The organism is Shouchella tritolerans (assembly GCF_025770735.1).
Lineage (GTDB): Bacteria > Bacillota > Bacilli > Bacillales > Bacillaceae_D > Shouchella > Shouchella tritolerans.
Window position 1 is genome coordinate 1,176,986 of record NZ_JAODPB010000001.1, and the last position, 57,671, is coordinate 1,234,656.

Below are 57,671 nucleotides of genomic sequence, written 5' to 3' on the forward strand. Positions count from 1 at the left end.
CAGAGCCGTTGACATTTAAGTAATCAGCAGAAACCCAACCTGTACGGTTGCCTGCTTTAACTTGGTACCAACCACCTTGCTTTTTGAGCAATTCAACTTTCTGTCCTTTGGCAAGGGTAGTGATGATGCTATGGTTGGTACCTGCACCAGAACGCAAGTTAAGCCGTGCTGTCGTTGTAGCAGAGCCGATAGAAGGAGCATTGTCCACATTGCCAGAGCCGTTGACATTTAAGTAATCAGCAGAAACCCAACCTGTACGGTTGCCTGCTTTAACTTGGTACCAACCACCTTGCTTTTTGAGCAATTCAACTTTCTGTCCTTTGGCAAGGGTAGTGATAATGCTATGGTTTGTGCCTGCACCAGAACGCAAGTTAAGCCGTGCCGTCGTAGTGGCAGAGCCGATAGAAGGAGCGTTACCAGCGTTATCAGAGCCGTTGACATTTAAGTAATCAGCAGAAACCCAACCTGTACGGTTGCCTGCTTTAACTTGGTACCAACCACCTTGCTTTTTGAGCAACTCGACTTTTTGCCCTTTGGCAAGGGTAGTGATGATGCTATGGTTGGTGCCTGCACCAGAACGCAAGTTAAGCCGCGCCGTCGTAGTGGCAGAGCCGAGGGAAGGGGAGTCTTTGTCTTCTTCATTGCTGGTAATTTTGACATAATCAGCCGACACCCACCCAGTTTGGTGGCCAGCCCGGACGCGATACCAGTTTCCTTCTTTTTTGAGGATTTCAAGCTTTTGTCCTAATGCAAGAGTTGTGAGCACGTTGCTAGACGTATTTGGTTGGCTGCGCAAATTAAGTCTTGCCGTCGTTTCACCATAAGAAATCGGCTCTTGGTCAGAATCTTCGACGTTGTCTTCACTTGGCTTGTCAAGTTTCAAATAATCTCCTGAAACAAAACCAGTCGTATTGCCAACGGCAATTTGATACCAATTGCCTTGTTTAGCCAACAGCTCAATTTTTGTATCTTTATCCAAAGTCGTCACAATGGAGTGACTTGTACCTGGCCCAGTCCGCACATTTAAGCGAGCAGTCGTTGTCCCAAATGTCCCAGTTGGGAGTTGCTCCAATTTATCGTTTCCAGCGTCTCCTGTCGGCTGGTTTTTATATACAGGAACGTCAAATGTCATTTCATAGTCGTCTACAAGGCTGTAAAGGTTGGACATATGATGGGTTTGCTTGACAGCCCAGCCTACATCTGTTGCATATTGGTATGTACCAGGATTAGCTGGGTTCCAACGCATTTTGTAAAGCGTATTTTGGCCGCGGGCAAAGTAGTTGCTAGAGACAAACCGGGCACCGCCAATAATGGCGTCTTCTGGTGTAAACCAACCTTGGTTGTATGCATATTGGGCGCCTGCGTTGACCGCGTTCCCATCATAAGCGCCAATGCCATACATGTTGTAAACCGTTTTGCCATTGACTTGCACGCCAGTAGCCAGTTGGGATTTGCCATTGCCTGTTTCTAATAGCGCGTGTGAAATTAAGTAGATTTCATTCACTCCGTAAAGCTTGCTAGCATTAATAAATGCTTGGCCTTGACCTTGTAAGATCCCCTTATCTGAAAGAAGTTGGTTGTTAATTGCTTCGGCGCTTAGCCCAGCACTGGAAGACAAATTTAGAAATTGCAGATAGGAAGAGGTTCCTTGTTTGAAGTTATTGGCATTCATATAATAAGCCACGTCAGAGCGGCTTGCATTTTCCCATCTGCCATTTTTATCGGTCTGAGGTCGGGCAGAGAGGCCCATTTGCCGATCTACAGCTGCATCAAACGACAAATCGTAATGGGTTTCTTTTACAGTAATTGAGCTTGCGTAAGCAGATTGCAGTGGAAGCGCCGATGCAACTAAAGCGACAATAGACGCAGAACTGCCAGCAAGCATAAGTTTCTTTTGAATAGGAAACACCTCCAAAAAATTGCCTTCTATACTAGTATCGATTCACCTGTTTCATAAATTAATAGGTTCAACGTATTTTCTCAAATTTTGTCGGATAATACAACGCAATGCAAAAAAAACGTCCATCTTCGGGAAAAAAGACGGACGTTTTTTACAGTTATTCGGTTGGGCTTATAGTGCCAGATGTACTGTTTGTATCAGTTAACGTTTCACTTTCGGGACTCGTTGGGTCTATAAAGTTAGCTGAACCCGTATCCGTCAGTTCAAGATGTTGTTTAAGAGTTTGCTGGATTTCGAGCAGGCTGTCTTCATGAATATCCTCGTACCAGATGCTGTTGCCATAAATATCAGGGCGGCGAGTGCCAGTTGTTTCTAATTGCATTGTTTCAATGCCGCTAAGGGACGAAGCATAACCGTGGAGCGAAATAATATTTGGAAACGTCAAGTCCATTTGCAAATTGTCGCCAACTGCTTGAAAAACATCATCAAAGCGTGTGATGCTAGAAAAAGAAGCAGCTTTATCAATGATGGCTTCAACAACTTGTTGCTGGCGGATACCGCGGCCTTTATCGCCGCCGCCAGCTGAGGATTTCCGTTCGCGAGCATAAGCGAGTGCTTGCTCGCCGTTTAAATGGGCAGGACCTTTACGAAATTGAAAGTCGACACCGCGGCTTTTTTCTTCAAAGTCAATGTCGTATGTGATTTCAAGGTCAATGCCGCCTAATGCGTCGACAACATCTACAAGCCCGTCAAAACGGATGAGCGCGTAATGGTCAATCGGAATATCTAGCAGTTCCTCAACGGTAGCAATCGCCATATCAATACCACCAAAAGCGTGGGCATGGGTAATTTTATCTTTAAAGCCGCCGCCTCGATAGCCGACAATTTCTACGTAAGTATCACGTGGAATGCTTGTTAGGATAATCGATCTCTCGCTTTTATTAAAAGTTGCTACCATGACGGAGTCTGTTCGTTCGGCGCCATCCCCTTCACGGTAATCACTACCTAAAAGCAGCATCGAAAAATTGTCTTTTCCAACGTCAACTGGCTCGATCCGCCTCTCAGACTTATTGCCTCGGTCCAAGCCTTGGTAAGAACCAGCTGCTGTATCGCTTAAATGGTTAAAAATATACCAAACGCCACTGCCTAACGCGAGCAAGGCGACAATGGCTGCAATTAAAGTTGTCTTTAAAATAAATTTTGTCCGTCTTTTTTTTCGGCGACGTTTTCTCGAATCTTCACCCATACGTCAATCCCTCATTTCAGTATAAATAGGTCCCAATAAAGTGGGAGCCATAGCATAAATCGACAAAGTGCGCTATTTCAAAATCAAATTATATCACAATTTCAGATAAAAGATAGAGGATGAACCGTGAAAAATCGTGTTACATCTTCTTACAATGTCCTTTGAAAGTGATGGGCTTGTGTTCATAGTATAGAATGGCTGGCGGGATGAAAACAACCAATAAATAGAAAATAGGCAATAGGAGTTGGGAAAAATAGTTCAAATGGCGGATGAAGACCAGACAATTGTTTTAATATTCTAGTATAAATAGTATCAATTAAAATGAATGGCTAAAAGAACAAAAAAGAAAAGCTTGTTAGCTGCGACATAAACGAGTTTTGTACAGTTTTACCGTTGTTTTCGATAATTTTCCTGATTGTTTCATAGAAAAAGGATTTTTTTGAAACTTGTTATTGATTTCTGAAAATAACTCTTTTATACTAGTACTATAATTTTTACGAAATTAGTATCAGATTTCGCTTTTTTCTGCTAATTCCGTACCGCAGTTGGGCAAATCCAATTGGGAAAATAAGTGAGTGATGTTATGGGAAAGCTAGATAAATTAGATTTCTTGATTCTAGAATATTTCCAGCAAGATGGCAAGTGTCCGTACAGCCAAATCGCCCGCAAGCTTGGTGTCAGCGAGGGGACAATCCGAAAACGGGCCACAAAAATGCGAAAAGACGGAGTATTTGATTTTATGATTCGCATTAATCCTTTAAAGGTAGGTTATTCCGTAAAGGCGTTTATCGGCATTCAATCACAGTTGGGAAAACAACATGAAATTGGACAATGGTTAACAACGTTTCCTCAAGTCATTTATATTGCATCTTATTCGGGCTATCATGATTTAATCCTGCAAGCGTATTTTGAAAATAATGAAGCGCTTGTCCATTTTGTCAATACAGAGCTTATACCAGAAAACGGAATTGAAGGTATTGATGTCAGCATCCAATTAAAACAGTACAAAGATTCAATTTCTTATCTATTGTCTTAACTCAATTGAAATGAAATGCAGTGAGGTGAGCGATATGGCAGAAGACAAAAAGCTACTTAGAATTGAACATCTAACGACTTCTTTTCGGATAAATGATCAGCATTACGCAGCTGTTGACAATGTTTCACTCGATGTCAACAAAAATGAAATTTTAGCCATTGTCGGCGAGTCAGGTTCAGGGAAAAGCGCTTTGGCGTTTTCGATTGTTGGTCTGCATGACAAACTAAATACAAAAATTGAAGGAGAAATAAAGTACAAGGACAATAATATAACAAACTTGCCTGAAAGAAAGCTAAATAAATTGAGAGGAAAAGAAATGGGGATGATTTTCCAAGACCCTTTAACTGCCTTAAACCCTCTCATGACGATCGGCAATCAAATTGACGAATCGTTAGAACTACATACAAAGTTAAATAAACCAAGTAGAAGAAAAAAAGTTCTAGACCTCTTACAACAAGTCGGCATTCCTAATCCTGAAGTAACGTATAATCAATATCCACATGAGCTTTCGGGGGGAATGAGGCAAAGAGTCGTTATTGCTATAGCGATCTCATGCGATCCTGAATTTTTGATAGCAGATGAACCAACAACTGCGCTTGATGTTACCATACAATCGCAAATATTAGACTTATTAAAGAAGTTAAAAAGCGAAACCAATAGTGGCATTATTTTAATTACACACGATTTAGGCGTTGTCGCAGAGATGGCAGATCGGGTGGCTGTTATGTATGCAGGTCAAATTGTGGAACTGGCGCCTGTGATTGAACTATTTAAAAACCCGCTCCATCCTTACACGCGTTCTTTATTGCAATCAAACCCTTCGGTAAACGAAGTAAAAACAAAACTGCATGTCATACAGGGGATTGTCCCTTCGCTCGATAAACTCCCTCGGCAAGGGTGCAGATTTAAGGATCGGATTCCTTGGCTTGCTGAGAGCGCGCATGATGAAGACCCAGTTCTTCAAGAAGTGAAGCCTGGACATTTCGTTCGGTGCTCATGCTATAAACATTTCGAGTTTCCAAATAGCAGCGGGGAGGCAGCAAGAAATGGCGTTATTGGAAGTTAAGGATTTAAAAGTTCATTTTCCCGTGAAAGCAGGGATACTGAAGCGGACTGTAGGTCACGTAAAAGCAGTAGATGGAATTTCGTTTGAACTTGAATCGGGAAAAACGTATGGACTTGTCGGGGAATCAGGGTCAGGAAAAACAACATCGGGGCGAGCTATCATCGGCTTAAATGATATCACTTCAGGCAAGGTCATTTTTAATGGTCAAGATATTACATTAGGAAGAAAAGCAAAATTAGATTTCCGTAAAGACATTCAAATGATCTTTCAAGATCCATATTCTTCTCTGAACCCTAAAAAGCGAGTATTAGACATTATCGCAGAACCGTTGCGGAATTTTCAAAAAATGACGAAAGCGGAGGAACAAAAAAACGTCGAAGAATTGCTGGAAAAAGTGGGCTTAAGTCGTGAAAGTATCGTTAAATATCCTCACGAGTTTTCTGGCGGCCAACGGCAGCGAATCGGGATAGCTAGAGCGATTGCCTTAAAGCCTAAATTGGTTATAGCAGACGAGCCTGTGTCGGCGCTGGATGTTTCAGTTCAAGCACAAGTGTTGAATTTTATGGCTGATATCCAAAAAGAATTAAATTTAACATATTTGTTTATTAGCCATGACTTAGGAATTGTCCGCCATTTTTGTGACAGAATCGGAATTATGTATCGAGGGCGTTTTGTAGAGGAGGGCACGAGGGAGGATATTTTTGAAAACCCTCAACATATTTATACGAAACGTTTAATATCGGCAATACCGGATATCAATCCCGAAAATCGGAGTAAAACGGCGGAAATGCGACAAAAAGTAAAAGAACAATACGAAAAAGGGACAACACACTTTTTTACAAAGGAAGGCAAAGTCTTTGATTTGCAAGCAATTTCGAAAACCCATTTAGTCGCGCTTCCTGGGAAGGGTGAATAATTATGTGGAAATTTATTGTTCGAAGAATACTTGTCTCCATCCCGCAAATTTTTGTGCTAAGTATACTCGTCTTTATAATGGCTCAATTTATGCCAGGTGATGCGTTAACGGGGTTAATTAACGATCCGGATATTACACCAGAGGCGATGCAGGCCCAAAGGGAAAAACTTGGCCTTGATAATCCTTGGTACATCCAATATAAAGATTGGATTGTAAATGCTGTACAAGGGGATCTAGGAAAATCTTTCTCTCATAAAATACCAGTTACTGAATTAATCGATCAAAGAATGTGGAATACGATTTGGCTGGCATTTTTTTCTCTCGTATTCATCTATGCGATTGCGGTTCCGTTAGGTATTTTAAGCGGTCGATATAATGACACATTACTTGATAAAACCATTACTGGTTACACGTATGTAGGTTTTGCAGCACCAACATTTATTTTTGGTCTAGTAATGGTATTCTTCTTCGGCTTCAAGCTACAATGGTTTCCGACTGGCGGAAGCGTGGCACCTGGATTAGAGCCAGGTACGTGGGAATATGTTGTTAGCAAGTTCCAACATTTATTGTTGCCAGCATTGTCTATTGCTTTAATTGGCACTGTTTCCACTGTTCAATACCTCCGTAGTGAGATTATTGATACGAAACAAAAAGACTTTATAAAACTAGCCCGATCTAAAGGGGTCTATGAGTCGAGAATATACAATAAACATGTTTTCAGAAATTCATTACTTCCAGTAGCCGCGTTAATTGGTTTTGAAGTTTCTAGCTTAGTGACAGGTTCTATTTTTATTGAAGCCATTTTTAACTACCCAGGGATAGGCCAACTCTTCTTCCAGTCTATCTTAATACGTGATTACAGTGTTGTAACCGCATTAGTCCTATTGTTCGGTGTCATCATGATCCTTGGTGCCCTGTTATCAGACATCATTATGAGCATAATTGATCCAAGAATCCGTATTAAGTGATGGATGAGAGGAGTTGAGCAAATGGAAAATACACCATTAGTAAGTACCCAGCAAAAGAAAACACCGTCTGGAATGCGTATTTTATGGAAGGAAATCGTTCGCGATAAAATCGCGCTCATTTCATTCTTTCTAGTTATGATTGTCGCTTTGGCTGTGTTCGGCATTTCCCTTGTGCTAGACCAATCTGAAATTGTAAAAGTTGATTTATTTGCTATTTACGAACCACCATCATCTCAATTCTGGCTAGGTACCGATTATGGAGGGCGTGATGTATTTGGTCAATTGATCATCGGTACGCGGAACTCGTTAGCGATCGGTATTTTAGTCACACTGATAAGCGGTGTCATTGGCATACTTAGTGGCTTAGTTGCTGGCTATTTTGGCGGGCAAACAGACAATGTGTTAATGCGCATCGTTGACTTTTTCATGGTGCTGCCTAACTTGATGATTATTATTGTCTTTGTTGCATTAGTGCCTTCATATAACGTGTGGAGTTTTTCTTTAATCATGTCTGCCTTTTTGTGGGTTTCAATTGCAAGGTTAATTCGTGCGAAAGCACTGCAAGAGTCTTCTCTTGATTATGTTCAAGCAGCTAAAACGCTAGGTACACCACACTGGAAAATTATGTTTGGACACGTGCTTCCTAATTTAAGTTCGTTGATAATTGTCACTATGACATTAAACCTAGCTGCAAATATTGGCTTGGAATCTGGGCTTTCGTTTTTAGGATTTGGATTTCCCGAAAGTACGCCAAGTTTAGGCACGTTAGTCGCGTATGCGAGAAATCCGCAAGTACTCGAGTTAAGGCCATGGATCTGGGTACCGGCAGCAATACTTATTTTTGTGTTGATGCTGTGCATAAATAATGTCGGTCAAGCATTAAAACGCGCGACTGATGCCAAACAACGAAGAGGCTAAAAAAAGGGAGGAAGAAAAAAGTGAAAAAATATTTACGCTCTGGCAAGGTTCAGTCAGTGGCAATTGCTTCTCTGCTACTATTAGCTGCATGTGGCGGGGATGAAACGAGTTCAGAAGAAGGCAACAATGCTTCAAGTAACGATGGCAATGGAGGATCTGAACAAGCAGGCGATATCTTTTCAATTGAAGATTTCGACCATGAAGTACGGGCAGATGGCGAAGAAATCATTGACGGGGGCACGCTGAACGTTGCTTTAGTAACAGACACGCCGTTTGAAGGAACATTAAACAAAAACTTTTACCAAGGCGTGTTTGATGATGATATATTAGATTGGACTGAAGAATCGCTTTTAGATATAGATGAAGATTACCAATACACGCAAACAGGTGCTGCAACATTTGAAGTCGATGATGACGGCAGAACATTTACATTTACGATTCGTGATGAAGTCAATTGGTCAGATGGCGAACCAGTAAAAGCGGAAGACTGGGCATATACGTTTGAAGTGCTCGGCCACCCAGATTATCCAGGGGTACGATTCACAGAAGCTTCAAATGTGGAAGGGTTTGATGAATACCGCGCAGGGGAAGCCGATTCGATTTCTGGACTTGAAATCATTGACGATAAAACGTTAAAAATTACATTCAAGGAAGCAAGCCCGTCCTTATTAGCAAGCGGGATCTGGACATACGCCATGCCTAAACATATCTTTGAGGACATTGAAGTGGCGGATATGGAATCTTCTCCAGCAGTCCGTGAAAACCCCGTTTTCTTTGGCCCATATGTGATTGATAGCATTACTCCTGGGGAAAACGTTGTGATGAAGAAAAACGAAAACTATTGGCGTGGTGAACCAAATGTCGATGAAGTGGTATTCAAGACTGTTAACCCAAACGTGTTGAACCAAGCATTGGAAAATGGCGAGGTTGACATTGCGAAGTACCAAACAGACCAATACGCCGACAACTATGAATCATTAACAAACGTTGAGTTTATCGGAAAAATTGACTTGGCTTATACGTATATTGGCTTCCAAATGGGTACATGGGATGAAGAAGAAAATAAAAATGTTATGGATCCTGACAAACAAGTGTCTGACGTCAACTTGCGTAAAGCAATGGCCCACGCCGTTGACAACGATGCTGTTGGCGAACGTTTTTACAATGGATTTAGATGGGCCGGTACAACCTTGATACCGCCATCACACCCAACTTTCCATAACGACGAGCTAGAAGGTTTTGCATACGATGTAGAGCTTGCAAACCAAATTTTAGATGAGGCTGGTTATGAAGATATTGATGGAGATGGACTTCGTGAAGATCCAAACGGGGAAAAACTGCAATTAAACTTTGCGTCTATGAGCGGTGGCGACACAGCTGAACCACTTGCTCAGTACTATATTACCCAATGGAAAAACATCGGTATTGACGTCCAGCTTTTAGACGGACGGTTACAAGAATTTAATACGTTCTATGACCGCTTAAAAGCATCCGATCAAGACATTGATGTTTATCAAGGTGCTTGGGGCGTAGGCTCAGATGCCGACCCATATGGCCTTTGGGGTAGCACAGCGGCGTTTAACTATACTCGCTGGACCAATGAAGAGAGCGACCGCTTGTTAAAAGAAGGGACATCAGAAGCAGCGCTTGACATGGAATACCGCCAAGAAGTCTATAATGAATGGCAAGAACTAATGCTTGAAGAAGTCCCTGCGTTTCCAACGCTCTACCGTTCAGAAATGCATGCGGTGAACAAGCGTGTCGTTAACTATTCTGAGCTTCCTGGATCTGAATTTTACAATGACCGCTCACAAATTGGTTTAACAGCCGAAGAACCAGAAACGGCAAACTAGAGAAAAAAACGTATAAGAAAGCGCCTTTGCATGTAATAGCCTGTTACCGGACCCGGTCTAAATCGGATAGGTAGCAGGCTTTTTAAATGTAAATGGAAAGTGACTTTAAGAAAGTCAGTCAACTGGCAATTATGCGAGGGGAAACAGGCATTGACCATGTCAACAGGCGATCTAGGACGTTGATCAATCGTGGCAGATGTGCAGTGGAAATATGGCTGTCAACATCTTAAATAGGCATGACCTAGGCTTCCACACCATCCAATTGAATGCTGAAGAGCCTGCTGTTGATTAATAATAGGCCATTGCAAGGACAGAACCTGTCGGCTGTCTCGAACCATTCGAGACAACCGACAGTTTTTTTTCCGCTTTTAAAATGTAGAAAAGAGGATTTTCCCAACTTTTTAAACGTAGAAAAGGGGGTGATGGGGTTTTAAAACGAGCTATAGCTCCTATTCCTTTAGACATTTCCCAACTGCTCTCAAGTAACTGCTCTGTTCGCGGTTATGATATAATAATACAACTAATGTTAGACTAGTAGAAAACGCTTGCAAGAGTATTTGCCTACAGTCAGAATGAATGTTTATGTGTGATGGAGGATAGCAATGAACACAATCCTTGTTTCTGGATTTGAAGCGTTTTTAACACATCAAAAAAATCCAACGGAAGCACTTGTACAAAAGTTGGACGGAACCGAGATGGACGGCACCTTAATGAAAGGGATTGTGCTACCTGTCTCGTTTGCTCGTGCAGCGGAAATGTTGATCGAACAAGCAACGGCGATCCGCCCTAATGCGATTGTCATGCTTGGGCTGGGAGCAGGGCGAAAACAGGTGACGCCAGAGCGGATTGCTATTAATGTGATGGACGGGCCGCCAGATAATGAAGGAGTTGTGATGACTGATCAACCGATCAAGCAAGATGGTCCTGCCGCTTACTTTTCGACGCTTCCTATTCGTAAGATTGTCAATGAATTAAATCGAGGTGGATGCCCAGCAACCATTTCCAATACTGCCGGGACGTATGTATGCAATGATTTGATGTACCGTGTTTTAGACCATTTGCAGACAGCGGCTGTACCAGCAGGTTTTATCCATGTTCCTTATACCGATGATATGGTAGGTGAAGAGGCCGTATCGTTGCCACGGGCCACTGTAGAAAAGGGGATACGCCAAGCGTTGCGTGTGGTGGCAAGCACGCTTTAGCCAACAACGTCCTTTTCTAAATAAACGAGTTCGCCTTCGGAAAGTTTTGCCTGTCCGTTTGTCCGTTCCGTCATCCATTGCTGGAATGTCTCGGTTTCTGCTTCCTTGACGTATGTACGGATGACGACGTTATCAAGGTAGTCGATTCCTTGCAACAAATAGGGCGATTGGCGAATTTCGTTCTCAATTTTCCCAAGCCAAGTGTAGTCAACGGCTGTATGGACGATACGCATGAGTGTCCGTTCGACGATGCCAACTGCATTTAAGCCTTCACTAACGGCGCCGCCATAGGCGCGGATGAGACCGCCAGCGCCAAGCTTAATGCCGCCAAAATACCTAGTCACAACGACCACTGTATCTTTAAGGTTCCGCTTCTTTAGTACTTCAAGCATAGGTACGCCCGCAGTACCGCTTGGTTCTCCGTCATCATTTGCTTTTTGGATTAAATTCTGTTCGCCGATCAAGTAAGCAGAGCAGTTGTGAGTTGCCTGCCAATGCTGTTTTTTGATGCTTTCAATGAAAGCGATCGCTTTATCTTCGGTTTCAGCCCGGCTTAAATGGGCAATAAAGCGAGATTTTTGGATAATGATTTCATGTTCTCCAGCTTGCTTGACTGTATAATAGTGCGGCAGCATAACGGTCCTCCATTAACAAGATGTTTATTTTCACAGTTTTACATATTCGCGAAACGACGGTGTAACACATGTCTGTTACTATAATCGGTATTCTCAGGTCCTATTAAAAAAGGAGGAGAGGTTTCGCTATGAATGGTCTTACGGTAGGACGAAAATCGTGTAAGATAAGGATAGCGGAAAGCGAATTAAAAATAAAGGCATTACACATGCGACAGTTTTTTGACTAGTTCCGTAAGTGATTGAAAAAGCGAGGAGTATTCATGACAGACGTAACGATGCTTGATCATATAATTACGCAAACGCTTGACTCAGTTGGGACGAGTCGCGAAAAAATCTTTGAAATCGGTGAACGCTCCCGCAATGAGTATGAATACTTGAAAAAGGAATTAGATCAAGTCAAAGTTAAATTAACACACGTTATTAATGATGTCGACGAAACCGTGTTAAAAACAAAACACGCACGAAACCGGTTAGCCAAAGTAAGCAAGGAATTTAATCGGTACACAAGTGAGGAAGTCCGTACAGCGTACGAACAAGCCAGCGATTTCCAAGTGCAGCTGGCTGTGCTTCAACAAGAAGAGATCCAATTGCGGATTAGGCGGGATGATATTGATCGCCGCTTAAAAAATCTTCAGGATACGATCAATCGGGCTGAACAGCTTTCTGTACAGATGTCCGTGGTGTTTGACTTTTTATCTAGCGATCTTAAGCAAGTCGGCGAATACATTAAAGACGCCAATGAAAAGCAAGCGTTCGGCTTAAAAATAATCGAGGCACAGGAAGAAGAGCGTCGCCGTCTTTCCCGGGAAATCCATGACGGGCCAGCTCAGATGATGGCAAACGTTATGCTTCATTCAGAATTGATTGAACGGATCTACCAGGAACGGGGCATTGAGGAAGCGCTCAAAGAAATTCGCGGGCTCCGCCGTATGGTTCGTTCTTCATTGGCAGAGGTAAGAAGAATCATTTATGATTTGCGTCCGATGGCATTGGATGATTTAGGGCTAGTGCCTACATTGAGAAAGTATTTAGAGAATATTGAAGAGCGTCATGGCTTAAAAGTCACTTTTAAACACTTTGGCGTTGAAAAGAGGCTTGCCCAACAATTTGAAATTGCGTTATTTCGCCTTGTGCAGGAAGCGGTGCAAAATGCGACCAAGCACGCAGAACCGACTGAAATTGTCGTGAAGATTGAATTGAAACCAAAAAATGTAACGCTTGTCATTCGAGATGACGGCAAAGGATTTGACCTTTCTGAAAGAAAGGAATCTTCGTTTGGGTTAATAGGCATGAAAGAAAGGGTTAACATGCTAAATGGCAAAATGACGATTCATTCCAAACCGCAAGAAGGCACAAATATTTTGATTCAACTCCCTGTTTCTACGAATTAAACGTCAATCCTTCCTAATTAAATTTACGAGAGTTCTGCGCATAAAAAAGCAAGATGGTTAGAGTGAACATATGGCTGTGCCGGTCACAGCTTAAAAAAATCGCAAATAATAGCATGTTTGGTAGAGAGGTGAAAACAATGATTACTCAAGAAACACAAGAAATTCGCATTGTCATTATAGACGACCATCCATTGTTTAAAGAAGGGGTAAAGCGGATCTTATCGATGGAGGAAAATTTTAATGTTGTTGCAGATGGGGAAGACGGATCGGAAGTAATCGATTTGGTCCGCCAACATCAGCCAGATGTCATTTTAATGGATATTAATATGCCAAAAACGAACGGCGTCGAAGCAACAAAAGACTTGATCAAGGCATTTCCAAAAGTAAAAGTGATCATTCTTTCGATTCATGATGATGAGTCTTATGTTTCCCATGTGTTGCGAACAGGAGCCTCAGGTTACTTATTAAAAGAAATGGATGCGGAATCATTGGTTGAAGCTGTAAAAGTGGTTGCATCCGGCGGTGCATATATTCATCCGAAAGTGACATCAAATTTGATTAAGGAATACCGTCGCCTCGCCCGCCAAGATGAGCAATACCAAGACTCGATCGGTTTCCGTGAAGTCGAGTATAGGAAGCCGCTTCATATTTTAACTAGGAGAGAGTGTGAAGTGCTTCAGCTTATGACGGATGGACAAAACAATCGAGCAATCGGCGAGTCGCTTTACATAAGCGAGAAGACAGTCAAGAACCATGTTAGCAACATTTTGCAAAAAATGAACGTGAACGACCGAACTCAAGCAGTGGTAGAGTCCATAAAAAAAGGATATGTCATCGTTCGCTAAATAGGGACACTATTTCTCGGGAAATGGTCGTTTCGCTGCAGCGAATGATGAATCGTTGCCTCAGGATGAACGATGGCTCGTTTGCCTTCTCCCTGCTTCCACCAAATGAACAGCAAGTTTGTAAAGCGGGGAGATTGCAAAAATGGACTTGCAGGAAAAGTGAGGAATGAAAATGGGAAAAACGGCTGTTTTAACAGACTCAACAGCTTATTTGGATAAACAAACTTTGGAAGAACTGGGCATTTACACGATTCCTCTTTCGGTCATTTTTAGCGGCAAGAACTACCGGGAAGAAGTCGATCTGTCGACGGACGTGTTTTACGAAAAACTTTCTACCGAGGAAGCACTGCCGACAACGTCGCAGCCTGCGATTGGCTTGTTTACGGAGCTACTGCAAAAGCTTAAAAATGAAGGATATACGGATGTCGTTTCCGTCCACTTATCTGCCAAAATTAGCGGCACGTTACAAACTGCACTCTCAGCTGGGGAAATGGTCGAGGGCATTACACTCCACGGCGTTGACTCAGAAATTAGTTGTGCCCCGCAAGGATTTCTTGCCCGAACGGCTGCTAAACTGGCTTTAGAAGGTACGCCTCCCGAAAACATCGTTGCCGAGCTTGAAAAAATAAAAGCGCAAATCCGTGCGTATTTTGTTGTTCATGACTTGCACCATTTGCGCAGAGGTGGACGCTTAAACGGCGCTCAAGCGCTTATCGGCAGCATGCTGCAAATCAAACCGATCCTTCATTTTGAAGAGGGGCTCATTGTCCCGTATGCAAAAGTAAGAACGGAAAAAAAAGCGCTTAACCATATTCTTGACATGTTGTTTGATGATTTGGCTGCTGGCAACGTGAACGAAGTAACGGTTATTCATGCAAATAATCGCGCAGGGGCTATGCAATTAAAAGAAAAAATTGCCGAGCAGCATCCTACTACTGCGATTCAAATCAGTTATTTTGGACCTGTGATTGGTACCCATTTAGGAAGTGGAAGCTTAGGTGTCAGCTGGTATTAATAGCTGGCACCCTTCCTTCATAAAGGAGTGGATTGTTTGAAAAGGAAGCAACTCGAAGCCGTTCGGCAGTGCCTCCACGGCAGAAGGCTGCTCTTGTCAGAACTTCCTTTTGATCGTGAATGGATCGAGTATTGCCTAAAAAACCACTACATTTCCTCTGAACCAGCACTCTTTCAATCGCCATCTGGCTGGCACTGTCGCCGCTGTGGCTCCACTGCTCCCCATTTGTTCTCCTCTCATTTTTGCCACATTTGCCAACGTGACTGTACGTATTGCCGTCACTGTTTAAAAATCGGGAAAGTGGCTAGTTGTCATTCTTTGTTTACTTGGGTCAAAGACGAGTTTCTTTATCCGGCAAAGGAAAATGCTTGTGTGTGGAGCGGCCAATTGTCGGCGCTTCAGCAACAGGCAGCCGCGGTTCTCAAACATGCTGTGGAAACCGAAACTTGCACCGCACTAGTATGGGCCGTTTGCGGAGCTGGAAAAACGGAACTGTTGTATCCTGCATTAGATGAATGCTTTCGTTCGGGAAAAAGAGTGGCCCTTGCTGCTCCCCGCACAGATGTCATTAAAGAACTAGAACCGCGTTTAAAAGAAGCGTTCCCAAGCATTGAAACGAGCGTGCTCTATGGTGGCAGGCGCAAGCAAACGATTCAAGCGCAGCTCGTCTTAGCGACAACACACCAACTCATGCGTTACTATCAAACATTTGATGTGTTAGTTGTCGATGAAGTGGATGCCTTTCCCTATTCCTACGATTCCAGCCTCCAATACGCCGTTCAGCAAGCAAAAAAGCCAAATGCGACTACGATTTTGTTAAGTGCGACACCCTCTTCCTCTTTGTTACGTAAGAAAGACTTGCTGATCGCCAAAATTCCTAAGCGGTTTCATAACCACCCCTTGCCTGTTCCGCGGACTGAGTGGATCGGCAACTGGCGTTCTGCTCTTAAGCGAAAGCGAATTCCCTCGATTGTTACGAAGTGGCTTACGAAGTATGACCAGTGCCCAAAAATGATTTTTCTCCCCTCTATCGAAACACTGCAAACTTTTTCCGAATTGCTAGCAGAAAGAAAAATAGGCCATGCTGCTGTTTATGCAGAAGCGACTAACAGGCATGCCGATATTGCCGCCTTTCGCCAGAAAAAACACAACTTGCTTTTAACCACAACGATTTTAGAACGTGGCGTTACGGTTGAAAATGTTCAAGTTGCCGTACTTGGGTCAGAAGACCGAATTTTTACAGCTGCCTGTTTAACGCAAATTAGTGGGCGCGTAGGACGAAAGGCTCATTTTCCTTCAGGCGATATTGTTTTTTGGCATTATGGGCGAACGAAAGCGATGCAACAAGCGATTCAGCACATTAAGCAAATGAATAAGGAGGCGTTTACGTGAACCATTGTCTACTATGCGGGAACACCTATTGGGAAAGGTTGTCGCTGGCGAGGTTGGTTGTTGCCGAACGAGAACACCTATGCGGAAATTGTGCAAGGAAGCTCGAACCAGTCAAATCCGGCTGTAGAAAATGCGGCAAATGGTGTGGAGGCAGCGAACAAAATTGTTGCTTGGATTGCAAGTTATGGAAAGTGATGCATAAAGATGACCCGCTTGTTCGTAATTGCTCCCTTTACTATTATAATCCCTTTCTAAAAGAGCTACTGTCGGCTTATAAGTATCGCGGGGACGCTGCTTTGGCGCAAATGTTCGCCAGTCGGTTAAAACAAGCGATACGCCGCGAGTTTCGTTCCCATTCATTAACGTATGTGCCGCTCAGTGCAGACCGTTTGCAAGAGAGGGGCTTTAATCAGTCGGAACTGCTGTTGACAGCAAGTGGGCTCCCCGCATCGCCTGTATTGGCGCGGATCGACCAAGCACCAGCAAAACAGAGTAAAAAGACCCGTGAAAATCGAATCAAATCTTATAAAAAGAATCCTTTTTGCGTAATAAGCCGTAAAACTAGCGATATTGCTGGTAAAGATTTTTTAGTTGTAGACGATATATATACTACAGGCACGACTGTACGGCAAGCGGCAGCAATTTTGCTCGTACACGGAGCCAAGTCCGTTTCTTCTTTAACGGTTGCACGGGCGAAATAGGTAGGCAAAGTAGGTGCAAGCTTTGCTAAAATAGACTTAAACTGGTTTTAAGATCATCGTAGCAGTAGCGTACAAATGAAATTGATTCAGGTAGGGGAAGAAAATGGCTGAATTAGCAAATTGTCAAAAATGCGGCGCAGTTTTTGTGAAGAACATTCATTCGATTTGCCGCTCTTGCCATGAAGAGGAAGAGCGCTGTTTTCAAAAAGTGAACCAGTTTTTGCGAAAACGGGAAAATCGGTCTGCGACAAAGCAAGAAGTCGTAGATGGGACTGGTGTAAGCTATGATATGGTGCAGACGCTCATCCGAAAAGGGCGCTTGCAGCTTCGCCATTTCCCGAATTTATATAATATATGCGAGCGGTGCAAACAGCGAACGAAGGAACCGTGGATTTGCCACTCCTGCAGAGAAGAAATGAAGCGGGATTTGGCAAATAGCGAACAACAATTAAAGCCAGCGAAACGCATCGATGGGGAGCAAAGATCCTCTTATCGCTTGCAAGAAACGCTTCATAAAAAAAATGAGTAGCAAAGGTGGCGGTAACATGAAAATCAATTCTTCTCAATCGATGATTCCTCACGCAGTTTATAAAGCAACAATGGCAAAGACGACAGCGGAAGAGCATCAACTAGCTAAAAAAGACCAAGTTGAAATCTCGTCTGATGCTCGAAAGCTAAATGAGGAAATTACAGCTGCTAAAGAACAACGAATTCAAGAGCTAAAAACACAAATCGAAAATGGCACCTATGAACTTGATCCTGAAAAAACAGCAGAAGCCATTTTACGGTCATGGACAAAAGGCGGAAAATAATGGAACAATCGGCAAAGAAAACGCTTAAAAGCTTGGTACATGTCCAAAAAGAACTGCTTGCAAGCGCACAAAAAAAGCGGCAAGCGCTGATTCAAAATCAAATGGAGCAGCTGGCGCAGCTAACGGGAACAGAGAGTTCGCTTATCTCTAAAAGCCGTTTGTTGGAAAAAGCGCTCGCTGAAGCGTTAAACGGAAAAACGTTATCTGAAATCGCCATACAAGATCAAGAATGGCAAGTCCTGCAAACGCAATTAACAGAAGTTGTCCAACAGTTAAAAGCCGAAAATGAACAAAACCAAAAACTATTGATGGATTCGATCGCTTTCGTCCAAGGAACGTTGCAGTTCATGCAGCCGAAGGGCGATGCTACAACTTACACAAAAGATGCTGTGGCAACAGGGAAAACGAAAGCGGTGTTCGATTCAAAAGCGTAAAGGAGAAGTTATGTCTACATTTTTTGGAATGGAAACGATGCGTAGGGCAGTCAACACCAATCGAACTGCTATACAGACAGTAGGGAACAATGTGGCCAACGTCAACACGCCTGGCTATTCAAGACAGCGTGTCAATTTGCAAGCGACAGGAGGGTACCCAGCTACTGGCGTTTGGACGCAACCAGCTATGAACGGGAGAATTGGTTCAGGCGTACAAGTGACGGGCATCGAACGGATACGGGACCAATTGCTAGACCGCCAATTCCGTTCTGAAGCACATGTCGAAGGAGCCGCTTTCATTCAATATAAAATATTGGAACGTATGGAAGACCTCTATAATGAAGCGCCTTCCGATACGACTACGAGCAGGTTATCAGATCAATTCGCGTCTTTTTGGAATGGTTGGAAAGAACTAGCTTCCGGGAAAGAAAGCCAAGCGGTTTTGCTCGAACAAGGGAAAGCTGTCACGGATGCGTTCACTCATTTGCAGCACTCTTTTCAAACAGAAATGGACATGTTGGAGACGGAAGCAGAGTTAACGACTGCCAAAGTAAACCAAATCCTCGAACAATTGCATGCAACGAACAAAGACATCATTGCTGCTGAGTCTTCGGGACAAGTTCCAAATGAATTGTATGATGGCCAAGACAGATTGCTTGACCAACTTTCAAGCCTTGTGCCCATTCAGGTAAGCCGTTCCCCTAAACCTCATGAACATGCAGCAACTGGCGCTGAAGGGCCTTATAAAGTAGAGCTAAAACTTGGCGGGAGCGAGACGATCACTTTAGTCGATGCAACGGAGGAAGGACCGCAATTGTTGACGCTCCAAGATGGAATGCAATGGACTGTCGGGGACAGCAATCAGCCATTTACTTATAGCGGTGCCGGTGGCGGTGAGTTGGTCGGGTTGCAAAAAGCCCATGAGCGAGTCGACCAAGAACTTGAAGACATAAAAGCGTTAGCACAAACATTTGCTAAAGAAGTGAACCAGATCTATGCGTTTGCTTATTCAGAACAAGGTGGATTTGGACAAGAATTTTTTACCATTCATCTTGATGACTCAGGCGCTTTTTCTCATATAACTGTTAACAGTGAATTAAGCAACAATCCAAAAGCATTAGCGACAGCAAGGTTTAATGAGGAAGGAATTAAACCAGAATACCAAGACGAGTTTGCGGAAAAATGGGCTGCTTGGGAAAACGATAAAGACAATGAAGAGGCATTTCGTGATTTGCTAACGTTTTTAAATGAGGCGGACCACTATATTGATGGAAAAATGATCGTTGAGGGAAATGTCGATGTGGCAAAAGAAATTAGTCGCCTAGAGGACTCTGCGGCCATTATCGGTAAATACCAGGATATGATGGGCAAGCTCGGAGTGGAAACAAAAGCACAGCGTGATCAAACAGAGGCCTCGAACGCACGCCTAGCCAATACAGAATCAAACCGGATGTCAATTAGTGGCGTTTCCCTTGATGAAGAGATGTCACTGTTGATCCAGTTTCAGCATGCTTACAATGCTGCTGCTAGGGCAATGACAGCAATGGACGAAATGCTTGACCAGATCATTAATCGATTAGGCGTCGTTGGGCGTTAAGAGGAGGAGTTTTTATGCGGGTAACACAAGGCATGATGACGGCGAACTCGCTTCGTTATTCCCAGAGCAGTTATCAACGTCTTTCTACTTTATATGACCAAATAAGTGCACAAAAGAAAATCACCCGTTTTTCCCAAGACCCAGTTGTGGCAACGAAAAGCATGCAACACCGTCAATCGCTTGCACAAATGGAACAATACAAGCGAAATGTCGATGAAGCTCATAGTTGGCTAAATCAAGGGGATGCCTCCTTAAAGGAAGCGTCCAGCATTTTAAATCGTGTGCGCGAACTTGCCGTCACTGGCTCTACCGATGGGTATGGCGAGGAAGAACGCAAAAACATCGCCCATGAACTAGAAGAACTGCGTAACCATCTGATGACAGTAGCGAATGCAAATGTCAATGGTAAGTATATTTTTAATGGCAGTGATACAGACAATTCACCAGTACAGGAATTATCGCCGTCGAAACTAAACGGCGAAAAACTTGATAACGTAAAAATTACATACGATGGCCAAATCTACGATTATGATGCTGATGCAGGCCATTTTGTTGCCCGCGGCGGAGAGGATACGCTTATTGTGAATGACGCTGTCATTGAAACGGGCACTGGTGACGTTGTTGCTGAAGAAGAGATGTTGATTATGAGAACATCTACAAATCATCAAGCCGTTTCTTTTGAATTGCAAAAAGGCGTTGAAATCCAAGTCAATACAGATGCGCAAAAGCTTTTTTCAGACGAGCTTTATAGCGATTTGTTTATGTTTGAACGAGCGTTGCTTGATCCAGAAACAACAGCTGAAGATCTAGGGGAATTTATAAGTAAAATCGATGCCCATTTGCGCAATGGTGCAGATGTTCACGGCCAGCTCGGTGCAAGAATGAACCGTGTTGATCTCATGGAAGACCGCCTTGAGCAACAGGAATATTTCGTAAAAGAAACAAAATCAATGAACGAAGATATTGATATAGCCGAAGCGATTACGAAACTTCTTGTAGCTGAAGGCGTCCACAATGCGGCCCTTGCGGTTACTGCACGAATTATTCAACCTTCGCTCCTTGATTTTTTACGGTAAGGTGGGATCCGTTTGCAGCTTGAGACCAGTTATTTAGGCACAGTCGAATATAAGCAGGAAGACATTATCGTTTTTCAAGGGGGTCTTCCGGGATTTCCAGAAGAAACGGAATTTATTTTGCTGCCGTTTAATGAGCAGCCGCCCTTTTTTATCCTTCAGTCGGTTCGCACGAAAGAGATTGGCTTTGTTTGCATTAACCCATTTCTGTTTTGGCCGGACTATGAAGTGGAACTAGCTGATTCAGTCGTGCGCCAGCTTCATGCTGAGTCTGAAAAAGATGTCGCTATTTTTGTGCTCCTTACAATCCAGCAGCCTTTCTCCGAAACAACCGCAAATTTAAGAGCGCCCATTGCTATTCATGCAAAAAAACGTTTTGCTAAACAACTTATGCTCGATGGGGAACGGTATTCTCTTAAGGCACCCATTCACACGGCTGCTAAAGGAGGACGATAGCGTGCTTGTTTTATCAAGAAAGGCAAATGAAGCGATCCGCATTATGGATGATATTGAGATCAAGGTGTTAGCTGTTGAAGGAGACCAAGTAAAGCTTGGCATCTCGGCTCCAAAATCGGTCGATGTCCACCGCAGCGAGGTGTATGAAGCGATTCAGGAGGAAAATAAACACGCTGCGAAACCGGTATCAGCAGAAGTTTTGCAAGCGTTTATTAAACATGCTAATAAAGCAAGCACTTAACAAGAGGGCTTGCTTTTGCTAAAAAGCGCCATCGATGGCGACAACCGAGAAGGGCGCTCCAGTCAAATAAGAAGCTGGACTAAGTATAGTTTCTAGATGGATTTTAGTGATAGGTCTACTGCAAGTGAGGTGCAGCTATGAAAGCTCAATTGTCAGTCGCGCTTTTAACGTTACCGGCGGCAGGGCACCAGCCTAAGGCTTTACAGCAGCAAAACACGAAACAGCCGCTGATTGACGGAACAAAAGCAGCCGCTTTTATAAACGAAACGTCAAAACAACTGAACAAAGTTGCAAAACGGTCCTTAAATTTCCACATCCATGAAGAACTCGATCGTGTTTACGTTCAGGTCATTGACGAAGAAACAAATGAAGTTGTCCGTGAAGTGCCCCCTGAAAAAATACTTGACTTAGTTGCAGCAATGTTAAAATCGGTTGGTTTGATCATTGACCGGCATATCTAGAAAGGAGATGGGACGATGAGACTCACAGGCTTGGCCTCTGGCCTTGACATTGACCAAATGGTGAAAGATTTAATGAAAGCAGAGCGTATGCCCGTCGACAAATTGGAAAAACAACGAACGGAGATAGGTTGGAAAACGGACGCCTACAGGGAAGTCAATTTGAAAATGAGAACATTCAACGATTTGATTTTTGATACAGTTTTGCGAGCTTCGAATATGAAAAAGCGCACAGTCTCATCTTCAAATATAGACATTGCGACAGCAACAGCTTCTTCTTCTGCTGGCAATGCTTCTTTTACGTTAAATGAAGTCAGGCAGCTGGCGACTTCGGCGACTGCACAAAGCAAAAATCTTAGCGGTATCACAGAAAAGTCGCAATTGAAAGAGCTGGATATAAACGATGGGGAATGGATCCAAGGCAAATTGCAGCGCGAAACCGTCCAAGTTTCCGATGGCAAAGTGCAGCTTAGCGAGGCACCACAATTTGCCGGGGAGAGCATGCTTATCATCAACGGCAAAGCGTATGCGGTTGCAGACAATCCAGAAGATCTCGCAAAAGGGGAGGTCTTTATAAGCGATACAGGCGAAATGACTTTTTCCGGTGCCGATAAACTCACTGGCAAGGTGACAGTCGAGTATATTCAAGCAGACAGCGAAGCGACAGAGCGGTATACGACTTCAACGGTTGCGACAATAGCTGCAAATGGCGAAAAAGTGGAGAGCTCGTTTTTCTTTAAAGAATCGGATACGATCGGTACGGTGGTGACGAAACTGCAAAATGCCGATGCGAAAGTAAACGCCTTTTTTGATGAATATAGTGGAGCCCTTGTCGTCACAAGAAAGGAAACGGGCCATTTTGGCGAAGCAGGCCAAAATGAGCTGATGTTTTCTGGTGCCCTGTTTGAGCAGGGGTTGGGGCTGAATGATAATGTTCAAGCTGGAAAAAATGCACAGTTTACGGTTAATGGAATTGAAACAGAGCGGACATCGAATACGTTTACGTTAAGCGGAATGACGATTACGCTTAAAGATACATCTACGCAAGCGGTGACACTTAGCGCTGCTACAGACGTCGATTCAATCGTCGAGACGATCAAATCGTTTGTTGATGAGTATAATGCTTTAGTGGACCATATGAACGGCAAACTGAATGAGAAATATTATCGTGATTATGCCCCGCTGACTGATGCAGAGCGGGATGAGTTATCGGAAAGCGAAGCGAAACGCTGGGAAGAAAAAGCGCAAAGCGGCCTGCTTAGGAGCGATCCTTTGTTGCAATCAGCATTGACGAATATGAGGCAAACTCTCTATGAGCCAGTCGATACAGGCGGCGCTTTTACCCACCTTTCCCAAATCGGCATTACAACGACCGACAACTACAGGGACGGCGGCAAGCTAGAAATAGATGAAGATAAGCTTCGCGCTGCGATCGAAGAAGATGCAGACAGCGTATATGCTATTTTTGCCGGTACCGATAATAGTCCAGGGATGGCGCAAACGCTGCGCACCAATTTGTCAGACAGCATGTCTGCTCTTGCAAGGCGTGCAGGTGGTTCTGAGGGATATTATGAAGAGCACCAATTTACGTTAGGAAAGCAAACGAAGGATCTTACAAACCGTATTGCTAATTTTGAACGCCGCCTTGAACAAAAGGAAGCTCGTTACTGGCGCCAGTTTACGGCAATGGAAAAAGCGATGCAGATGGCTAATGCACAAAGCGAGTCGCTTTACAATTTGTTATACGGAAATTAAGGAGGCACTATGAGTTTTACTAAACAAGGCGTATATAAGCAACAGTCTGTACAAACCGCTTCACCAGGAGAGCTGACGCTTATGTTGTACAATGGTTGCTTAAAGCAAATTCGCCTCGGTAAACAAGCGGCTGAAAACGGAGAAATTGAACAAGCCAATACAGCAATAGGAAAGGCGGAGGCGATCATCCGCGAGTTGATGGTCACGCTAAAAACGGACTCTGAGGTAGGGGCCAATATGATGCGGATGTATGAATACATCTTGCACCAACTGATTAAGGGAAATATAGAGAAGAGCCCAGAGGCATTGGAAGAAGCAGAGACGTACGTGGCTGAATTCCGTAATACGTGGAAGCAAGTGATCCAATTGGAAAGGCAGAACCGCTTTCAAGGGGGACAAGCGAAATGACCTATGCTTCTGTGAAAGGGCGGACAGAGGAGTTGCTTCAATTACTTGCTCGTCCCTTTCCTCAAGAAGATGACAAGCGTGATGATTTTCTTGCGGATGTCAACCGTTTGCTTGGACTAAGGCAATCAATGATCGAGACAAGCGCAGGCAGCTTTACAACGGAAGAATCTTCTGTTCTAATTGAGCAAGATCGCCTTTTAACAGCACGCTTAAACGCCGTTTCCGCCGCAATTAAACAGGACTTGAAAGAAATTGCTGATCAAAAGCGCCTTCACAAGGGCTACGAGCGGGGGGGCATTCTGTCAACAAAAGGGGCGTTTATTGACGAGAAAAGCTGCTGAATAACATAAGTACTCAAAAAGCCACAGGCAAAAACCACCCAAATTGTGACACAATTTGGGTGGTTCTTATGGAATGGAAGGGATATCCATATGCCCGCTATCATTGACTGAAGTCCTTGTGAGCGACATGTCCGTGCGAATAACGGTACCGTTGTCTTCAACGACAACTTCAAAAACGGTGTTTGTTTTTTCCAGCAAGAAGCTGTTTTTATCAATAAACAGCATATAATCTAACTGCGATAATTGGTACTGATCCGGTATCTCCAGCTTGTTTTCTGTCGGTAGCGCCCGTTCAATCATATCCATGTTCGAGGCCATTTCTCTCAATGTGTCGCCACCAGCAGCGACGCTAATCACGTACAAGTCGTCATATTCACTCACATTGACAAAATCGGAGAACGGTTGCATTAGTTCAAGTTGATATATCGGAGTCAGCTCTAGCGATACAAACCGTTCACTTGGATCGCCTTTATCAATGGGAAGCCAGCCTTCATCGTTTACATTTGTGTAGAGGCGATCTTTTTCTTTTAATACCTCAACTGTCGCGAGATCTTCTAGTTCCGTCTCCTCTTTTTCCCCTTGTCCCGGTTTAGCAGAAAGAGCTGTATAAAATGTTTCTGGAGAAGCATTATAGGCGATATTGCCTTCAATCACATGAATCTGCGGTTCTTTGTCCGGTTCATCTTCAGTCGTTGAAATGGTATCTGTCGCTTTAAAATTGGCTGTATAGCTATTTATTTGCTCTTCAGCATTTTTCGCTTCTTCAATGATCGATTCGGCATCTAGTTTGGAATCGTTGTGATTGTCTTGTTGTGGTGCGGAACTTTCTTGCACAGGAGCCGAATTTGGGGAGCAGGCTCCGAGAAGGGCGGTAACGACTAAGCTGCAGTAAAGATAGCTTGTGTGTTTCAATGTTTACCACTCCTAGAAGGAATAAAATGGCACCTTAATATTACAATTTGATTACAAGTGCTGGTGCCTATTGTAACAAAAATGAAATCGTTAGGGAATAGGGAATTCGTACTAACAACAAAAACTTTAGTGACAAGGGGGTTCCAATAAAAAAAACAAAAAAAGTTTTCGACATTATTCATGGCAACGGTTATCTTAAAAAAGCGCGTTATTATGCCGATTTTCAAGAAAGCGCTCACAATGAAAAAGAACAGAATCGACATCGATTGACAAGAGTTGGCGTTCTTTGTTAAATAAAGAGTTTGACTTCTAAGAGTTGCGCTGTTATAGTGAAACTGTGGAAAAGCACCACAATGAATTTTCAGTAACGAAGGGAATGTGAAGCATGCAAGGAAAAGTAAAATGGTTCAATGCAGAAAAAGGTTTCGGTTTTATCGAGCGTGAAGACGGAGACGACGTATTCGTTCATTTCTCTGCAATCAACTCTGAAGGATTCAAAACGCTTGACGAAGGCCAAGACGTTGAATTCGAAATCGTTGAAGGCGCACGTGGACCGCAAGCTGCAAATGTTGTTAAGCTTTAATTCACATTCCTGAACGGATATGAATGAATAGCTAATAATCAACCCGCTTTTTAAAAAAAGCGGGTTTTTTGTCGATCTTTTGTAAAGTTTATTAAGGTTTGAGAAGGAATATTGAAGGGAATTGTAGAAGTAAGCAAGGAAAAGGAGGAGTTCTACATGCATTTTAATATTCGTGGGGAAAACATTGAAGTCACACCTGCCATCCGAGAGTATGTCGAAAAAAAGGTGGGGAAATTGGAGCGTTATTTTGATACAACTCCAACCGCCGATGTAAACGTAAAGTTGCAAGTTCTCGGAAGTGGCGAGTCAAGCATCGAAGTCACGATTCCAATGCCAAAGCTTTTGCTTCGTGGTGAAGAAATCAACGCGGATATGTATGCAGCCATCGACATAGTCGTGGAAAAGCTAGAACGCCAAATCCGGAAATATAAAACGAAAGTGAATCGCAAGTTTCGCCAAGAAGGCAGTTTGAAATATATGTTTAAAAATGAACTGGAACCTTTGCGAGATGAAGTCGCTGAAGACGATGAACTTGAAGTTGTTCGCACCAAACGCTTTAATTTGAAACCGATGGATGCGGAAGAGGCAATTTTGCAAATGGATTTACTCGGGCATAATTTCTTTGTTTTTTCAGATGCAGAAAGCGGCAGCACAAATGTTGTTTACCGCCGCAAAGATGGGAAATACGGCTTAATTGAACCTGAAGCGTAAGAGCAGGCAGAAAAAGAGCATCCGCGGATGCTCTTTTTGCCTGCTATAGACTGTCGACAACATGGAGTTTCACAGGGCTGCTGCCTTGTAAGCGACCGTTAGAACTGCTAATATAGAAATGATAAACGTATCATAAAGATAGGCGCAAGTCGAGGGATTTGCAGTCGCGGAGAGCAATGCCGCCAAGAGAGGAAGATGATGATGCTTGGATTACTTCGAAAAATAGTCGGCGATCCAGCCCAAAAACAATTAAAGAAAAATGAAAAAATCGTCGATCAAGTCGAGGCGCTAGCAGATGAAATGAAGCAGCTTTCTGACGAACAATTAAAGAACAAAACAGCTGAATTTAAGGCAAAGCTAGAAGAAGGCGCTTCTCTTAACGATATAGTAGTTCCTGCGCTTGCAGTTGCTCGTGAAGCAGCGGGCAGGGTGTTAAATGAGTATCCATACCGCGTTCAGTTGCTCGGTGCACTGGCGCTACACCAAGGCAATATTGCCGAAATGAAGACAGGGGAAGGGAAAACGCTCGTCGGCACAATAGCCGTTTATGTCCAAGCCCTAGAAGGAAAAGGTGTTCATATTGTAACGGTCAATAACTACTTAGCCCGCCGCGACTTGGAAAACTATGGGCGGATTTTTCAATTCTTAGGGTTGACAGTGGGATTGAACGAAAACGGCCTTACGAGAGAAGAAAAACAAAAAGCGTATGCCGCTGATGTGACGTACAGCACAAATAATGAGCTTGGTTTTGATTATTTACGTGATAACATGGTGCTTTATAAGGAACAAATGGTGCAACGGCCGCTCCATTTTGCGTTAATCGATGAAGTTGACTCGATTTTAATTGATGAAGCACGGACGCCGTTAATCATTTCTGGTTCCGTTGAACGGAAAACAAAACTTTATGGACAAGCCAATACATTTGTGCGCGTTTTAAAACGCGATGCTGATTACACATACGATGAAAAAACAAAATCCGTCCAGTTGACGGATGAAGGTGTCAATAAAGCAGAGCGCGCGTTTAACATCGATAACCTTTACGATCAAAAGCATGTGCAACTGAACCATCATATTAACCAATCGTTAAAAGCCCATGTGGCCATGCACCGTGATGCTGACTATGTGGTTGAAGACGGTGAGGTCGTGATCGTTGACCAGTTTACGGGCCGTTTAATGAAAGGAAGGCGTTATAGCGATGGACTCCACCAAGCGCTAGAGGCAAAAGAAGGTCTAGAAGTGCAGCGGGAGAGCATCACGCTAGCTTCGATTACATTCCAAAACTATTTCCGTATGTACCAAAAGCTTGCAGGAATGACAGGTACGGCTAAGACGGAGGAAGAGGAATTCCGCAATATTTATGGCATGGACGTTATGGTAATCCCGACAAATAAACCGGTTGCTCGGGAAGACCGCCCTGATTTAATTTATAAGACGATGCAAGGGAAATTCAACGCAGTCGTCAATGAAATTGCCGAGCTTCATAAAACTGGGCGCCCTGTGCTAGTAGGTACGGTTAACGTCGAAACATCTGAAGTTGTTTCCAAAATGTTGACAAGAAAACGGATCCCACACCACGTCTTAAACGCGAAAAACCATGAGCGGGAAGCAGAAATTATTGAAAAAGCTGGCCATAAAGGGGCCGTTACGATCGCGACGAACATGGCTGGCCGTGGAACGGACATTAAGCTTGGCCCAGGGGTCAAAGAGCTTGGCGGCCTCCACGTTCTTGGTACAGAGCGTCATGAAAGCCGGAGGATTGACAACCAATTGCGTGGCCGTGCTGGACGTCAAGGGGATGTAGGTTCTTCTCAATTTTATTTGTCGATGGAAGATGAGCTGATGAGGCGGTTTGGCTCAGACAATATGAAAACGATGATGGAAAAACTGGGTATGGAAGACGACCAGCCTATTGAATCATCATTGGTTTCAAGAGCAGTGGAAACAGCACAAAAACGGGTTGAAGGCAATAACTTTGACGCTCGTAAACAAGTACTCCAGTTTGATGACGTGATGCGCGAGCAACGGGAGATTATCTATAAACAACGGATGGAAGTGCTTGAAGCTGATAACTTAAAAACAATTGTCGAAAATATGATGAAGGCGACTGTAGAACGTGTTGTTCAAACCCATTGCCCTGAATCGCTCGTTCAGGAAGAGTGGGATTTAGCCGCTGTTGCCACCTATATCAATGGGCAGTTGTTGTCTGAAAACGGGATTAGTGAGAAAGAGCTGTTAGGAAAAGAGCAAGAGGAACTGATCGAGTTGATTACCGATAAAGTCCTCGCTGCATACCATGCGAAAGAAGCAGAAGTCTCTTCAGAGCAAATGCGTGAGTTTGAAAAAGTCATCATGCTGCGCACTGTCGACCGCAAGTGGATGAATCACATTGACCAAATGGATCAATTACGACAAGGCATACATTTGCGTGCCTACGGCCAAAACGACCCGTTGCGTGAGTATCGCTTTGAAGGCTTTAATATGTTTGAAGCGATGATCGCCGAAATTGAAGAAGAAGTATCTATGTATGTGATGAAGGCACAAGTTCAGCAAAACCTTAAGCGTGAGGAAGTAGCCGAAGGAAAAGCAGTGAGGCCGTCAGCCAATGGGCAAGAGGACAAAAAAGCGAAACGGAAGCCAGTTCGCAAAGCCGAAAACATTGGCAGAAACGACCCATGCATTTGTGGCAGCGGCAAAAAATACAAAAATTGTTGTGGGGCTAACCGATAAGGGGCCCTCTTAGGTAGAGGTGTAAACGATGGACATGACAGAAATGAAGCAAGAACTAGTGGCGCTTGAGAAGCGACTATCCGATTTTAGGGGGTCTCTTTGACGTCGCAGAAAAGGAAGAGCGGATCGCGGAGTTAGAAGAAAAAATGGCTGATCCTGATTTTTGGAATGATCAGGAGCAAGCGCAAGCGATCATTAATGAAACAAATGGTTTAAAAGAGCAAGTCCATACATTCAAAGACATGGCTGAAAGCTATGACGACTTGGAAGTCAGTTATGAGCTTGTTCGTGAAGAAGACGACACTGAACTGGCAAGTGAACTGGAATCGGGAATTGCTGCGCTTAAACAAAAAATGAACCAATTTGAGTTGCAATTGCTCTTAAGTGCTCCTTACGATAAAAACAATGCCATTTTAGAACTCCATCCTGGCGCAGGCGGCACTGAATCCCAGGATTGGGCTTCTATGTTGCTAAGGATGTACACGCGCTGGGCAGAAAAGCGTGGTTTTGCTGTCGAAACGCTCGACTATCTCCCTGGCGAGGAGGCAGGCGTCAAAAGCGTCACGCTGCTCATAAAAGGGCATAACGCATATGGCTATTTAAAAGCAGAGAAAGGCGTGCACCGCCTCGTGCGAATTTCGCCATTTGACTCATCGGGGAGGCGGCATACGTCCTTTGTGTCATGCGAAGTGATGCCTGAATTAGATGATGCAGTAGACATCGAATTAAATAGCGAGGACTTAAAAATCGACACGTATCGTGCTAGTGGGGCGGGCGGCCAGCATGTCAACACGACTGACTCGGCTGTGCGGATCACCCATTTGCCGACAAATACGGTTGTGACTTGCCAGAGCGAACGTTCCCAAATTAAAAACCGTGAACAGGCAATGAAAATGATGAAAGCGAAACTGTACCAACTGCGGATTGAGGAGCAAGAGCGTGAACTTGCTGAAATCCGTGGCGAACAAAAAGAAATTGGCTGGGGGAGCCAAATCCGCTCCTATGTGTTCCATCCTTATTCAATGGTGAAAGACCACCGCACGAACTTTGAAATTGGCAATACGAACAGTGTCATGGATGGGGAGATTGACGGGTTTATTGACGCTTATCTGAGACAATCGCTGGCAATGTAACAACGAATCCTGAGGATGTTAAATAAAGAGCGATCGCTTTTAAAAAGGAGAACATGTATGGGAAAGGCTCGCCGAGACAGGCAATACAGCACGCGGGCTGAAAAATGGCTAAATTATACCAGGATTTTCATTGGCTCAGCCATAGTCGGGATTTCATTTAATTTGTTTTTACTGCCAAACCAAATTGCCCCTGGTGGTGTGAGCGGCATCAGCACAATCGCCAATTATGTTTTTGGGTTTGAGCCGGCCTTTACGCTTTGGGCCCTAAACATTCCGATCTTTCTTTTAGGTGTGCTGCTGTTAGGGGGCTTTCGCTATGGGGCAAAAACACTAATCGGCACGCTGTTTGTCCCCCTTGTTGTCTTTTTAACAAGAGATTGGGTTGTGGAAGTAAGCGACCCTCTGCTCGGTGCTTTGTTTGGAGGATTAGGCGTCGGTCTTGGTCTTGGCGTCGTTTTTTTGGCAAACGCGAGCACGGGTGGAACCGATCTGTTGGCGCAAATCGTGCAAAAATTTACAGGGCTTTCAGCCGGCATTTGTGTCGGCATGATTGACGGCCTTGTTGTCATTACTTCGGCATTTGTCTTTAATATCGAAATGGCATTGTATGCGTTAATTTCGCTGTTCGTCACGACAAAAACGATTGACCTGGTGCAAATGGGGATAGGCTATTCAAAAGTTGCTTATATTATTTCTTCGCAAGAGGAAACGGTACAGAAGGCGCTGTTTGACTCAGTCGATCGCGGTGTGACAAGACTTGTCGGTTATGGCGGTTATACGAACAAAGCAAGGGCGGTTCTAATGTGCGTTGTCAACCAAAATGAGGTCGCTCGATTAAAGCAAACCGTAAAAAGAGCGGATCCCCGTGCTTTTATTGTGCTGACAAACGCCTCAGAAGTGTTAGGAGAAGGGTTTAAAAAAAGCTAAAGTTGCTTGAGTGCGCTGTGAGGGCGCTCTTTTTTTTGCCATTTTTCGCCGCCGTAAAGGAGTGTGTGTTTATCGTTAAGCATGATAGACTTGTAACAAAATAGGTACATTTGATCATTCACTTATAGGTCAATTAGACCGAAATAAATAGAGAGTGCGACAATGGTCGGAAATTAGATGTTATAACGCAAATCAAGCAATTATCACGAAACTGAAATAAAAATGTAATGTCACCCTGTTGCTGCTGATGATATAATGACCGCGAAGCATGTCGAAATCGGAATTTGTTTGTTATTTCGGTACCAAGGTTTAAAGGTGTGGTTGAATGAGTTTGATCAAACTGAATGATGTTTGGAAAGTATATCCCAATAATGTTAAAGCGTTAAACGGCATGACTGTCCAAATTGAAAAAGGTGAATTTGTTTACGTTGTCGGACCAAGCGGAGCGGGCAAGTCGACTTTTATTCGCTTAATCTATCGTGAGGAAAAGGCAACAAAAGGCGATATTTTTTTAAATAATATTAATTTATCCACTTTAAAACATAAAGAAATCCCTAAACTTAGACGGAATATCGGCGTTGTGTTTCAAGACTTTAAGCTTTTGCCTTCCCTTACTGTCTATGAAAACATTGCATTTGCCCTTGAAGTCATTGAAGAACATCCTTCAGACATTAAGCAGCGTGTAAATGAGGTTTTGAATCTAGTAAAATTAAAAAGCAAAGCAAAGTTCTTGCCGAGCGAACTGTCTGGCGGCGAACAGCAACGGGTGGCGATTGCCAGAGCAATTGCGAATCGGCCAGATGTTTTAATCGCTGATGAACCGACAGGGAATTTGGACCCTGAGACGGCGTGGACAATTATGGATTTGTTGGAAAGCATCCATTCCCTAGGAACGACGGTGATCATGGCGACACATAACAAAGAGATTGTCAATACGCTGAAACGCCGTGTCATCGCGATCGAAAATGGCCGGATCGTCCGTGATGAAGCAAGGGGGAATTACGGCTATGAAGTTTAAAACAATACTGCGCCATTTTCGCGAAGGAATCAAGAACATTGGCCGCAGCGGGTGGATGTCGTTTGCGTCCATTAGTGCAGTGACGGTTATGCTTTTCATTGTTGGTTTCTTTTTAATTGTATTTGTTAATGGCAACCATATCGCATCGACGATTGAAAACAATGTGGAAATTCGCGCCTTTATTGAACGGGGAACGGGCGAAGAGGAAGTCCAACAACTGTTAGACGAAGTAAATGCGCTTCCTGACGTAGAAGAGGTCATTTTCATTGATAAAGAGGAAGGGTTAGAAAGTTTGATTGCTTCCACTGGAGAAGTGTACGAGAGTATAAGAGAAGAGAACCCACTGCCAGATGCATTGCGGGTTACTGCCACCTCTCCTCAAGAAACAGAAGCCGTTGCCCAAAAAGTCAATCACCATGATTATGTAAGCAACGTATCTTATGGGGCCGATGTGCTGCCTGATTTATTTAAACTAACCAATACAAGCCGTGTAGTTGGCCTAGTGGTTATTCTCGGGTTGCTTTTAACGGCGATGTTCTTAATCTCAAATACAATTAAACTAACCATTGTTGCCCGTAAAAAAGAGATTCAAATTATGAAACTGGTTGGAGCGACAAATAGCTTTGTTCGTAGTCCATTTTTAGTCGAAGGCGCTTTGCTAGGCACCTTTGGCAGCATAGGACCGATTCTAATTCTAAGCTTTGGCTATCAATACGTGTACAGTAATTCAGGCGATTTTTTACAAAGTTCGCTTTACTCGCTCCTTGAGCCAGGGCAGCTGATTGTGCAAGTGTCGCTGTTGTTGCTTGCTGTTGGCTTGATTGTTGGCATTTGGGGAAGTGCCATGTCTGTGCGGAAATTTTTAAATGTGTAATCGAAATAGGGGGAAAAACGGTGAAAAAACGAATGGTCACTACAACTGCTGCTCTAACAATTGCTGGCGCTTTGTTAGGCAGTAGTTTTCAGCCGGCTTTTGCAGAAACCGATATAAAGAAACAGTTGGGTGACGTGCAAGAACAACAAAAAGAAAACGTTGAAAAAGCGGAAAAAACGGAGTCAGATCTAACGAAATTAGATAGCGAATTAAAAGATCTCCAAGCAGAATTGGATGAAGTGAAGCAGGAAGAAGAAACAACACAACAAAAATTAGACGAAACGGAAGCGGAATTGGCAGAAATTGAAGCGGACATCGAGTCGTTAGAGGAAGAAATTGTGGTCATGGAAGAACGAATAGCCGAGAGGCGTGAACTTTTGGAGGAACGGGCTGTTGCCGCCTATGAATCTGGCGGCGAAGTCAGTTATTTAGAAGTTTTACTTGGTGCGAAAAGTTTTGGCGACTTTATTGAACGGGTCTCAGCTATTTCGACAATTGCCAAACATGACCAGGAAATGCTTGATGAATACATAGCTGATGAAAAAGAACTGCAAGCCAAAAAAGCGGAAGTAGAAGAAAAACAGGCTGATGTCGAAGCGCAAAAGGCAGAGCTCGAAGCGTTAAAAGAAGATCTTGTTGAGCAAACGGAAGAAATAGACCAGTTGCAAGAGGAGTTAAAAGAAAAGGAAGAAGAACTAGAAGCGCAGTTAGGCGACATCATGTCTGAGGAAGAATCATTGCAAAAGCAAGAAGAAGCGCTGGAAGCTGAGCTGAAAGCGTGGGAAGAAGAGCAGGAACGCCTAAAAGAAGAAGAGGAACGTAAAGCGCGTGAGGCAGAAGAACAAGCTGCTAAGGAACAAGAGGAGGAAAAGGAGAAGGAAACGGAAACGGAGGAAGCCGGCGAAATAGCCCAAGCTGCTGAAAAGCCGCAAGCAGGCGAAGAGAACAAAAACCAGAATAGGGACCAAGAAGAAGATGCCGCTCCTTCGGTGGAGAGTTCAGGCGCGTTTGTGCGGCCGGCAACAGGCTCGATTACATCAACTTATGGCCAACGGTGGGGAAGAATGCACTGGGGTATTGATATTGGCAAGAACGGCAGAGCCGGTGATGTTCCAATCGTTTCCGTGTTAGATGGAACGGTTGCTTCCACAGAATACCGCAGTGATTTTGGCAACTGGGTCGTCGTCACCCACCAAATGGATGGCAAACAACTGACGACAGTCTATGCCCATCTTGAACGGATTGATGTCAACCCTGGTGACCGGGTCAAAGCAGGCCAGCAGCTAGGACTAATGGGCAATACAGGCAGATCGACGGGGCCACACTTGCACTTTGAAGTCCATGAAGGGCCATTTAACTGGGACCGTTCAAATGCAGTAGATCCGATGAAATATATGTAAACGTTCGAGCGCCTTGGCAAGTACAGGGCGCTTTTTTTGTTGATGCTAAATCGCTTTTTGACAGAAGCTTGCCGACAAATTAGAATGGAAAGAGGAACGAAACGGAAAGCAAGGCAATTCGTTTTACAAGTGGGAGTGGTGAGCAATTTTGAAAACAAAGCATCTCGTGTGGACAGTAGCTGTGCTAGCAGCCGTGCTGGTCGGAGGGTTTTTCTTTATAAGTGGTGTGAACACTGGCTCTCCTAATCCAATTCAACCAAATAATGGGAATGAATCGGTTGCGGAGTTAAGCGATGACGAATTAATGGAAAAATTTGAGCGAGCACTCGCCACGATTGAATCAGAGTACGTGACAGAGACGGATCGCCAACAATTAATTGAAGGTGCCATTAATGGGATGGTAGAAACGTTAAATGACCCATTTTCCGACTATATGGATGTAAGCTCGGCAACAGACTTTCAACAGTCACTCAGCTCTCATTTTGAAGGAATTGGAGCGGAAGTTGGCATGATCGACGGAAACGTTTCGATTATTAGCCCGATGCGCGAGTCACCAGCCGAAAAAGCAGGACTTTTGCCGAATGACGCGATTATTGCGATTGACGGCGAGTCGATTGAAGGCTGGTCTGTCAATGAGGCTGTAGCAAACATCCGCGGTGAGGGCGGCACAACCGTTACGTTGACAATTGAACGCAATGGAGTGAAAGACCCTTTTGATGTCCAAATTGAGCGGGATACGATTGAAGTCGAATCTGTTCGCGCAGATACGTTTGAGCAAGATGGGAAGAAAATTGGCAGACTGGAAATCACCTCCTTTTCAGAAGACGTAGGTACCCAGTTTGAAGAGCAGTTGCAAATCTTAGAAGAAGACGGAATCGACGGTTTGGTCATTGATGTCCGCGGCAATCCTGGCGGGTACTTAGAAGGTGCGACAAAAATTGGTGACGCGATTATTCCAGAAGGCAAGCCGGTTGTCCAAATTGAACATGGCAATGGCGAGATTGATAGCTATCTGTCGAACATGAAAGGCAAAAAGCCTTATCCTGTGGTCGGTTTGATTAACGAAAGCAGTGCTTCAGCTTCGGAAATTCTCGCTGCCGCGTTAAAAGAGTCAGGCGGCTATGATTTGGTCGGCGAAACGACATTTGGGAAAGGGACTGTACAAAAATCAATTCCAATGGATGACGGGAGCGCCTTGAAAATTACGACTGACCGTTGGTTGACGGCAGGCGGCAACACGATTGACCAAGAGGGGGTCGAACCGACTGTTAAACAACGGCAACCTGATTATTTTTATGCTGTCGCGCTTACGGTAGAAGAAACGTTTGTAAAAGACCAAGTATCAGACCAAATTGGCAATGCCCAAAAGATGCTGATTGGCTTAGGGTTCGATGTAGGCCGGGATGACGGCTATTTTGACGAGCAAACCGAAGAAGCGATCATTGCCTTTCAGCAATCACATGATTTACAAGCAAACGGCGAACTCAATGAAGAAACGGCAGGAAAACTTCAAGAAGACATTTTGTCCCATATTCGTGACACCGCTAACGATGAGCAGCTGAAACGGGCCGTTGAATTGGCTGCTGAGCAAGCGTCCCAATAGGCAGGAAACAGCCGGAAGTTTGTCGAAATGTAAGGATAGCTGCCTTTCTGTGGGCAGTTATCCTTTTTGGAATCTGTAGGAAAAGCTGGAGGATATAAAATGATAGATATTACTTTGACAGCCATTAGCAGCTTTTTGCTGCACCCGCTTTTTTACATAGGCATTGCTGCTTTTGCCGTTATTGGTGCTGTTCGTGTTGCAAAGGAAAGAGCTTCTTTTCATACACGGGTTTACGCCAAACGTGGTGATTTTGTCCTCAGCCTCTTGCCTGGCTTGTTTGCCGGCTTTATCGCAAGCCTCGTGCTTATTGGCTATGGCCTGACACTGACCACTCCAGTTTTGCTGCTTATAGCAGCGGCAAGCATGCTTTTACTCCTAACGGGACGGATGCAGCTGCAGTCGCCTGCCTACTACATTCCTTTAGCTGCATTTGCGCTCGCTTTGCTGCCAAGCCTCACGTTACCAGCATGGCTAAGCGGAGAACTGGATTCTCGGATTTTGTATCCAAGCCTATTTCTGTTTGCAGCTGTTACCCTTCTCGCCCAAGCACTTCTAGTTCGCTATAATGGGGCAGCCTTGACTTCCCCACGGTTGGAAATAGGCAAAAGAGGGCGCTTTGTCGGCTTTCATATCGCGAACCGCCTTTGGCTCCTCCCTCTCGTCGTTTTTATACCGGAGGGCGTGCTCCCTGCCTTTTCCTATTGGCCACTTATCCATATCGAGGGCATGACGTTTCAACCTCTGTTGATCCCTGTCCTCATCGGTTTTGGCAAGAAAATCCGTTCATTGCCAAAAGAAACCGTTGCCACTGAAGCCAAGGCAATTTATCCTCTCGCTGTGCTCGCCTTTGTCGGTGCTGCAGCCCTCTATTTCTTACCGGAATATTGGTTTTTGTGCTTGTGGTCCGCTTTATTGGCGGGATTAAAACTGGCGCTCGATATCCGTTCCGCCATTGCCGAAAAAAACAAACCTGCTTTTTTCACGGAAGAAGAAAAAGGATGCCGTGTCGTCGGTGTTCTTCCTGGCAGTCCGGCGGAAAAAATGGGCATTGCCATTGGCGAAGAAATTGCGAAAGTAAATGGGCAACCAGTCCATAATGAACAAACGATGTATCAAGCATTGCAAATCAATCCCGTATACTGCAAACTTGAAGTAAAAGACCTTGCAGGCGAAGTACGGTTTGTACACGGACCCCTTTACAGCGGCGAGCACCACCAGTTAGGGGCGTTGCTCGTGCGCCAGGAAGAACAGCTAGCAGACTCCATTGTGTAGCGATCACTTAGACTGATAGAAAACGCTTTGTCAGACGAGGAGTGAAAGCAAGGGAAGATGTGAATAAAGCATGTGTTCATGAATATATGACCGAGACAAACGACGATCGAGCGTTTGTCTATTGTCTAAAACCCGCTCTAGGAAGGAGCGGGTTTTTAAGGTATCAACATCGATCGTTTTTTGAAGGAGCGCGTGGCCATTTATGCGGAAGCAGGCCGTTTTTTCAAAGGCGGCAATACTTCTTTGGTATCCTGTTGTTTGGAAATGTGATAAAGGACAATCCAGATTAGCGCAAAGCCAAGCGCTTGGGGAAAGCTAACTGTTTCTTGCATCGTCACCCAGGAAACAAGCAAGCCTGCCATTGGGAAACTAAGCTCGGCAATCGTAGCTACAGATGCTTTAATCGCCTGCAAGCCGCGGTAATAGAGTAGCATCGAGACCAAGCCTGGCAAAAGCGCTGAAGCTAGTAAGTTTATGCTAATAAAGACGAGTGCTATAGCCGAAGCTGGCTCGTTCCAAGCATCAGGCGAAGTCAAAACAAGGACGCTGAGCAAGGGCAAAGCCAAGAGAAAGCGGAGCGCTGTCACTGTTTCGTACCGGCATTTTCTTAAAAGCAAACGCCCCATAACGGTAGAGCCGCCCCATAAGGCTGCTGCGCCAATGGCGAAAAGGCTGCCAAGTTGAAAAACTTCGCCAAACCCGCTGATTGGCAAGGAGAAGCCAAATGTAAGCAAATAAGTACCAACAAGTGCCACTGGCACGAGAAAACCAAAATGTTTTGGCCATGATTCTTTCAAAACAAAACGGGCAAGGACAATCGCGAAAATCGGCTGGAGCTTTTGCAAGAGCAACACTGAGTTGATTTGCCCCATTCCGTGTGTCGCTGCGTAAGTAAGCCCATGTGTAAATAACAGCGTAGCAATAGCTGAACCGCCCCACGATATGAAAAGCAAGGCGCCAATGTCGACGAACGACAAATGGGCCAAGTCGCTTCTGTATCTCCAAATAAGGGGGACGGCAATAAAAGCCAAAATAATATGTTCGATAAAGACAATTTGCAAAGACGTCATCGTTTCAAGGAGAAGGAGGCGGAAAAGAGGGTTAATGCCCCAGAAAGCTGCTCCTATTACAATGAACCAAAATGTTTTTTGCGTGTGCGGTTGTTGCATGTGATGTCAAAACCCTTTCGTTTGAATCGGCCCTTCCAAAAATCAAAACAGCCCTGAATGTGTACATCCATTCAGGGCCTCTCAAATAAGCATGGGCGTGTATTGCCATGCTCATTCGTTGATCTTCTCCCATCCGGACTTTAACCGTCGGCTTTGGAATTCCACCAAATCAGTCCCCTTTTTGACAAGCGCAAAGGAGAGTCGCGGGCTTTTACCGCCGGCCAGGAGTTTCACCTGCCCCGAAGATACCTATTCATTATTTTTAGCATGTTAATCTTACCGTAATTGTCGGCATTCGTCCAGCGCCAAGAATCCAATACAATTGGTAATTATTTTTAGTACGTATGTTCGTCAAGTTTGTAGGTATTTGCATAAGGTTATGCTATAATGAAAAGCGAACACTTGTTTATAAAGAATGACAAAGGTGGGGCACATCTTTTTGAACAGTACGCGCCAAGTGGCGTGTGCGGGAGCCAAACAAGCTCATGCTTGACGGCAAAAGCTTCCGCTGCCCTCCCGTCTGATTTTGTTGGATAAATGGCAATAGGATTAAGTGTCCCTCACATGTTTGGTTGTCTGCAAGTGAGGGAAGTTTTTGTATTAATAAATAAAGGAGGAAGGTAGCACTTTCATGAAAAGAGCAACTCCGATTCATGAAAGTACCAAGTGATTATGGACCAAACGTTTCAGCTTGTATCAGAGTATTCTCCCCAAGGGGACCAGCCGAAAGCAATCGAGCAAATTGTGACAGGCATTCAAAACGGCAAAAAGCACCAAACATTGCTTGGCGCTACCGGAACGGGCAAGACGTTTACGATGTCAAATGTGATCCAAGCCGTTAATAAGCCAACGCTTGTAATGGCTCATAATAAAACGCTTGCCGGGCAATTGTATAGCGAGTTTAAACAGTTGTTTCCCAATAACGCAGTTGAGTATTTTGTCAGTTACTATGATTATTACCAACCAGAGGCGTACGTCCCGTCTTCAGACACGTTTATTGAAAAAGATGCAAGCATAAATGACGAGATTGATAAGCTTAGGCATTCGGCGACAAGTGCCTTGTTTGAACGGAGAGATGTCATTATTATCGCCAGCGTATCTTGTATTTACGGGTTAGGTTCACCAGAAGAATACCGGGACTTAGTGCTGTCCATTCGCACAGGCATGGAAATGGATCGGAACAGTCTGTTGCGGAAATTGGTTGACATCCAGTATGACCGCAACGACATGAATTTTGTTCGTGGCACATTCCGAGTCCGTGGCGATGTTGTCGAAATTTTTCCTGCTTCAAGGGACGAACAGTGCATGCGTGTTGAATTTTTCGGCGATGAGATAGAGCGAATCACAGAAGTGGATGCCCTCACTGGAGAAATAAAAGGCGAGCGTCACCATGTCTCTATCTTTCCAGCTTCCCACTTTGTGACCCGTGAAGAAAAAATGAAAAAAGCGATTGCCAATATCGAAGTGGAACTAGAAGAAAGGCTTTCCGTTTTGCGCAAGGAAGAGAAGCTGTTGGAAGCGCAGCGTTTAGAGCAGCGCACCCGTTACGATTTAGAAATGATGGCGGAAATGGGCTTTTGTTCAGGGATTGAAAACTATTCTCGCCATTTGACGCTTCGGGAAGCGGGAGCAACTCCGTATACATTGTTGGACTTTTTTCCGAAAGACTTTTTGCTTATTGTCGATGAGTCTCACGTTACCATTCCCCAAGTGCGAGGTATGTACAATGGCGACAGAGCCCGGAAAGAAATTCTTGTCAATCACGGCTTCCGTTTGCCTTCAGCCCTTGATAACCGGCCGTTAAAATTCGAGGAGTTTGAAGAAAAAGTTGGCCAGGCCGTCTATGTATCAGCCACTCCAGGACCGTACGAACTGGAACACACGCCTAAAATGGTCGAGCAGATTATCCGCCCAACTGGCTTGCTAGATCCTATAGTAGAAGTCCGCCCGATTGAAGGGCAAATCGATGACTTAATCGGCCAAATCCATGACCAAATCGCCAAGGACGAGCGTGTGTTAGTAACAACGCTTACGAAAAAGATGGCGGAAGACTTAACTGATTATCTAAAGGAAATCGGTATTAAAGTCCGTTACCTCCACTCGGAAGTCAAAACGCTAGAACGGCTAGAAATTATCCGCCAACTGCGCCTTGGGACATTTGATGTTCTTATCGGCATAAACTTGCTGCGGGAAGGCATTGACATTCCAGAAGTGTCGCTTGTGGCCATTCTTGATGCGGATAAGGAAGGATTTTTACGGGCAGAACGTTCGTTGATTCAAACGATTGGCCGGGCTGCGCGAAATGCGAATGGCCGTGTCATTATGTATGCCGATAAAATGACCCACTCAATGGAAGTGGCGATCAACGAAACGAAGCGGCGCCGTCAGATCCAGCAGGCATATAATGAGCAGCATGGCATTACGCCGCAAACGATTCAAAAACGAATACCAGAAGTCGTGCAAGCAACGTATGCAGCGGAAGAGACCGGCGATTATAAAGCTTCGTCGACACCATCGAAAAAACTAGGCAAAAAAGAACGCCAGGCAACGATTGAGCGTGTAGAAGCGGAAATGAAACAGGCCGCAAAAGAGTTGAACTTTGAACGAGCCGCTGAATTGCGCGATGTGTTGTTAGAATTAAAAGCGGAAGGATGACAGGAATAAATGGCACATGAACAGATTGTCGTTAAAGGGGCACGATCCAACAACTTAAAAAATATGGATGTGACGATTCCAAGGGATAAGCTTGTCGTGTTAACAGGCCTCTCTGGTTCGGGCAAGTCATCGCTCGCATTTGATACCATTTATGCAGAAGGGCAGCGGCGTTATGTGGAGTCGCTGTCGGCTTACGCCCGTCAGTTTCTTGGACAAATGGATAAGCCAGATGTTGACTCAATCGAAGGGCTGTCTCCAGCGATTTCGATCGATCAGAAGACAACAAGCCGCAACCCTCGTTCTACAGTTGGGACGGTAACAGAGATCCACGACTATTTGCGGCTATTGTATGCCCGAATTGGTCGGCCCGTCTGTCCTCGCCATGGCATTGAGATTTCCTCGCAGACGATTGAGCAAATGGTGGACCGCCTCCTTGAATATCCAGAGCGTACAAAAATGCAAATCCTTGCACCACTTGTATCAGGACGTAAAGGCACGCATGTAAAGACGCTTGAACAGATTAAAAAAGACGGGTATGTCCGTATCCGCGTCGATGGAGAAATGCGTGAAGCCTCAGAAGAAATCGAGTTAGATAAAAACAAAAAACATACGATCGAGGTAGTCATTGACCGGGTTGTTATAAAAGATGGCGTTCAAGCGCGAATTGCGGACTCCCTGGAAACAGCTTTGACGCTTGCTGGTGGCAGGGTGCTCGTCGATGTCATCGGCGAAGAGGAGTTGCTGTTCAGCCAGCAACATGCATGTCCTGAGTGTGGTTTTTCCATTCCTGAACTCGAACCACGCTTGTTTTCATTTAACAGCCCATTCGGTGCTTGTCCATCTTGTGATGGGCTTGGTTCAAAGCAGGAAGTGGACAGTGAGCTTGTCGTGCCAGACCCAAGCCGGTCATTGCGTGAACATGCCCTTGCCCCGTGGGAACCGACGAGTTCCAATTATTATCCACAGTTATTGCAAGCGGTGTGTGATCACTTTGGTATTGATATGGACGTGCCGTTTGAAAAACTGCCAGCTGCCCAGCAACAAATTTTGTTAGAGGGAAGCGGGAAGGAGAAAATCTTTTTCCGCTATGAAAACGACTTTGGCCGCGTTCATGAACATACGATTGTATTTGAAGGGGTGCTCGCCAATGTAGCCCGACGCTATCGGGAAACAAGCTCTGATTACATTCGTGAACAAATGGAACTGTACATGTCGCAGAAAAAATGCCCGACGTGCAAAGGCTACAGGCTGAAAAAGGAAGCACTTGCTGTTTTTGTCGGCGGCAAACATCTAGGCGAAGTAAGCCAAATGACATGCACCGATGCTATCAACTTTGTTAAGACGCTTGACTTGACTGAAAAAGAACGTGCCATTGCTCGTTTGATCATAAAAGAAATTGAAGACCGTCTAGGCTTTTTAGTAAATGTCGGGCTTGATTATTTGACGCTATCCCGAGCGGCGGGGACGCTGTCTGGAGGGGAAGCGCAGCGCATTAGGCTCGCTACGCAAATCGGGTCATCGCTTATGGGTGTGCTTTACATTCTTGATGAACCTTCCATTGGCCTCCATCAGCGTGACAATGACCGTTTAATCGAGACGTTGAAACAGATGCGTGACCTTGGCAACACGCTGATCGTAGTTGAACACGATGAGGATACGATGCTGGCGGCCGACCATATTATTGACATCGGCCCAGGAGCAGGGGTTCATGGTGGATATATTACTGCTCAAGGAACACCAAAAGAACTAACGGAAAATCCCCATTCGTTGACAGGGAAGTATTTGTCAGGGGAAAAATTTATCCCAGTCCCCCGTGAAAGGCGTCCTCTTACTGAACGGTCGTTTACAGTGAAAAAGGCGTCGGCCAATAACTTAAAAAACATTGATGTTACGTTCCCACTCGGCGTGTTTATAGCCGTTACAGGCGTTTCAGGCTCTGGAAAAAGTACGCTTGTCAACGAAATTGTCCATAAAGCGCTGGCGCAACGGATTCACCGCGCCAAAGCGAAGCCAGGGGAACATAAAGAAATCATTGGCATTGATGAAATGGATAAAGTGATTGACATTGACCAATCGCCGATCGGGCGGACACCACGTTCCAACCCGGCAACATACACAAGCATGTTTGACGATATACGGGATGTATTCGCGATGACCAATGAAGCGAAAGTACGGGGTTATAAAAAAGGCCGATTCAGCTTCAATGTCAAAGGTGGGCGTTGCGAAGCATGTAAGGGTGACGGGATCATCAAGATCGAAATGCACTTTTTGCCTGACGTCTACGTCCCTTGTGAAGTATGCCACGGAAAACGTTATAACCGCGAAACCCTTGAAGTGACATATAAAGGCAAAACGATTGCCGATGTGCTGGAAATGACGATTGAAGAAGGCGCTGAATTTTTTGCCAGCATTCCAAAGATTAACCGCAAAATCCAGACGCTCATTGATGTCGGTCTCGGTTATTTAAAACTGGGACAACCGGCGACGACGCTTTCAGGCGGGGAAGCGCAACGGGTGAAGTTGGCGTCCCAGTTGCACAAACGGTCAACAGGACGAACGCTCTATATTCTCGATGAACCGACGACTGGCCTCCATGTCGATGATATTGCCCGCTTGTTAAAAGTGCTTCAACGCCTTGTCGACAACGGCGACACTGTCTTGGTTATTGAGCATAACTTAGATGTCATTAAAACGGCTGACCATATCATTGACCTTGGGCCAGAAGGGGGCAAGAACGGCGGCACTATAGTGGCCGAAGGAACGCCAGAGCACGTAGCCGAAACAAGTGCTTCTTATACAGGGGCCTATTTAAAACCCATTCTTGCTCGTGATAAAGCTAGACAAGAAGCGTTGTTTGCGGGGGCAGGGCAAAAAAGTTCGTAAAAGCTGAAACATCTTGCCTAGCTGCTCCGTAATACAGTAATAGAAAGCCGATAAAGGAGCGATTGCCATGGAAGAACGTATGATGATCTTGAAAATGATTGAAGATGGGAAGGTCACAGCAGAAGAAGGATTGCGTTTGCTTGAGGCGATCGGCAAGGACGAAGCCGATTCAGCAAAACAGGATTCTCATCAAGGCGGGCGTGACAGAGAAACGCGGGAAGAGTCGCCTCTTTCAAAGTTGAGTGGTTTTTTTGAGACAGCGATTCAAAAAGTGAAAGAGGGCGACTTGGACTTTAATTTTGGAACAGTGACGGAAATTGACCACGTCTTCCAACAGCAAAACATTTCGCCTCGTTCTTTGAAAGTATCATTAGAAAACGGATCAGTTGACGTCGTTCCATGGGATAAACAAGATGTGCGCTTGGAGTGCCAAGTGAAAGTGTATCGTGTACGTGATACCGAGCAAGCACAAGATTTCTTCCTAAAAGAATCTGTATTCTCGGCTACAGATGAAACGCTGTTGTTTGAAACAAAGACGAAATCGATGAAAGTGCTGGCGACATTGTATGTGCCCCAATCCGCATACGGGCGTATTAAACTTTATACGTTTAATGGCGCTTTGAAAGGGGAAGATTTAAAGGCGGATACATTTGAAGCCAACACAACAAACGGTTCGATTAAAACAACAAATATTGAATCGAAAAAAGCGAGCATGGAGACGGTCAATGGCAGCATATCTTGCGAGCAAAGCCAATTGCAACTTCTTGATGCCAAAACATTGAATGGGTCGGTTAAAGTATCTGGATCGATCCAAGACGCAGACGTAGAAACGGTCAATGGCTCGATCACTTATGAGATGGAAGCGTCGACTGATGCAGGGTATGTTGATTTAAAAACTACAACAGGAAGTGTAAAATTGCTTGTTTCCCCTGCTGTACGCATTGAAGCCAAGCTGAAATCAAATGTTGGCTCAATCAATAACCGTTTGGCTAATGTAGAGATTCTCGATGAGAAAAAGGAATTTGCTCAACGCTACATGCAGTTGACTGGCAACCAGGCGCAAGAAAAGCGGGTCAAAGTCCATGCTGTAGCGAATACTGGTAGCATTACCGTACAAGATAAAGACAGTTAAAGGGAATGCCAACGAAAGGAATGGGAAGTATGAAGCGCCTTACAAGGTCTCAAGATAAACGGCTACTTGCAGGCGTCTGTGCCGGGATTGCCGACTATTTGAATATCGACCCGACGATTGTACGGCTTATTACGGTCATATTAGCAATCCCAACATCGGTTTTTCCAATGGTGCTTGTCTATATAGTGGCAATGTTGCTTATGCCGATAGAGGAGAACGTTTAAAATGAGATGGCTTCTCGGTTTAGTCTTAAACGCTGTCGTGTTATGGATGCTCTCACAACTTTTTTCTGGTTTTTACTTGTCTAGTTTTTTCGCTGCACTAGTAGCGGCGTTTCTCCTGAACATTTTAAACTGGACAGTCAAGCCGATTTTGACAGTATTAACGTTGCCGATCACGATTTTGACGCTAGGGCTGTTCTTGTTTGTTATTAGTGCAGTGACGCTCATGCTGACATCAATCATAATGGGAAGCGCTTTTGAAATCAGCGGCTTCGGCACGGCATTGCTTGCAGCCGTTATCATTGCCCTGTTCCAAACATTTCTCATCAATCCCATCAAAAACAACTAACAGGCCGCATTCGCGGCCTGTTTTTTTATAACCTTTTTTAGGCGTCTGGCGCAAATCATGCTACAATAGCTCTAGCACGATTCGCTCTTGTAAGTGGACAAATGAGGTGAAAGAAAATGGCAAAAGTCACAGCAAATGATTTGTTAGAGAAATTTCAATTTGAACTTTTAGCTGGCGAAGAAGGAATATACCGGCCAATAACCACAAGCGACATTTCCAGGCCAGGAATTGAAATGGCTGGCTTTTTTACATATTATCCAGCCCGTCGCCTCCAGCTCATTGGACGGACGGAGCTTTCTTTTTTAAAGTCGCTCTCCGACCAAGAAAAGGAAGAACGGATGACCAAATTATGCACGTATGACACGCCAGGCATTATTCTTTCACGTGGTCTGGAAGCGCCTGAACAGCTTATTGCCGCTGCCGATAAACGTGGAGTGCCTGTTTTGCGTTCGACATTAACGACAACCCAACTTAGCAGTCGAGTCACCAATTTCTTGGAAAGCGAATTGGCGCCTGTGACCGCTGTCCATGGCGTGCTTGTTGACATTTATGGCATTGGCGTGCTGATTACAGGCGGAAGCGGCGTTGGCAAAAGCGAGACTGCACTTGATTTGGTTCGCCGCGGCCACCGCCTTGTCGCCGATGATTCCGTTGAAATCCGCCAGCAAAATGAAGATACATTAGTCGGGTATCCGCCGCCGCTTTTGCAACACTTGCTGGAAATCCGCGGACTTGGCATCATTAATGTCATGACGTTATTTGGGGCAGGGGCGGTTCGCCCGTTTAAACGGATTAGCCTTTGTATGAACTTAGAGCTTTGGGACCAAAACAAAGCGTATGACCGTCTTGGGCTTGAGGAAGACAAAATGAAAATTTTTGATACGGAGATAACAAAAATGACCGTCCCTGTTCGTCCAGGGCGAAATTTAGCTGTTATTATTGAGGTGGCTGCGATGAATTTCCGCCTGAAACGACTAGGCTTTAATGCAGCACAAGAATTTTCGGAACGCTTGACACAAGTGATTGAGCATGGGGAAAATGAATTTTAAAGACAGGGGAGACGAATGGAATGGAAGAACAAATTGAACCGATTGACCGCGTTTTTGTCCAGCTTGGGCCAATCGCGATTTATTGGTATGCCGTCCTCATTTTGCTTGGAGTCGCCGTCGGTTATTTTATGGCGCGGCGCGAGTCGGTTAAGCGAGGACTGCCGCAGGAGACGTTTGCTGATTTGCTAGTCTGGGCGTTGCCGATTTCCATTCTATCGGCTCGTGCATACTATGTTATTTTTCGTTGGGAGCAGTTTGCTGATAATCCAATTAGTGTTTTTTATTTGCGTGAAGGCGGAATAGCGATTCATGGTGCTTTAATTGGTGCGGTACTCACAGCGATTGTGTTTGCTAAAAAACGTGGGTTGTCGTTTTGGAAAATCGCCGATGTGGCAGCGCCTAGCATTTTGATTGGCCAAGCGATTGGCCGCTGGGGCAATTTTGTCAATCAAGAAGTATACGGGGCAGAAGTAACAAGGGAATTTCTTGAGGGAATGTTTTTGCCTGACTGGATTATTAATCAAATGTATATTAATGGGACGTACTACCAACCGACATTTTTATACGAATCGCTTTGGAACGTGTTGGGAGTCATCGTGCTACTGCTGCTTCGCAAAGCAAACTTGCGCCAAGGGGAACTATTCTTATCGTATGTGATTTGGTATTCGGTTGGGCGTTTTGTGATTGAAGGCATGCGGTTAGACTATTTATTAATTGGCGATACGCTTCGCACGGCCCAGATTTTATCAATCGTGTTGGTCGTAGCATCGATTGCCCTATGGGTATACAGGCGCCTTTGGGTGAAACCACCGCGCTACTTGAAACCAGACGCAGTTACAAAACAGAAAAAATAGAGAGGGAAGATACGGATGGGAATGGTGAAACGAGGCTTGCTGTCCGGCTTGTCAACAACATGGACGCTTGGGAAAATCATTTTTCCAGTTACGCTAGTTGTTACTTTGCTAGGCTATACGCCTCTACTCGACTGGCTCGCTAAGCTGATAGCCCCTTTAATGGGCTTGATTGGTTTGCCTGGAGAAGCGGCAATTCCTTTAGTTATTGGCAATGTTCTTAACTTATACGCAGGCATTGGCGCGATTTTGACATTTGACTTTACTGTAAAAGAAGTATTTATTTTAGCGATTATGCTTTCTTTTTCACACAATCTCATTATCGAATCTGCGGTTGCGACAAAGGTAGGCGTCCGCGTATCGGTTATTGTTGCGGTGCGGATTTTTCTAGCTGTGGCCGCAGCCTTTATTATCAATCTTGTTTGGAGTGGCGGGAGCGAACAAGCGGTCTATGGGCTTGCTTCAACCCAAGCGCCTCAAGCAACTGGGGTTATGGGAATGGTAGCCGATGGTTTATGGACTGCCTTTTTAGGTGTTGTTCAATTAGCGGCGATTGTCATTCCACTCATGCTGGTTGTCCAAATCATGCGTGAGCGCAACTGGCTTGCCGTTATTTCGAAAAGTTTAGCGCCACTGACACGATTGATTGGTGTCGGGGAAAATACTGCTGTTACGCTTGCTTCTGGGTTAACCATTGGCTTAGCATACGGAGCTGGCGTGATGATCGATGCGGTCAAAGAGGACCGTGTAAAGAAGAAAGATTTGTATGTGGTGTTTATTTTTCTCGTTGCTTGCCATGCGGTTGTCGAGGATACGCTTGTGTTTCTCGTCCTTGGCATTCAAGTGTGGCCGTTGCTTGTTATACGCCTTTTGACAGCACTGTTGTTAACAATGGTGATTTCCCGTCTTTGGACACAGCTTGAGAAGAGGAAACAAGGGAACTTCGGAAAGGATGCTGTTTATGACCATTAATACGTTGCTATTTGATTTAGATGGGACATTGATTGATACAAATGAATTGATTATCCAATCCTTTCTCCATACATTAGAACCAGATTTTCCAGGTGTCTATACCCGGGAAACGGTGCTGCCGTTTATCGGTCCACCGCTTGTAGACAGCTTTTCACGTATTGATGCTTCCCGTGCTGAAGAATGGGTCCGCACATACCGTGATTTTAACCATCAACAACACGATGCGCTTGTAAAGGAATACCCAGGTGTAAAAACAGGCATTAAGACGCTGCATAAACAAGGTTACAAGCTAGCGGTCGTAACGACTAAAATTAGGGAAACCGCGAAAATGGGCTTAGAGTTGATGGGGCTTTCCCCGTACTTTGATGTGATTGTCGCCTTTGACGATGTAAAACATGCAAAACCGCATCCTGAACCGTTATTTGAAGCTCTTAGGCAACTTGATTCAAAACCTGAAGAAGCGATCATGGTTGGCGACAATTCACACGACGTATTGGCAGGAAAAGCAGCAGGTACAAAAACGGTTGCGGTTGGCTGGGCATTAAAAGGCGCTGAGCATTTGCGCACATTTGCACCAGATTACATACCAGCAACAATGGAAGAGCTGGTTGAAATCGTGAATCGCCTGTGAGCAGGAAGACAGAACGTTTTCCGGTAAGTGGGTCGAACTCATTGTGGCAGCTTTACCGCACCGTTTCCTTTTGGAAAGTCGCAAAAACGTTTGCTGTTGCCCAAATAGCGCGCTTTACTCCATCGCTGCGAATGAAAAACTGGCTTTACCGCGTGTTTTTGAAGATGGAAATTGGCAGCCAAACAGCAATCGCTTTAATGGTAATGGTGGATGTCATGTTTCCTGAGAAAATTAAAATTGGCGCCAACTCCATTATTGGCTACAATACGACAATTTTGGCTCATGAATATTTGATTGAAGAGTATCGACTCGGCCATGTTGTGATTGGCGACAGGGTGATGGTCGGCGCCAATTGTACGATTCTTCCCGGCGTGACGATTGGCGATGGCGCAGTTGTAGGCGCGGGGACCGTTGTCCATAAAGATGTGCCCCCAGGAGCGTTTGTTGCTGGAAATCCAATGAAACAAATAAGGTAACCTCACGTACAATAGCGTTAGCTATTGTACGTTTTTTTGTGAATGGGCCAGTTGACTTTTCGTTAGGGCAATTGTAAACTAGAAAAAACTTTACTTCATTAGTGATTTAGCAAACTAAAGTAAATGGCAGTTAGGAGCGAACGTTGTGTCTGAGCCTTTTATGTTTGAAAAACCTTTAGGCATGCGCGATGTGCTGCCGAATTTGCATTCAATGCAACGAAAATTAGGCGATCGTGTATTGCAAGAGTTTCGGTTATGGGGATACGAGCAAGTCCAAACGCCGACGCTTGAATATTATGAAACAGTCGGGAAAGCGTCTGCTATTTCAGATAAGCAGTTATTCAAATTAATTGATTTTCATGGAAATACGCTCGTTTTGCGCCCTGATATGACGGCGCCAATTGCTCGGCTCGTTTCTTCAAGTATGAAAGACATCCCTTATCCACTTAGGCTATCGTACTGTTCAAGTCTTTATCGAGCTTTGCAAACGGAAGGCGGGCGTCCTGCCGAATTTGCACAAGTCGGCGTTGAGCTTGTTGGTGATCATACCGCAAGCGCTGACGGGGAAATGTTGCTGTTGCTGAACAGAGCCCTTATTCAAGCAGGTCTTGACCATTTTCAAGTTGCCGTCGGCCATATCGGTTTTTTAAATGCGTTATTTTTGGAAATTGTTGGAACTGAAGAGCGGGCCGAGCTGTTGCGGAGGCAACTCTATGAAAAGAACGATGTTGGTTTCAAAGAGCAAGTAAAGGCATTTGGGCTATCGTCGATTGATGAAAAGAAGCTGTTAAAACTAAGCCGGTTACGCGGCAATGAAGCGATTCTAACTGAAGCGGAGGAGCTAACCGAATCACCAGAAGGCAAACAGGCTGTGGCGGAGCTAAGAGACCTTTGGCAAGGTCTGAAAGAGGGAGGGCTTACCCGTTATATGAAGCTTGACTTAAGCCTTGTCCTCCATATGAGCTATTATACAGGTTGCATTTTTGAAGTTTACCATGACCGCCTCCCCCATCCCCTTGGCGGTGGCGGACGCTATGACCATTTGCTTGCTAAATTTGGCCGTCCTGGTCCTGCGACTGGCTTCGGTTTACGTTTGGATTTGCTTGCAGAAGCAGTAGGCAAACTAGAAGCGCAGCCGAAAAAACGTTGCTTGCTTTATAGCAGGGAACGGCGCCAAGAAGCCTATCGAAAAGCGACTGCGCTTCGGGAAAAGGGGATGCAAGTCGTCTTACAAGATGTGGCAGGCGTTGACGACATCGATAAAATGTCCGCTAGTTATGAAGAAATTGTTTATTTAATCGGCAAAACAGAGGAGGGCAAGCGATGACACTGACAATGGCGATGCCGAAGGGGCGGATTTTTGAGGAGGCTGTTCAGCTGCTCCGTTCGGCTGGCTATGATTTGCCAAGTTCCTTTGAGCAATCGCGCAAACTCATTATCGATGTGCCGAATGAATCGCTCCGTTTTATCTTAGCGAAGCCGATGGATGTGCCTACTTATGTGGAACACGGTGTTGCTGATGTCGGTGTCGCTGGCAAGGATGTCATGCTGGAGGAAAAGCGCGACGTCCACGAAGTGCTCGACTTGAACATTAGCGCTTGTCATTTGGCGGTGGCGGCGCTGCCGACGTACCGACGAGGCGAATTAAATCCAAAAGTAGCGTCAAAATACCCAAACGTGGCATCACAGTTTTTTAAAGAACAAGGGGAGCAAGTTGAAATTATTAAATTGAATGGCTCAATCGAATTAGCGCCGATCATGGGACTTGCTGGCAGAATTGTCGACATCGTTTCAACGGGACAAACACTGAAAGAAAATGGCTTAGTTGAATTGGAACAAATTAGACAAATCACGTCGCGCTTTATTGTCAATCCTGCTAGCTACCGGATGCGCGCAGGTGAAATTCATGATATGGTTGAGCGTTTGGCGGCCGTTATAGAGGGGGATGGCAGTGAAGATCATTGAGCTAAAAGAAGGAGAGGCGGTTACCTTAAAGCGCAGCGGCCTTCATGGAAGCGAAGCAGAAATCACTACTGTGAACACGATCATTGAAACGGTAAAAAAGGAAGGCGATCAAGCGCTAGTCCATTACACTAAACAATTTGACGGAGTGGAATTAACAGACTTGCGTGTCACGAAGGCAGAATGGGACAATGCTTATCGCCACATTGATCAACCTGTTTTAGCAGCGATTCGCCAAGCAATTGCCAATGTCCGTGCCTTTCACGAACAACAAAAAGCGAAGTCGTGGTTTCAAACAGCCCCTGATGGCACGATTTTAGGGCAGCGTGTCACCCCCCTTGATGCCGTAGGCGTTTATGTACCTGGAGGAAAAGCGGCTTACCCGTCTTCGATTATTATGAATGTTGTACCTGCTCAAGTCGCAGGTGTAAAGGAAATTTCAATGGTTTCCCCATCTGGCAAAAACGGTTCCCTTCCGCCAGCTGTCCTCGCGACAGCGGCTGAACTTGGCGTCCATACGATTTATAAGCTTGGCGGAGCGCAAGCAGTGGCCGCTTTGGCGTATGGCACGGAAACGGTGCGTCCAGTTGATAAAATTACAGGGCCAGGCAACAAATATGTGGCCCTTGCCAAAAGAGCGGTTTTTGGCGATGTGGCCATTGACATGATTGCTGGGCCAAGTGAAATTTGCGTGTTAGCCGATGAAAAAGCGAACCCTGCCTATGTGGCAGCAGACCTCCTTTCCCAAGCGGAACACGATGAGGATGCGACAGCCGTGTTAGTCACTCCTTCTAGGGAACTGGCCGAAGCGGTCCAACAAGAAACAGCACGGCAACTAGCTACTCTTCCGAGAAAAGAGATAGCAGGGCGAGCATTAGATCAGTTTGGTGCTTTGTATGTGACTGCCTCGCTGGCACAAGCAATTGAAGTCGTCAACCAATTGGCGCCTGAGCATTTGGAAATTGCCACGGAAGAGCCCCTTGCATTGCTTGGTCGCGTCAAACATGCGGGAGCGATTTTTCTTGGTTCGTACAGTGCCGAACCAGTCGGTGATTATTTTGCTGGCCCAAACCATGTACTGCCGACAAACGGAACAGCCCGCTTTGCCAGCCCGCTATCAGTAGATGATTTCGTCAAAAAATCAAGCATTATTTCCTACAGCAAAACGGCGCTAGCTGAGAACGGAAAAGCGATCACGGAATTGGCGCGGCTAGAAGGGCTTGAAGCGCATGCACGCGCAATAGACATTCGATTGGAGGACATGTGATGGCTCGTAGCTATGAATTAACAAGGACGACAGGAGAAACGGACATTTCGTTGCGGCTCAACCTCGACGGCGAAGGAAAAGCAGATATCGAAACAGGCGTGCCTTTTATCGAGCATATGCTCGATTTGTTTGCGAAACATGGCCAATTTGATCTGTCTGTCAAGGCTAGTGGCGATATTGAAGTTGATGCTCACCATACGACTGAAGATCTTGGCATTTGCATCGGTCAAGCTGTAAAAGAAGCGCTTGGAACGAAGGAGGGCATCAAACGTTATGGAAACGCGTTTGTGCCGATGGATGAGACGCTTGCCCAAGTGGTTGTCGATTTGAGCAACAGGCCCCATTTGGAATTTAGGGCTGACTTTCCGAGCCAGAAAGTCGGCACATTTGATACCGAACTTGTCCATGAATTTTTTTGGAAATTGGCGTTAGAAGCGCGCATGAATCTCCATATTATCGTCCACTACGGACACAATACACACCATATCATTGAAGCGATTTTTAAAGCATGCGCACGTGCTTTGGATGAAGCCACGGCAATTGATCCACGAATTAAAGGAATATTGTCAACGAAGGGGCTGCTTTAATGATTGGCATTATTGACTACGGGATGGGCAACCTCCATTCGGTCTCTAAAGCGCTTGAAAGGTTAGGAATCCCCTATTTTATCAGCAGCAACGGGGAAGAATTGGCAAAGGCCAAGGCGTTGATCCTCCCTGGGGTCGGCGCTTTTCCTGACGCAATGGATATTCTTACACAAACAAACGTCCAGCCTTTTTTAGACAACTGGGTAGCGGAAAACAAACCATTACTCGGCATTTGCCTTGGGATGCAACTACTGTTTGAGTCAAGTACGGAACATCAAACAACAGCAGGCCTTGGTTACTTGCCTGGGCATGTCGAACGTTTTTCTGGAACGACGGCAGAGGGGCACGCCTACAAAGTGCCGCATATGGGATGGAATAAGCTGGATTTTCATAGGACCACACCACTAACAGAAGGCGTTCCTGACGGCTACGTGTATTTTGTCCATTCTTATGTGGTCCGTACAGAAAAGGACATCGTTGTTGCAAGCAGTGATTATTACCAAAGAGTCCCTGCTATTGTGCAAAAAGGGCAAGTGTATGGCATGCAGTTCCATCCCGAAAAAAGCAGCACTGTCGGCATGGCACTGTTGAAACGCTTTGGCCAACTAGTGGAGGGAATTTGAGATGAGCTATACGATCTATCCGGCAATTGACATCCGTGCTGGAAAATGCGTGCGCCTCGAACAAGGCGATTACAACAAAGAGACGATATATGGAGAATCGCCTTATAAAATGGCGAAATCATTTCAAGACACAGGCGCGAAGTGGGTACACGTCGTTGATCTAGACGGGGCAAAAGCCAAAAGGCCGGTGAACGATGAAGCGATTTTGACGATCGCCCAAAAATTAGACGTCCCCGTTCAAGTTGGGGGAGGAATTCGCACCGAACAAGATATTGACCGCTATATAAACGAAGGCGTCGCCCGTGTCGTCCTTGGCAGTGTGGCGGTTTACCAGCCTGATTTTACGAAACAAATGCTTGCCAAGTATGGAGAACAAATTGCGATCGGGATTGATGCTCGTGATGGATATGTAGCTACAGAAGGATGGCTTGAAACGTCACACGTCAAAGCGGAAGACCTTGCTGCTGAAATGGCCCGCTTTGGCGCCAAAACGTTCATTTTTACCGATATTGCCCGTGATGGCATGCTCACTGGACCGAACATCGAAGCGTGCGTTGCTCTTTCCAAAGCAGCGAATGCCAATGTGATTGCCTCTGGAGGGGTAAGCAGCATTGCCGATTTGGCACAATTGCGAGCTGCTTCCCTTGCCGGGGCTATTGTCGGCAAAGCGCTGTACACGAAGCGGTTCACTTTAGAGGAAGCGTTGGCGGAAGGAGAGTTGTAATGCTAGCAAAACGGATTATTCCATGCCTAGACGTGAAAGAAGGCCGTGTTGTGAAAGGGACGCAATTCCTCTCCTTGCGCGATGCTGGCGATCCAGTCGAACTCGCTGCTTTTTACGACAAAGAAGGCGCAGACGAGCTCGTCTTTCTTGATATTTCTGCTTCCCATGAAGGGCGGGAAACAATGGTCGATGTGGTCCGCGAAGTCGCTGCAACGCTAGCAATTCCTTTTACCGTTGGCGGAGGCATTAACACACTCGCTGACATTCGCCGCATTTTGCGCGCCGGCGCAGACAAAGTGTCCATTAACACAGCCGCCCTGCTTCGTCCAGCGTTTATTCGCGAAGGCGCCGATTATTTTGGCTCACAATGCATCGTTGTTGCGATTGATGCGAAATTTGATACGGCGCTTGGCACGTGGCGCGTGTACACACATGGTGGCCGCAACCAGACTGACTGGTTAGTAACCGATTGGGCCAAGGAGGCTGTCCGCTTAGGAGCCGGCGAACTGCTCGTAACTAGCATGGATCAAGATGGAGCGAAGACAGGGTTTGATTTGCCGTTGTTAAAAGCGATCAATGAAGTAGTGACAGTGCCCGTGATTGCCTCTGGTGGAGCAGGAGCGGCAAGCGACTTTGTTGACGTGTTCAAACTCCATTACGCAGATGCAGCCCTCGCGGCATCGATTTTCCATTACAAAGAAACGTCAATTCAAGAAGTAAAAGCCCGTTTACGGGAAGAAGGTGAGTGCATCCGATGAAACCAATCCGCTTTGATAAAGACGGGCTCGTCCCAGCAATCGTCCAAGATGCAAATAGCAAAGCGGTGCTAACGCTTGCTTATATGAATGAAGAATCGCTGCAAAAGACAATAGAAACGAAAGAAACATGGTTTTACAGCCGGTCACGTCAACAACTTTGGCATAAAGGAGAAACATCAGGCAATACACAACATGTTGTTGACGTCCGCTATGACTGTGACCAAGATGCTGTACTTGTACTTGTGGAACCGAAGGGGCCCGCTTGCCATACAGGGGCATACAGTTGTTTTTCCCAGTCGCTAACTGGCGGCACCAGCAAGGTGGCAGGCAATCGCTTTCAAATTTTAAACGACCTTGAAGAAACGATTGCAAAGCGGGAGGCGGAAAAGCCAGAAGGGGCGTATACAACATACTTGTTTACAGAAGGCGTCGATAAAATATTGAAAAAAGTCGGCGAAGAGGCAGGAGAAGTGATCATTGCCGCGAAAAACCGCGATCCCGAAGAGCTGCGTTGGGAAGTAGCCGACTTGTTTTACCACGTCCTCGTTCTCTTACAGGAACAAAAGCTTCCTTTGGATAGAGTACTGGAAACGTTGGACGCACGCCATCAATCATAAGAGCATGTGAAAAACAGCAACCTAAGAACCAGGTTGCTGTTTTTTAGAGAAAACCAACATACATCGTTTTCCTTTTATGAGATGAACATTCATAAGAGGAAAAGCAAAAGGTGGAAAGACAAATGTCTGACATAGCGCTCATTCGAAAAATAGAAACACTATCAATGAATGCACAGCCTGCCCTTAAGACAGTGGAGAAAGGCGGATGGATTTTGCGCTTTGCCAATGGCTATACAAAAAGAGCAAACTCGATTCACACACTCTATCCTTCTTGTGGGGAGCTTGAAAAGAACATCGAGGCCTGTGAACAAATGTACCGTAGGCAAAATCTTCCTGTAGTTTATAAGCTGACAGCGGCTGCTTGTCCAAGCGATTTGGATTGTTCTCTAGATGCAAAGGGGTATGATTATATAGGGGAGACGAGTGTTCAAACCTTGTCTTTATCACAAATCGGCGAAAGGCCAAAGGTTCATGTCGAGAGTAGCCATCGACAAGACCGTAAATGGTTTGATCATTATTGTCATTGGAATCATGTTCGCGAAGCAGACCGACAGACATTAAAACAAATGTTTGACAACATTGCCGCCGAGACGTGCTACATGCTTATAACGGACAATTACGGGAACCCTTGTGCTTGCGGGTTAGGAGTTATTGAAGATAGGTACATTGGGTTATTTGATATAGTGACAAATAAGAAGGAACGAAAACAAGGATATGGGACGCAGCTGATCCAACATTTGCTTCATTGGGGAAAAGAAAATGAGGCTGACTTTGCTTACTTGCAAGTGGTCCGAGAAAACAAGCCAGCCTTCACACTCTATACGAAGCTTGGCTTTGAAGAAATGTATACATACTGGTACCGAGTCAAAAGCTGAGACTAGCGATGTTTAAATAGATTAAACTGGGCTTGTTGGCTTTATTCAGTA

The 57,671-nt window shown here is 45.0% G+C and carries 57 protein-coding genes and 1 riboswitch; of the genes, 52 read left to right on the top strand and 5 right to left on the bottom strand.

Annotated features, from left to right (window positions below):
* A partial coding sequence (locus tag N6H06_RS23065; RefSeq protein ID WP_318527501.1) for an SH3 domain-containing protein occupies positions 1-1,909 on the bottom strand: 1,909 nt, incomplete at its 3' end.
* 148 nt (positions 1,910-2,057) lie between these two features.
* Positions 2,058-3,146, bottom strand: a complete 1,089-nt coding sequence (locus N6H06_RS05600; protein ID WP_062746311.1) for an LCP family glycopolymer transferase — start codon at positions 3,144-3,146, stop codon at positions 2,058-2,060.
* A gap of 583 nt (positions 3,147-3,729) precedes the next feature.
* On the opposite strand from N6H06_RS05600, the gene N6H06_RS05605 reads away from it, so the two are divergent.
* From N6H06_RS05605 to N6H06_RS05635, 7 genes are all read left to right on the top strand, one after another.
* A complete protein-coding gene (locus N6H06_RS05605) occupies positions 3,730-4,182 on the top strand; it encodes an Lrp/AsnC family transcriptional regulator (protein WP_062746313.1) in 453 nt (150 codons plus the stop codon).
* Positions 4,183-4,216: 34 nt separating this feature from the next.
* On the top strand, positions 4,217-5,248 hold the full coding sequence (locus N6H06_RS05610; RefSeq protein ID WP_212954169.1) for an ABC transporter ATP-binding protein: 1,032 nt from the start codon (positions 4,217-4,219) through the stop codon (positions 5,246-5,248).
* A complete protein-coding gene (locus tag N6H06_RS05615; protein WP_212954168.1) occupies positions 5,229-6,164 on the top strand; it encodes an ABC transporter ATP-binding protein in 936 nt (311 codons plus the stop codon). The genes N6H06_RS05610 and N6H06_RS05615 overlap by 20 nt, the downstream gene beginning before the upstream one ends.
* A 2-nt stretch (positions 6,165-6,166) precedes the next feature.
* A complete protein-coding gene (gene opp4B / locus N6H06_RS05620; RefSeq protein ID WP_212954167.1) occupies positions 6,167-7,132 on the top strand; it encodes an oligopeptide ABC transporter permease in 966 nt (321 codons plus the stop codon).
* 21 nt (positions 7,133-7,153) lie between these two features.
* Positions 7,154-8,050: an ABC transporter permease gene (locus N6H06_RS05625; protein WP_062746318.1), complete on the top strand. Its 897-nt coding sequence runs from the start codon at positions 7,154-7,156 to the stop codon at positions 8,048-8,050.
* A gap of 20 nt (positions 8,051-8,070) precedes the next feature.
* Positions 8,071-9,903: an oligopeptide ABC transporter substrate-binding protein gene (gene opp4A / locus N6H06_RS05630; RefSeq protein WP_263705830.1), complete on the top strand. Its 1,833-nt coding sequence runs from the start codon at positions 8,071-8,073 to the stop codon at positions 9,901-9,903.
* A 602-nt stretch (positions 9,904-10,505) separates the two neighbouring features.
* The gene (locus N6H06_RS05635; protein WP_062746323.1) at positions 10,506-11,105 is read left to right on the top strand and encodes a pyroglutamyl-peptidase I; all 600 of its coding nucleotides are present in this window, start codon (positions 10,506-10,508) and stop codon (positions 11,103-11,105) included.
* Here N6H06_RS05635 and N6H06_RS05640 read toward each other — a convergent pair.
* The gene (locus N6H06_RS05640; RefSeq protein WP_062746325.1) at positions 11,102-11,740 is read right to left on the bottom strand and encodes a YigZ family protein; all 639 of its coding nucleotides are present in this window, start codon (positions 11,738-11,740) and stop codon (positions 11,102-11,104) included. The genes N6H06_RS05635 and N6H06_RS05640 overlap by 4 nt on opposite strands.
* A 260-nt stretch (positions 11,741-12,000) precedes the next feature.
* Between N6H06_RS05640 and N6H06_RS05645 the strand changes: the two genes are divergently transcribed.
* The 16 genes from N6H06_RS05645 (at position 12,001) to N6H06_RS05720 (ending at position 24,659) form a co-directional block, all read left to right on the top strand.
* Positions 12,001-13,131, top strand: a complete 1,131-nt coding sequence (locus tag N6H06_RS05645) for a sensor histidine kinase (RefSeq protein WP_062746327.1) — start codon at positions 12,001-12,003, stop codon at positions 13,129-13,131.
* A gap of 137 nt (positions 13,132-13,268) precedes the next feature.
* Positions 13,269-13,976, top strand: coding sequence for a response regulator transcription factor (locus tag N6H06_RS05650; RefSeq protein WP_011247928.1), 708 nt, complete (start codon positions 13,269-13,271; stop codon positions 13,974-13,976).
* Positions 13,977-14,148: 172 nt separating this feature from the next.
* On the top strand, positions 14,149-14,991 hold the full coding sequence (locus N6H06_RS05655) for a DegV family protein (protein WP_062746632.1): 843 nt from the start codon (positions 14,149-14,151) through the stop codon (positions 14,989-14,991).
* Between the two features lie 36 nt (positions 14,992-15,027).
* Positions 15,028-16,383, top strand: a complete 1,356-nt coding sequence (locus tag N6H06_RS05660) for a DEAD/DEAH box helicase (RefSeq protein ID WP_212954162.1) — start codon at positions 15,028-15,030, stop codon at positions 16,381-16,383.
* Positions 16,380-17,084: a ComF family protein gene (locus N6H06_RS05665; protein ID WP_212954161.1), complete on the top strand. Its 705-nt coding sequence runs from the start codon at positions 16,380-16,382 to the stop codon at positions 17,082-17,084. Before N6H06_RS05660 ends, N6H06_RS05665 begins: the two co-directional genes overlap by 4 nt.
* A 103-nt stretch (positions 17,085-17,187) precedes the next feature.
* Positions 17,188-17,613, top strand: a complete 426-nt coding sequence (locus tag N6H06_RS05670; RefSeq protein WP_062746335.1) for a TIGR03826 family flagellar region protein — start codon at positions 17,188-17,190, stop codon at positions 17,611-17,613.
* Positions 17,614-17,629: 16 nt separating this feature from the next.
* Positions 17,630-17,896 (top strand): flagellar biosynthesis anti-sigma factor FlgM, encoded by a 267-nt coding sequence (gene flgM / locus N6H06_RS05675; protein ID WP_062746337.1) that lies wholly within the window; start codon positions 17,630-17,632, stop codon positions 17,894-17,896.
* On the top strand, positions 17,896-18,330 hold the full coding sequence (locus tag N6H06_RS05680; RefSeq protein WP_062746339.1) for a flagellar protein FlgN: 435 nt from the start codon (positions 17,896-17,898) through the stop codon (positions 18,328-18,330). The genes flgM and N6H06_RS05680 overlap by 1 nt, the downstream gene beginning before the upstream one ends.
* Before the next feature lie 10 nt (positions 18,331-18,340).
* Positions 18,341-19,927 carry a flagellar hook-associated protein FlgK gene (flgK, locus tag N6H06_RS05685; protein ID WP_263705831.1) on the top strand — a complete coding sequence of 529 codons (1,587 nt, stop codon included), beginning with the start codon at positions 18,341-18,343 and terminating at the stop codon, positions 19,925-19,927.
* 14 nt (positions 19,928-19,941) lie between these two features.
* A complete protein-coding gene (flgL, locus tag N6H06_RS05690) occupies positions 19,942-21,003 on the top strand; it encodes a flagellar hook-associated protein FlgL (protein WP_212954159.1) in 1,062 nt (353 codons plus the stop codon).
* 12 nt (positions 21,004-21,015) lie between these two features.
* A complete protein-coding gene (fliW, locus tag N6H06_RS05695; RefSeq protein WP_212954158.1) occupies positions 21,016-21,456 on the top strand; it encodes a flagellar assembly protein FliW in 441 nt (146 codons plus the stop codon).
* A 1-nt stretch (position 21,457) separates the two neighbouring features.
* Positions 21,458-21,697, top strand: coding sequence for a carbon storage regulator CsrA (csrA, locus tag N6H06_RS05700; protein ID WP_062746346.1), 240 nt, complete (start codon positions 21,458-21,460; stop codon positions 21,695-21,697).
* Between the two features lie 137 nt (positions 21,698-21,834).
* Positions 21,835-22,158, top strand: a complete 324-nt coding sequence (locus N6H06_RS05705; RefSeq protein WP_062746348.1) for a flagellar protein FlaG — start codon at positions 21,835-21,837, stop codon at positions 22,156-22,158.
* A 15-nt stretch (positions 22,159-22,173) separates the two neighbouring features.
* A complete protein-coding gene (gene fliD, locus N6H06_RS05710; protein ID WP_263705832.1) occupies positions 22,174-23,910 on the top strand; it encodes a flagellar filament capping protein FliD in 1,737 nt (578 codons plus the stop codon).
* 9 nt (positions 23,911-23,919) lie between these two features.
* Complete coding sequence (fliS, locus tag N6H06_RS05715) at positions 23,920-24,318, top strand: flagellar export chaperone FliS (RefSeq protein WP_062746351.1); 399 nt, start codon at positions 23,920-23,922, stop codon at positions 24,316-24,318.
* Entirely contained in the window at positions 24,315-24,659 is a 345-nt protein-coding gene (locus tag N6H06_RS05720) for a hypothetical protein (protein WP_212954156.1), read from the top strand. The genes fliS and N6H06_RS05720 overlap by 4 nt, the downstream gene beginning before the upstream one ends.
* A gap of 66 nt (positions 24,660-24,725) precedes the next feature.
* Here N6H06_RS05720 and N6H06_RS05725 read toward each other — a convergent pair whose 3' ends face one another.
* Positions 24,726-25,571 carry a DUF6612 family protein gene (locus N6H06_RS05725; RefSeq protein ID WP_263705833.1) on the bottom strand — a complete coding sequence of 282 codons (846 nt, stop codon included), beginning with the start codon at positions 25,569-25,571 and terminating at the stop codon, positions 24,726-24,728.
* A 385-nt stretch (positions 25,572-25,956) separates the two neighbouring features.
* On the opposite strand from N6H06_RS05725, the gene N6H06_RS05730 reads away from it, so the two are divergent.
* The 10 genes from N6H06_RS05730 (at position 25,957) to N6H06_RS05775 (ending at position 37,819) form a co-directional block, all read left to right on the top strand.
* Complete coding sequence (locus N6H06_RS05730) at positions 25,957-26,154, top strand: cold shock domain-containing protein (RefSeq protein WP_035420575.1); 198 nt, start codon at positions 25,957-25,959, stop codon at positions 26,152-26,154.
* 156 nt (positions 26,155-26,310) lie between these two features.
* A complete protein-coding gene (gene hpf, locus N6H06_RS05735; RefSeq protein WP_062746356.1) occupies positions 26,311-26,865 on the top strand; it encodes a ribosome hibernation-promoting factor, HPF/YfiA family in 555 nt (184 codons plus the stop codon).
* A 201-nt stretch (positions 26,866-27,066) separates the two neighbouring features.
* Positions 27,067-29,592, top strand: a complete 2,526-nt coding sequence (secA, locus tag N6H06_RS05740) for a preprotein translocase subunit SecA (RefSeq protein ID WP_263705834.1) — start codon at positions 27,067-27,069, stop codon at positions 29,590-29,592.
* Positions 29,593-29,620: 28 nt separating this feature from the next.
* A protein-coding gene (gene prfB / locus N6H06_RS05745) for a peptide chain release factor 2 (RefSeq protein ID WP_153020504.1) occupies positions 29,621-30,725 on the top strand; the annotation gives its coding sequence in 2 pieces (ribosomal slippage) (positions 29,621-29,692 and positions 29,694-30,725; 1,104 coding nt in all).
* 57 nt (positions 30,726-30,782) lie between these two features.
* The gene (locus tag N6H06_RS05750) at positions 30,783-31,652 is read left to right on the top strand and encodes a YitT family protein (RefSeq protein ID WP_263705835.1); all 870 of its coding nucleotides are present in this window, start codon (positions 30,783-30,785) and stop codon (positions 31,650-31,652) included.
* A 331-nt stretch (positions 31,653-31,983) separates the two neighbouring features.
* Complete coding sequence (ftsE, locus tag N6H06_RS05755; RefSeq protein WP_062746638.1) at positions 31,984-32,670, top strand: cell division ATP-binding protein FtsE; 687 nt, start codon at positions 31,984-31,986, stop codon at positions 32,668-32,670.
* Positions 32,660-33,544: a permease-like cell division protein FtsX gene (ftsX, locus tag N6H06_RS05760; RefSeq protein ID WP_062746359.1), complete on the top strand. Its 885-nt coding sequence runs from the start codon at positions 32,660-32,662 to the stop codon at positions 33,542-33,544. Before ftsE ends, ftsX begins: the two co-directional genes overlap by 11 nt.
* 20 nt (positions 33,545-33,564) lie before the next feature.
* A complete protein-coding gene (locus tag N6H06_RS05765) occupies positions 33,565-34,944 on the top strand; it encodes a murein hydrolase activator EnvC family protein (protein WP_263705836.1) in 1,380 nt (459 codons plus the stop codon).
* A gap of 148 nt (positions 34,945-35,092) precedes the next feature.
* Positions 35,093-36,547, top strand: coding sequence for a S41 family peptidase (locus tag N6H06_RS05770; protein ID WP_212954153.1), 1,455 nt, complete (start codon positions 35,093-35,095; stop codon positions 36,545-36,547).
* Between the two features lie 99 nt (positions 36,548-36,646).
* Complete coding sequence (locus N6H06_RS05775) at positions 36,647-37,819, top strand: PDZ domain-containing protein (RefSeq protein WP_263705837.1); 1,173 nt, start codon at positions 36,647-36,649, stop codon at positions 37,817-37,819.
* 200 nt (positions 37,820-38,019) lie between these two features.
* Here N6H06_RS05775 and N6H06_RS05780 read toward each other — a convergent pair whose 3' ends face one another.
* Entirely contained in the window at positions 38,020-38,988 is a 969-nt protein-coding gene (locus N6H06_RS05780) for a DMT family transporter (protein WP_062746366.1), read from the bottom strand.
* Positions 38,989-39,105: 117 nt separating this feature from the next.
* Positions 39,106-39,239: riboswitch (FMN riboswitch) on the bottom strand.
* Positions 39,240-39,660: 421 nt separating this feature from the next.
* On the opposite strand from N6H06_RS05780, the gene uvrB reads away from it, so the two are divergent.
* The 19 genes from uvrB to N6H06_RS05875 all read left to right on the top strand — a co-directional run bounded on the left by uvrB (position 39,661) and on the right by N6H06_RS05875 (position 57,620).
* Positions 39,661-41,643, top strand: a complete 1,983-nt coding sequence (uvrB, locus tag N6H06_RS05785; RefSeq protein ID WP_213028929.1) for an excinuclease ABC subunit UvrB — start codon at positions 39,661-39,663, stop codon at positions 41,641-41,643.
* A 9-nt stretch (positions 41,644-41,652) separates the two neighbouring features.
* Positions 41,653-44,526, top strand: coding sequence for an excinuclease ABC subunit UvrA (uvrA, locus tag N6H06_RS05790; protein WP_212954151.1), 2,874 nt, complete (start codon positions 41,653-41,655; stop codon positions 44,524-44,526).
* Positions 44,527-44,593: 67 nt separating this feature from the next.
* Positions 44,594-45,658: a DUF4097 family beta strand repeat-containing protein gene (locus tag N6H06_RS05795; RefSeq protein WP_062746371.1), complete on the top strand. Its 1,065-nt coding sequence runs from the start codon at positions 44,594-44,596 to the stop codon at positions 45,656-45,658.
* A gap of 29 nt (positions 45,659-45,687) precedes the next feature.
* Positions 45,688-45,882 (top strand): PspC domain-containing protein, encoded by a 195-nt coding sequence (locus N6H06_RS05800; RefSeq protein ID WP_062746373.1) that lies wholly within the window; start codon positions 45,688-45,690, stop codon positions 45,880-45,882.
* 1 nt (position 45,883) lies between these two features.
* Positions 45,884-46,228 (top strand): phage holin family protein, encoded by a 345-nt coding sequence (locus N6H06_RS05805; RefSeq protein ID WP_062746374.1) that lies wholly within the window; start codon positions 45,884-45,886, stop codon positions 46,226-46,228.
* Positions 46,229-46,344: 116 nt separating this feature from the next.
* Positions 46,345-47,277: an HPr(Ser) kinase/phosphatase gene (gene hprK / locus N6H06_RS05810; protein WP_062746376.1), complete on the top strand. Its 933-nt coding sequence runs from the start codon at positions 46,345-46,347 to the stop codon at positions 47,275-47,277.
* A 20-nt stretch (positions 47,278-47,297) separates the two neighbouring features.
* Positions 47,298-48,131: a prolipoprotein diacylglyceryl transferase gene (gene lgt, locus N6H06_RS05815; RefSeq protein ID WP_062746378.1), complete on the top strand. Its 834-nt coding sequence runs from the start codon at positions 47,298-47,300 to the stop codon at positions 48,129-48,131.
* 15 nt (positions 48,132-48,146) lie between these two features.
* On the top strand, positions 48,147-49,100 hold the full coding sequence (locus N6H06_RS05820) for a nucleoside recognition domain-containing protein (protein ID WP_062746379.1): 954 nt from the start codon (positions 48,147-48,149) through the stop codon (positions 49,098-49,100).
* On the top strand, positions 49,090-49,731 hold the full coding sequence (gene ppaX / locus N6H06_RS05825; protein ID WP_212954150.1) for a pyrophosphatase PpaX: 642 nt from the start codon (positions 49,090-49,092) through the stop codon (positions 49,729-49,731). Before N6H06_RS05820 ends, ppaX begins: the two co-directional genes overlap by 11 nt.
* Positions 49,728-50,207, top strand: a complete 480-nt coding sequence (locus N6H06_RS05830; RefSeq protein WP_062746382.1) for an acyltransferase — start codon at positions 49,728-49,730, stop codon at positions 50,205-50,207. Before ppaX ends, N6H06_RS05830 begins: the two co-directional genes overlap by 4 nt.
* A gap of 145 nt (positions 50,208-50,352) precedes the next feature.
* Positions 50,353-51,534 carry an ATP phosphoribosyltransferase regulatory subunit gene (locus N6H06_RS05835; RefSeq protein ID WP_062746384.1) on the top strand — a complete coding sequence of 394 codons (1,182 nt, stop codon included), beginning with the start codon at positions 50,353-50,355 and terminating at the stop codon, positions 51,532-51,534.
* Positions 51,531-52,172 carry an ATP phosphoribosyltransferase gene (gene hisG, locus N6H06_RS05840; protein ID WP_062746385.1) on the top strand — a complete coding sequence of 214 codons (642 nt, stop codon included), beginning with the start codon at positions 51,531-51,533 and terminating at the stop codon, positions 52,170-52,172. Before N6H06_RS05835 ends, hisG begins: the two co-directional genes overlap by 4 nt.
* Positions 52,159-53,436, top strand: a complete 1,278-nt coding sequence (hisD, locus tag N6H06_RS05845) for a histidinol dehydrogenase (protein ID WP_062746386.1) — start codon at positions 52,159-52,161, stop codon at positions 53,434-53,436. Before hisG ends, hisD begins: the two co-directional genes overlap by 14 nt.
* Positions 53,436-54,023, top strand: coding sequence for an imidazoleglycerol-phosphate dehydratase HisB (gene hisB / locus N6H06_RS05850; RefSeq protein ID WP_062746388.1), 588 nt, complete (start codon positions 53,436-53,438; stop codon positions 54,021-54,023). Before hisD ends, hisB begins: the two co-directional genes overlap by 1 nt.
* Positions 54,023-54,646, top strand: a complete 624-nt coding sequence (gene hisH / locus N6H06_RS05855; protein ID WP_062746390.1) for an imidazole glycerol phosphate synthase subunit HisH — start codon at positions 54,023-54,025, stop codon at positions 54,644-54,646. The genes hisB and hisH overlap by 1 nt, the downstream gene beginning before the upstream one ends.
* A gap of 1 nt (position 54,647) precedes the next feature.
* Complete coding sequence (gene hisA, locus N6H06_RS05860; protein WP_212954148.1) at positions 54,648-55,370, top strand: 1-(5-phosphoribosyl)-5-[(5-phosphoribosylamino)methylideneamino]imidazole-4-carboxamide isomerase; 723 nt, start codon at positions 54,648-54,650, stop codon at positions 55,368-55,370.
* Entirely contained in the window at positions 55,370-56,128 is a 759-nt protein-coding gene (hisF, locus tag N6H06_RS05865) for an imidazole glycerol phosphate synthase subunit HisF (RefSeq protein ID WP_095319385.1), read from the top strand. The genes hisA and hisF overlap by 1 nt, the downstream gene beginning before the upstream one ends.
* On the top strand, positions 56,125-56,745 hold the full coding sequence (gene hisIE, locus N6H06_RS05870) for a bifunctional phosphoribosyl-AMP cyclohydrolase/phosphoribosyl-ATP diphosphatase HisIE (protein ID WP_062746394.1): 621 nt from the start codon (positions 56,125-56,127) through the stop codon (positions 56,743-56,745). Before hisF ends, hisIE begins: the two co-directional genes overlap by 4 nt.
* Before the next feature lie 122 nt (positions 56,746-56,867).
* Complete coding sequence (locus N6H06_RS05875; protein ID WP_263705838.1) at positions 56,868-57,620, top strand: GNAT family N-acetyltransferase; 753 nt, start codon at positions 56,868-56,870, stop codon at positions 57,618-57,620.
* Positions 57,621-57,671 lie beyond the last annotated feature (51 nt).

Coding starts and splice junctions, on each gene's coding strand:
- lgt (WP_062746378.1), top strand. CDS start 47,298: ATGGAAGAACAAATTGAACCGATTGACCGCGTTTTTGTCCAGCTTGGG.
- ppaX (WP_212954150.1), top strand. CDS start 49,090: ATGACCATTAATACGTTGCTATTTGATTTAGATGGGACATTGATTGAT.
- flgL (WP_212954159.1), top strand. CDS start 19,942: ATGCGGGTAACACAAGGCATGATGACGGCGAACTCGCTTCGTTATTCC.
- flgM (WP_062746337.1), top strand. CDS start 17,630: ATGAAAATCAATTCTTCTCAATCGATGATTCCTCACGCAGTTTATAAA.
- N6H06_RS05750 (WP_263705835.1), top strand. CDS start 30,783: ATGGGAAAGGCTCGCCGAGACAGGCAATACAGCACGCGGGCTGAAAAA.
- flgK (WP_263705831.1), top strand. CDS start 18,341: ATGTCTACATTTTTTGGAATGGAAACGATGCGTAGGGCAGTCAACACC.
- secA (WP_263705834.1), top strand. CDS start 27,067: ATGCTTGGATTACTTCGAAAAATAGTCGGCGATCCAGCCCAAAAACAA.
- uvrB (WP_213028929.1), top strand. CDS start 39,661: ATGGACCAAACGTTTCAGCTTGTATCAGAGTATTCTCCCCAAGGGGAC.
- hpf (WP_062746356.1), top strand. CDS start 26,311: ATGCATTTTAATATTCGTGGGGAAAACATTGAAGTCACACCTGCCATC.
- ftsX (WP_062746359.1), top strand. CDS start 32,660: ATGAAGTTTAAAACAATACTGCGCCATTTTCGCGAAGGAATCAAGAAC.
- N6H06_RS05705 (WP_062746348.1), top strand. CDS start 21,835: ATGAAAGCTCAATTGTCAGTCGCGCTTTTAACGTTACCGGCGGCAGGG.
- N6H06_RS05670 (WP_062746335.1), top strand. CDS start 17,188: ATGGCTGAATTAGCAAATTGTCAAAAATGCGGCGCAGTTTTTGTGAAG.
- hprK (WP_062746376.1), top strand. CDS start 46,345: ATGGCAAAAGTCACAGCAAATGATTTGTTAGAGAAATTTCAATTTGAA.
- N6H06_RS05645 (WP_062746327.1), top strand. CDS start 12,001: ATGACAGACGTAACGATGCTTGATCATATAATTACGCAAACGCTTGAC.
- hisH (WP_062746390.1), top strand. CDS start 54,023: ATGATTGGCATTATTGACTACGGGATGGGCAACCTCCATTCGGTCTCT.
- N6H06_RS05800 (WP_062746373.1), top strand. CDS start 45,688: ATGAAGCGCCTTACAAGGTCTCAAGATAAACGGCTACTTGCAGGCGTC.
- hisF (WP_095319385.1), top strand. CDS start 55,370: ATGCTAGCAAAACGGATTATTCCATGCCTAGACGTGAAAGAAGGCCGT.
- N6H06_RS05775 (WP_263705837.1), top strand. CDS start 36,647: ATGATAGATATTACTTTGACAGCCATTAGCAGCTTTTTGCTGCACCCG.
- hisA (WP_212954148.1), top strand. CDS start 54,648: ATGAGCTATACGATCTATCCGGCAATTGACATCCGTGCTGGAAAATGC.
- opp4B (WP_212954167.1), top strand. CDS start 6,167: ATGTGGAAATTTATTGTTCGAAGAATACTTGTCTCCATCCCGCAAATT.
- N6H06_RS05730 (WP_035420575.1), top strand. CDS start 25,957: ATGCAAGGAAAAGTAAAATGGTTCAATGCAGAAAAAGGTTTCGGTTTT.
- uvrA (WP_212954151.1), top strand. CDS start 41,653: ATGGCACATGAACAGATTGTCGTTAAAGGGGCACGATCCAACAACTTA.
- N6H06_RS05635 (WP_062746323.1), top strand. CDS start 10,506: ATGAACACAATCCTTGTTTCTGGATTTGAAGCGTTTTTAACACATCAA.
- N6H06_RS05640 (WP_062746325.1), bottom strand. CDS start 11,740: ATGCTGCCGCACTATTATACAGTCAAGCAAGCTGGAGAACATGAAATC.
- N6H06_RS05615 (WP_212954168.1), top strand. CDS start 5,229: ATGGCGTTATTGGAAGTTAAGGATTTAAAAGTTCATTTTCCCGTGAAA.
- N6H06_RS05680 (WP_062746339.1), top strand. CDS start 17,896: ATGGAACAATCGGCAAAGAAAACGCTTAAAAGCTTGGTACATGTCCAA.
- N6H06_RS05820 (WP_062746379.1), top strand. CDS start 48,147: ATGGGAATGGTGAAACGAGGCTTGCTGTCCGGCTTGTCAACAACATGG.
- N6H06_RS05600 (WP_062746311.1), bottom strand. CDS start 3,146: ATGGGTGAAGATTCGAGAAAACGTCGCCGAAAAAAAAGACGGACAAAA.
- hisB (WP_062746388.1), top strand. CDS start 53,436: ATGGCTCGTAGCTATGAATTAACAAGGACGACAGGAGAAACGGACATT.
- N6H06_RS05875 (WP_263705838.1), top strand. CDS start 56,868: ATGTCTGACATAGCGCTCATTCGAAAAATAGAAACACTATCAATGAAT.
- N6H06_RS05625 (WP_062746318.1), top strand. CDS start 7,154: ATGGAAAATACACCATTAGTAAGTACCCAGCAAAAGAAAACACCGTCT.
- N6H06_RS05605 (WP_062746313.1), top strand. CDS start 3,730: ATGGGAAAGCTAGATAAATTAGATTTCTTGATTCTAGAATATTTCCAG.
- hisG (WP_062746385.1), top strand. CDS start 51,531: ATGACACTGACAATGGCGATGCCGAAGGGGCGGATTTTTGAGGAGGCT.
- N6H06_RS05795 (WP_062746371.1), top strand. CDS start 44,594: ATGGAAGAACGTATGATGATCTTGAAAATGATTGAAGATGGGAAGGTC.
- N6H06_RS05720 (WP_212954156.1), top strand. CDS start 24,315: ATGACCTATGCTTCTGTGAAAGGGCGGACAGAGGAGTTGCTTCAATTA.
- N6H06_RS05610 (WP_212954169.1), top strand. CDS start 4,217: ATGGCAGAAGACAAAAAGCTACTTAGAATTGAACATCTAACGACTTCT.
- N6H06_RS05650 (WP_011247928.1), top strand. CDS start 13,269: ATGATTACTCAAGAAACACAAGAAATTCGCATTGTCATTATAGACGAC.
- N6H06_RS05780 (WP_062746366.1), bottom strand. CDS start 38,988: ATGCAACAACCGCACACGCAAAAAACATTTTGGTTCATTGTAATAGGA.
- fliD (WP_263705832.1), top strand. CDS start 22,174: ATGAGACTCACAGGCTTGGCCTCTGGCCTTGACATTGACCAAATGGTG.
- N6H06_RS05655 (WP_062746632.1), top strand. CDS start 14,149: ATGGGAAAAACGGCTGTTTTAACAGACTCAACAGCTTATTTGGATAAA.
- N6H06_RS05805 (WP_062746374.1), top strand. CDS start 45,884: ATGAGATGGCTTCTCGGTTTAGTCTTAAACGCTGTCGTGTTATGGATG.
- hisIE (WP_062746394.1), top strand. CDS start 56,125: ATGAAACCAATCCGCTTTGATAAAGACGGGCTCGTCCCAGCAATCGTC.
- fliS (WP_062746351.1), top strand. CDS start 23,920: ATGAGTTTTACTAAACAAGGCGTATATAAGCAACAGTCTGTACAAACC.